The 57,317-nt window shown below is 69.0% G+C and carries 50 protein-coding genes and 1 tRNA gene (2 of these 51 cut by a window edge); 26 read left to right on the top strand and 25 right to left on the bottom strand.

What is annotated here, in order from left to right; all coding sequences use genetic code 11:
- Window positions 1–111: the 5' portion of a cold-shock protein gene (locus tag H507_RS0109265; RefSeq protein ID WP_022910439.1), read on the bottom strand. Its footprint begins 96 nt before the window's first position; 111 of the gene's 207 nt are visible here — the first part of the coding sequence; it begins with the start codon at window positions 109–111; its stop codon lies beyond the left edge, outside the window.
- A 270-nt stretch (window positions 112–381) separates the two neighbouring features.
- Between H507_RS0109265 and H507_RS15885 the strand changes: the two genes are divergently transcribed.
- The 3 genes from H507_RS15885 (at window position 382) to nudC (ending at window position 7,806) form a co-directional block, all read left to right on the top strand.
- Window positions 382–3,582 (top strand): ATP-dependent helicase, encoded by a 3,201-nt coding sequence (locus tag H507_RS15885; RefSeq protein ID WP_169512702.1) that lies wholly within the window; start codon window positions 382–384, stop codon window positions 3,580–3,582.
- Window positions 3,582–6,839 carry an ATP-dependent helicase gene (locus tag H507_RS15880; RefSeq protein ID WP_022910437.1) on the top strand — a complete coding sequence of 1,086 codons (3,258 nt, stop codon included), beginning with the start codon at window positions 3,582–3,584 and terminating at the stop codon, window positions 6,837–6,839. The genes H507_RS15885 and H507_RS15880 overlap by 1 nt, the downstream gene beginning before the upstream one ends.
- Before the next feature lie 70 nt (window positions 6,840–6,909).
- On the top strand, window positions 6,910–7,806 hold the full coding sequence (gene nudC / locus H507_RS15875; protein ID WP_051139735.1) for an NAD(+) diphosphatase: 897 nt from the start codon (window positions 6,910–6,912) through the stop codon (window positions 7,804–7,806).
- Here nudC and recD read toward each other — a convergent pair.
- The 3 genes from recD to H507_RS0109235 are packed head-to-tail and all read right to left on the bottom strand — an operon-like array spanning window position 7,757 to window position 16,337.
- Window positions 7,757–9,652, bottom strand: coding sequence for an exodeoxyribonuclease V subunit alpha (recD, locus tag H507_RS0109245; RefSeq protein WP_026378036.1), 1,896 nt, complete (start codon window positions 9,650–9,652; stop codon window positions 7,757–7,759). The genes nudC and recD overlap by 50 nt on opposite strands.
- Window positions 9,653–9,702: 50 nt before the next feature.
- Window positions 9,703–13,146: a UvrD-helicase domain-containing protein gene (locus H507_RS17340; RefSeq protein WP_022910434.1), complete on the bottom strand. Its 3,444-nt coding sequence runs from the start codon at window positions 13,144–13,146 to the stop codon at window positions 9,703–9,705.
- Window positions 13,143–16,337, bottom strand: coding sequence for an exodeoxyribonuclease V subunit gamma (locus H507_RS0109235; RefSeq protein WP_026378035.1), 3,195 nt, complete (start codon window positions 16,335–16,337; stop codon window positions 13,143–13,145). Before H507_RS0109235 ends, H507_RS17340 begins: the two co-directional genes overlap by 4 nt.
- Before the next feature lie 153 nt (window positions 16,338–16,490).
- On the opposite strand from H507_RS0109235, the gene H507_RS0109230 reads away from it, so the two are divergent.
- The 4 genes from H507_RS0109230 (at window position 16,491) to H507_RS0109215 (ending at window position 20,073) form a co-directional block, all read left to right on the top strand.
- The gene (locus H507_RS0109230) at window positions 16,491–18,641 is read left to right on the top strand and encodes an ATP-dependent DNA helicase UvrD2 (protein WP_040438055.1); all 2,151 of its coding nucleotides are present in this window, start codon (window positions 16,491–16,493) and stop codon (window positions 18,639–18,641) included.
- Between the two features lie 236 nt (window positions 18,642–18,877).
- Window positions 18,878–19,069, top strand: a complete 192-nt coding sequence (locus tag H507_RS0109225) for a hypothetical protein (RefSeq protein ID WP_022910431.1) — start codon at window positions 18,878–18,880, stop codon at window positions 19,067–19,069.
- Between the two features lie 102 nt (window positions 19,070–19,171).
- Window positions 19,172–19,462, top strand: coding sequence for a WhiB family transcriptional regulator (locus H507_RS0109220; protein WP_022910430.1), 291 nt, complete (start codon window positions 19,172–19,174; stop codon window positions 19,460–19,462).
- 119 nt (window positions 19,463–19,581) lie between these two features.
- Complete coding sequence (locus H507_RS0109215; protein ID WP_022910429.1) at window positions 19,582–20,073, top strand: arsenate reductase/protein-tyrosine-phosphatase family protein; 492 nt, start codon at window positions 19,582–19,584, stop codon at window positions 20,071–20,073.
- Here H507_RS0109215 and H507_RS0109210 read toward each other — a convergent pair.
- From H507_RS0109210 to H507_RS15860, 3 genes are all read right to left on the bottom strand, one after another.
- Window positions 20,060–21,028: a hypothetical protein gene (locus tag H507_RS0109210; RefSeq protein ID WP_022910428.1), complete on the bottom strand. Its 969-nt coding sequence runs from the start codon at window positions 21,026–21,028 to the stop codon at window positions 20,060–20,062. The two genes, H507_RS0109215 and H507_RS0109210, sit on opposite strands and share 14 nt — an antisense overlap.
- A gap of 167 nt (window positions 21,029–21,195) precedes the next feature.
- The gene (locus tag H507_RS17970; RefSeq protein ID WP_022910427.1) at window positions 21,196–21,357 is read right to left on the bottom strand and encodes a DUF5679 domain-containing protein; all 162 of its coding nucleotides are present in this window, start codon (window positions 21,355–21,357) and stop codon (window positions 21,196–21,198) included.
- A 299-nt stretch (window positions 21,358–21,656) separates the two neighbouring features.
- Window positions 21,657–23,123, bottom strand: a complete 1,467-nt coding sequence (locus H507_RS15860; protein WP_022910426.1) for a zinc-dependent metalloprotease — start codon at window positions 23,121–23,123, stop codon at window positions 21,657–21,659.
- A 125-nt stretch (window positions 23,124–23,248) separates the two neighbouring features.
- Between H507_RS15860 and H507_RS0109195 the strand changes: the two genes are divergently transcribed.
- The 3 genes from H507_RS0109195 to H507_RS0109185 are packed head-to-tail and all read left to right on the top strand — an operon-like array spanning window position 23,249 to window position 27,725.
- The gene (locus H507_RS0109195) at window positions 23,249–24,373 is read left to right on the top strand and encodes a YlbL family protein (RefSeq protein WP_084707730.1); all 1,125 of its coding nucleotides are present in this window, start codon (window positions 23,249–23,251) and stop codon (window positions 24,371–24,373) included.
- Entirely contained in the window at window positions 24,370–24,879 is a 510-nt protein-coding gene (locus H507_RS0109190; RefSeq protein WP_022910424.1) for a PPA1309 family protein, read from the top strand. Before H507_RS0109195 ends, H507_RS0109190 begins: the two co-directional genes overlap by 4 nt.
- Window positions 24,876–27,725: a UPF0182 family membrane protein gene (locus H507_RS0109185; protein ID WP_022910423.1), complete on the top strand. Its 2,850-nt coding sequence runs from the start codon at window positions 24,876–24,878 to the stop codon at window positions 27,723–27,725. The genes H507_RS0109190 and H507_RS0109185 overlap by 4 nt, the downstream gene beginning before the upstream one ends.
- A gap of 39 nt (window positions 27,726–27,764) precedes the next feature.
- Here H507_RS0109185 and H507_RS0109180 read toward each other — a convergent pair whose 3' ends face one another.
- From H507_RS0109180 to H507_RS0109170, 3 genes are all read right to left on the bottom strand, one after another.
- Window positions 27,765–29,144, bottom strand: coding sequence for a M16 family metallopeptidase (locus tag H507_RS0109180; RefSeq protein ID WP_022910422.1), 1,380 nt, complete (start codon window positions 29,142–29,144; stop codon window positions 27,765–27,767).
- Window positions 29,141–30,451, bottom strand: coding sequence for a M16 family metallopeptidase (locus H507_RS15855; protein ID WP_022910421.1), 1,311 nt, complete (start codon window positions 30,449–30,451; stop codon window positions 29,141–29,143). Before H507_RS15855 ends, H507_RS0109180 begins: the two co-directional genes overlap by 4 nt.
- A 62-nt stretch (window positions 30,452–30,513) precedes the next feature.
- On the bottom strand, window positions 30,514–31,434 hold the full coding sequence (locus tag H507_RS0109170; protein WP_026378032.1) for a TY-Chap domain-containing protein: 921 nt from the start codon (window positions 31,432–31,434) through the stop codon (window positions 30,514–30,516).
- A gap of 205 nt (window positions 31,435–31,639) precedes the next feature.
- Between H507_RS0109170 and H507_RS15850 the strand changes: the two genes are divergently transcribed.
- A complete protein-coding gene (locus H507_RS15850) occupies window positions 31,640–32,596 on the top strand; it encodes a cation diffusion facilitator family transporter (protein ID WP_245558885.1) in 957 nt (318 codons plus the stop codon).
- A gap of 30 nt (window positions 32,597–32,626) precedes the next feature.
- On the opposite strand, the gene H507_RS0109160 is transcribed toward H507_RS15850, so the two are convergent.
- From H507_RS0109160 to H507_RS15845, 3 genes are read right to left on the bottom strand one after another with little or no spacing between them, the layout of a single operon-like run.
- Window positions 32,627–33,172, bottom strand: a complete 546-nt coding sequence (locus H507_RS0109160) for an HPP family protein (protein ID WP_051139734.1) — start codon at window positions 33,170–33,172, stop codon at window positions 32,627–32,629.
- Between the two features lies 1 nt (window position 33,173).
- The gene (locus tag H507_RS0109155; protein ID WP_022910417.1) at window positions 33,174–33,632 is read right to left on the bottom strand and encodes a ferritin family protein; all 459 of its coding nucleotides are present in this window, start codon (window positions 33,630–33,632) and stop codon (window positions 33,174–33,176) included.
- Window positions 33,629–36,163, bottom strand: coding sequence for a molybdopterin oxidoreductase family protein (locus tag H507_RS15845; protein WP_084707761.1), 2,535 nt, complete (start codon window positions 36,161–36,163; stop codon window positions 33,629–33,631). The genes H507_RS0109155 and H507_RS15845 overlap by 4 nt, the downstream gene beginning before the upstream one ends.
- Before the next feature lie 247 nt (window positions 36,164–36,410).
- Here H507_RS15845 and H507_RS0109145 point away from each other — a divergent pair, with 247 nt between their 5' ends.
- Window positions 36,411–36,902 (top strand): MogA/MoaB family molybdenum cofactor biosynthesis protein, encoded by a 492-nt coding sequence (locus tag H507_RS0109145; RefSeq protein WP_051139733.1) that lies wholly within the window; start codon window positions 36,411–36,413, stop codon window positions 36,900–36,902.
- A gap of 262 nt (window positions 36,903–37,164) precedes the next feature.
- Here H507_RS0109145 and H507_RS0109140 read toward each other — a convergent pair.
- The 5 genes from H507_RS0109140 to H507_RS15835 all read right to left on the bottom strand — a co-directional run bounded on the left by H507_RS0109140 (window position 37,165) and on the right by H507_RS15835 (window position 40,680).
- Window positions 37,165–37,238: transfer RNA gene (locus tag H507_RS0109140), tRNA-Met, on the bottom strand.
- 75 nt (window positions 37,239–37,313) lie between these two features.
- Window positions 37,314–37,796 (bottom strand): SRPBCC family protein, encoded by a 483-nt coding sequence (locus tag H507_RS0109135; RefSeq protein WP_051139763.1) that lies wholly within the window; start codon window positions 37,794–37,796, stop codon window positions 37,314–37,316.
- Window positions 37,797–37,850: 54 nt separating this feature from the next.
- Complete coding sequence (locus H507_RS15840; protein ID WP_169512701.1) at window positions 37,851–38,744, bottom strand: hypothetical protein; 894 nt, start codon at window positions 38,742–38,744, stop codon at window positions 37,851–37,853.
- On the bottom strand, window positions 38,735–39,379 hold the full coding sequence (locus H507_RS0109125) for a hypothetical protein (RefSeq protein WP_022910412.1): 645 nt from the start codon (window positions 39,377–39,379) through the stop codon (window positions 38,735–38,737). The genes H507_RS15840 and H507_RS0109125 overlap by 10 nt, the downstream gene beginning before the upstream one ends.
- 140 nt (window positions 39,380–39,519) lie before the next feature.
- A complete protein-coding gene (locus H507_RS15835; RefSeq protein WP_022910411.1) occupies window positions 39,520–40,680 on the bottom strand; it encodes an FUSC family protein in 1,161 nt (386 codons plus the stop codon).
- Window positions 40,681–40,812: 132 nt separating this feature from the next.
- On the opposite strand from H507_RS15835, the gene H507_RS0109115 reads away from it, so the two are divergent.
- The 6 genes from H507_RS0109115 to serA are packed head-to-tail and all read left to right on the top strand — an operon-like array spanning window position 40,813 to window position 46,997.
- Entirely contained in the window at window positions 40,813–42,354 is a 1,542-nt protein-coding gene (locus tag H507_RS0109115; protein ID WP_022910410.1) for an ABC transporter substrate-binding protein, read from the top strand.
- A gap of 11 nt (window positions 42,355–42,365) precedes the next feature.
- Window positions 42,366–43,358 carry an ABC transporter permease gene (locus tag H507_RS0109110; protein WP_022910409.1) on the top strand — a complete coding sequence of 331 codons (993 nt, stop codon included), beginning with the start codon at window positions 42,366–42,368 and terminating at the stop codon, window positions 43,356–43,358.
- Window positions 43,358–44,170, top strand: a complete 813-nt coding sequence (locus H507_RS0109105; protein WP_026378027.1) for an ABC transporter permease — start codon at window positions 43,358–43,360, stop codon at window positions 44,168–44,170. The genes H507_RS0109110 and H507_RS0109105 overlap by 1 nt, the downstream gene beginning before the upstream one ends.
- Window positions 44,170–45,012 carry an ABC transporter ATP-binding protein gene (locus tag H507_RS0109100; RefSeq protein ID WP_026378026.1) on the top strand — a complete coding sequence of 281 codons (843 nt, stop codon included), beginning with the start codon at window positions 44,170–44,172 and terminating at the stop codon, window positions 45,010–45,012. Before H507_RS0109105 ends, H507_RS0109100 begins: the two co-directional genes overlap by 1 nt.
- Window positions 45,009–45,764, top strand: coding sequence for an ATP-binding cassette domain-containing protein (locus H507_RS15830; protein WP_040438053.1), 756 nt, complete (start codon window positions 45,009–45,011; stop codon window positions 45,762–45,764). Before H507_RS0109100 ends, H507_RS15830 begins: the two co-directional genes overlap by 4 nt.
- Before the next feature lie 42 nt (window positions 45,765–45,806).
- The gene (gene serA, locus H507_RS0109090; protein WP_022910406.1) at window positions 45,807–46,997 is read left to right on the top strand and encodes a phosphoglycerate dehydrogenase; all 1,191 of its coding nucleotides are present in this window, start codon (window positions 45,807–45,809) and stop codon (window positions 46,995–46,997) included.
- 12 nt (window positions 46,998–47,009) lie between these two features.
- Here serA and H507_RS0109085 read toward each other — a convergent pair whose 3' ends face one another.
- Genes H507_RS0109085 through H507_RS15825 form a run of 4 tightly spaced genes read right to left on the bottom strand, consistent with a single transcriptional unit; the run spans window position 47,010 to window position 50,692 of the window.
- Window positions 47,010–47,804 carry an inositol monophosphatase family protein gene (locus tag H507_RS0109085; protein ID WP_022910405.1) on the bottom strand — a complete coding sequence of 265 codons (795 nt, stop codon included), beginning with the start codon at window positions 47,802–47,804 and terminating at the stop codon, window positions 47,010–47,012.
- A 31-nt stretch (window positions 47,805–47,835) separates the two neighbouring features.
- On the bottom strand, window positions 47,836–48,834 hold the full coding sequence (rsgA, locus tag H507_RS0109080) for a ribosome small subunit-dependent GTPase A (protein ID WP_051139731.1): 999 nt from the start codon (window positions 48,832–48,834) through the stop codon (window positions 47,836–47,838).
- The gene (gene aroA / locus H507_RS0109075; protein ID WP_026378024.1) at window positions 48,831–50,147 is read right to left on the bottom strand and encodes a 3-phosphoshikimate 1-carboxyvinyltransferase; all 1,317 of its coding nucleotides are present in this window, start codon (window positions 50,145–50,147) and stop codon (window positions 48,831–48,833) included. The genes rsgA and aroA overlap by 4 nt, the downstream gene beginning before the upstream one ends.
- Window positions 50,144–50,692, bottom strand: a complete 549-nt coding sequence (locus tag H507_RS15825; protein WP_051139730.1) for a DoxX family membrane protein — start codon at window positions 50,690–50,692, stop codon at window positions 50,144–50,146. Before H507_RS15825 ends, aroA begins: the two co-directional genes overlap by 4 nt.
- Before the next feature lie 52 nt (window positions 50,693–50,744).
- Here H507_RS15825 and H507_RS0109065 point away from each other — a divergent pair, with 52 nt between their 5' ends.
- Genes H507_RS0109065 through H507_RS0109040 form a run of 6 tightly spaced genes read left to right on the top strand, consistent with a single transcriptional unit; the run spans window position 50,745 to window position 54,423 of the window.
- Window positions 50,745–51,536, top strand: coding sequence for an SOS response-associated peptidase (locus tag H507_RS0109065; protein ID WP_022910402.1), 792 nt, complete (start codon window positions 50,745–50,747; stop codon window positions 51,534–51,536).
- On the top strand, window positions 51,533–52,186 hold the full coding sequence (locus tag H507_RS0109060; protein ID WP_022910401.1) for an alpha/beta hydrolase family protein: 654 nt from the start codon (window positions 51,533–51,535) through the stop codon (window positions 52,184–52,186). The genes H507_RS0109065 and H507_RS0109060 overlap by 4 nt, the downstream gene beginning before the upstream one ends.
- Window positions 52,187–52,225: 39 nt before the next feature.
- Entirely contained in the window at window positions 52,226–52,726 is a 501-nt protein-coding gene (locus H507_RS15820) for a GNAT family N-acetyltransferase (protein ID WP_022910400.1), read from the top strand.
- Window positions 52,719–53,345, top strand: a complete 627-nt coding sequence (locus H507_RS0109050) for a class I SAM-dependent methyltransferase (RefSeq protein WP_026378023.1) — start codon at window positions 52,719–52,721, stop codon at window positions 53,343–53,345. The genes H507_RS15820 and H507_RS0109050 overlap by 8 nt, the downstream gene beginning before the upstream one ends.
- Window positions 53,346–53,374: 29 nt before the next feature.
- A complete protein-coding gene (locus H507_RS15815) occupies window positions 53,375–54,133 on the top strand; it encodes a sigma-70 family RNA polymerase sigma factor (protein WP_245558883.1) in 759 nt (252 codons plus the stop codon).
- Complete coding sequence (locus H507_RS0109040; RefSeq protein ID WP_022910397.1) at window positions 54,130–54,423, top strand: mycothiol system anti-sigma-R factor; 294 nt, start codon at window positions 54,130–54,132, stop codon at window positions 54,421–54,423. Before H507_RS15815 ends, H507_RS0109040 begins: the two co-directional genes overlap by 4 nt.
- 86 nt (window positions 54,424–54,509) lie before the next feature.
- Here the strand turns inward: H507_RS0109040 and H507_RS18465 are convergent, their stop codons facing one another.
- On the bottom strand, window positions 54,510–54,584 hold the full coding sequence (locus H507_RS18465; protein WP_425393311.1) for a 50S ribosomal protein bL37: 75 nt from the start codon (window positions 54,582–54,584) through the stop codon (window positions 54,510–54,512).
- Window positions 54,585–54,716: 132 nt separating this feature from the next.
- Between H507_RS18465 and H507_RS0109035 the strand changes: the two genes are divergently transcribed.
- Entirely contained in the window at window positions 54,717–56,186 is a 1,470-nt protein-coding gene (locus H507_RS0109035) for a sensor histidine kinase (protein ID WP_022910396.1), read from the top strand.
- 7 nt (window positions 56,187–56,193) lie between these two features.
- Here the strand turns inward: H507_RS0109035 and H507_RS0109030 are convergent, their stop codons facing one another.
- Window positions 56,194–56,445 (bottom strand): WhiB family transcriptional regulator, encoded by a 252-nt coding sequence (locus H507_RS0109030; protein WP_022910395.1) that lies wholly within the window; start codon window positions 56,443–56,445, stop codon window positions 56,194–56,196.
- 171 nt (window positions 56,446–56,616) lie between these two features.
- On the opposite strand from H507_RS0109030, the gene H507_RS0109025 reads away from it, so the two are divergent.
- A complete protein-coding gene (locus tag H507_RS0109025; protein ID WP_022910394.1) occupies window positions 56,617–56,997 on the top strand; it encodes a hypothetical protein in 381 nt (126 codons plus the stop codon).
- A gap of 10 nt (window positions 56,998–57,007) precedes the next feature.
- Here H507_RS0109025 and galK read toward each other — a convergent pair whose 3' ends face one another.
- A protein-coding gene (gene galK / locus H507_RS0109020) for a galactokinase (RefSeq protein ID WP_022910393.1) crosses the window boundary here: on the bottom strand, window positions 57,008–57,317 show its 3' portion. It continues 854 nt past the right edge of the window; 310 of the gene's 1,164 nt are visible here — the last part of the coding sequence; the start codon falls outside the window, past its right edge; its stop codon occupies window positions 57,008–57,010.

The following is a 57,317-nucleotide window of genomic DNA, read 5'->3' as shown; positions in this document are numbered from 1 at the left end:
CTTGGTCTCGATCGAAGAGTAGTGAACGAAAACGTCCTCGCCTCCGCCATCGATCGCAATGAAACCGTAGCCCTTGCCGGCATCGAACCACTTGACGGTTCCCTGTGCCATGTAAATCTCCTCGTGCACCGATCGGGGTGGATGCATTACCGCCCCCTGCTGCCATCGGTCTTTCCGTTGGCTGCAGTGTGACCACTCTTGCACAATCTGAGGCCAACCCCCACACCGGAGGGCCACGAATTTGTCAGATCGGGCTGATTGGATGTCCCTGTGACCCCAACGACGCCCCCCTCAGCCGTCCCAGTCGCCGGTGGCGACGGCACCAGGCAGGCGTCGACGAGGCCGCGAAGGGTGGTCCTGCCGCAGGCGCCGGCGCCCCTGGTGCCCGATCCCACCCAGGTCGCAGCCCTCTCGGCTGCCGCCACCACCGACTCGCTTCTGGTGCTCGGAGGCCCGGGCACCGGGAAGTCGAGCCTGGTCGTCGAGTCGGTGCGCCGCTCGGTCCTGTCGGGTGTGGCGTTGGAACAGTGTCTGGTGCTCGCCCCGACGCGCCCTGCGGCGCAGGCCCTGAGGGCCACCATCGCCCGAACCCTGGGGGGTTCGCACCTGCGCCCCCGGGTGATGACCGTCCACGCCCTGGCCCACTCGATCCGAGACCTGGCCGAGTCGCGTCACGACGACCCGTCCGGAGAGGGCGGGCGGGCACGTCTGTTGACGGCCCCCGAGGCCGAGTTCCGCATCCGGGAGCTGTTGCTCCGCCACGATGTCACCGGTTGGCCGTCCCACCTGCGCCACGCATCCAGGACCCTGGCCTTTGCCCGGGAGGTGAGGCAGGCGATCTCACGCGTCCGTCAACTCGGACTGGATCCCGAGCGGGTGGCAGCACTCGGTCGCGAGACCGATCGTCCCGAGTGGGTGGCACTGGCCGAGTTCTTCGAGGAGTACCTCGACGTGCTCGACTCCGAGCAGGTGCTCGACTACGCCGAGATCGTCCACCGGGCTCGCCTGGCCTTGCTCGACGACGACACGCTGGCGGCGGTCAGGCGCCCGATCTCCCGGGTCTGGGTCGACGACCTCGGCGAGCACGACCCAGCCCAAGTTGCCCTGCTGGTCGAGGTGGTCGGAGCCGCCATCCCGATCCTCGCCACAGGTGACCCCGGCACCAGCGTCTTCGGGTTCCGGGGTGCGGACGCCCGCGTTCTGGCCGACTTCGAGCAACTGTTCGGCGCAGCGGGCAGGCAGGTGGCGACCCTCATCCTTGAACACAACCACCGCAATGCGCCGGAGGTTGCCGCCGCGGTGACCCGGATCGAGGCCAGGCTGCCACGCCCGGTGGCGTTTCGTCCCGCATCCCGGGCCGCCGAACCACCCACTGCGGTCCGCCCCGGAACTGTCCGTGCCCGCGTCTTCGACTCCTTGGGCGCAGAGGCCGAGCACATCGCCCACACCCTGCGCCGGGCCCGACTCGAGGACGGCGTGCCGTGGGAGGGGATGGCAGTGATCACCCGCAGCGGGCGAGGCCTGCTGCCGCTGCTGGCGCGCACGTTGGCGGTGCAGGGGGTGCCGGTACGACTCGGCGCCGATGACATGCCGCTGCACGAGTCCGCCGCTGTGCGCGCCCTCCAGCACGGACTGGAGGCTGCCTTGGCGCTCTGCTCGGCCAGTGGCGGCGGCGCCGAGCAGGAGGCGGCTGCCGGCCCGGATCTGGCCCCCGATGTTGTCGACGCCCTGCTCAGGTCACCCCTGGGTGGGCTCGACGGACTCGCCCTGCGGCGACTGGGTCGTCAACTGCGCAGCCAGGCGGACGACATGCACGTGGACGTGTTGTCGTCGCAGGCCTGGCGCGCGGCTCTGGTCAGTCACCCGGACGAACTCCCGCACGTGGGTCCATCGCCGGAGGTCGACGCGGCGCGCAGGCTGGGTCGTCTGCTTCGGTCCGTGGCGGAGGTCGTGCGACGCGACGAGAGCTCCGCCGCGGCCCTGTGGGCGCTCTGGGAAGGAACTGGGTGGCCCACCGCACTGGAGCGTCAGGCCTTGGCCGAGGATGACGGGTCGGCCACCGCTCACCGCGACCTCGACGCCGTGATGGCCTTGTTCGATGTCGCGAACCGTGATTCCTCCCTCGTGGGTGCACGGGCGGTGCGTGCGTTGGTGGCCGAGATCGATGCCCACGACATCCCCGCAGACCATGCCCGCGAGACCGGGCCCCGAGCGCGGGGGGTTCTGCTCACCACGGCCCATCGCGTCAAGGGCGAGAGCTTCGACGTGGTCGTCGTCGCGGGCGTGCAGGAGGGCCAGTGGCCGACGACCAGGCGGGTGGGCACGATCCTCGACGCCAACCAGTTGACCGAACACGGCGTCACCGGGCTCGAGCCCTTCTCGGTGCGGGTCAACAACGAACGCCGACTGTTCCTGTTGGCGGTCAGCCGGGCGCGCACCCGCGTCGAGATCACCTGCAGCACCGGGGTCGAGGGTGAGGCGGACCAGCCGTCCCGGTTCCTGGCCGAACTGGTGGGTGCTGAGCCTCAGCGCGTGGTGGGCCGCCCTCGACGTCCCCTCACGATGACCGCCCTGGTGGCCGAGCTGCGGCGCACGGTGGAGGATCCCCATGCCTCCCCGGGGCTGCGCGAGCACGCCGCTGCCAAGCTCGCCTCACTCGGCCGCGCCCGCGGCGCCCACCCCGACCAGTGGTGGGGGATGCATGACTACACCCAGTCCGCCGCGCCGGCCAGCGACCGGACCCGCCCCGTTCGGCTCACCCCGTCCGAGGTCGAGAGCCTGCTCGGCTGCGCCCGGCGCTGGTTCCTCGACAGGCGCGCACGTGCCGAGTCCAGTCGGGGATCAGCGGCCAGCCTGGGCTCGGTGATCCATGTGCTGGCTGAACACGCCTCGGCCGCCCAGATCGGCGCCGGAGAGCTGATGGAGCGGCTCGACGAGGTGTGGAACCGCATCCCCTTCGACGCCGCGTGGCTCTCCCACTCGGAACGGGTGGTGGCGGAAGAAGCACTGGAGCGGTTCGCGCGTTGGGATGCGCGCTCGACCCGCACCGTGGTGGGAACCGAGGTGCCCTTCCGTGTCGTCGTTGACGTCCCCGACGGTGACAGCCTCGACCGGGTCGAACTGGTGGGCAAGGTCGACCGGCTCGAACTCGACGCCGAGGGACGACTGCACGTGGTCGACCTGAAGACGGGGCGGATGGTGCCCAACCAGAAGCAGGTGGACGAGCACGCCCAACTCGGGGTCTACCAACTGGCTGCCATGCAGGGGGGCTTTGCTGAGGTCGTCCCCGAGCACAGGGACGTGGGCGGGGCCGAACTGGTCTACCTGCGCAAGGCCGACTCGTCGGGCGGTCCGACCGTACTGCGCCAAGGATCACTGCAGAACCATCCCTGGACGGCCACCACCCCCGACGACGGATCGGCCGACAACTGGGTGCGGCACAAGCTGGCCCGGGCTGCGGCCACGGTCCGAGCCGAGCAGTACCCGGCCACGGCCAATGACATGTGCCGATTCTGTTCCCACGCGGGCTCGTGCCCGCTCTGGACGAACGAGCGCGGCACCATCCAGCCAGGGAGACGATGATGCGCACGTTCCATGACCCGGGCGAGCTCGTCGACGCCATGGGCATCCCCTTCTCGGCGCAGCAACTGCGTGCCATCACCGCCCCCCTGGAGCCGGCCGTGGTGATCGCCGGGGCAGGGTCGGGCAAGACAACGGTGATGGCCGCGCGGGTGGTGTGGCTCGTGGGAACGGGGCAGGTTCGTCCCGATCAGGTGCTCGGCCTCACGTTCACCCGCAAGGCCGCCGCCGAACTGGGGCATCGAGTGCGGGCCGCGCTGCTGAAGGCGGGGGTGATCACCGCCGGCGTCGACGAGCAGGGCGAGGAGGTGGTGATGACCTATGACTCGTTCGCGGGTCGACTCGTCACCGAGCACGGCTCCAGGATCGGTGTCGAGAATGCCTCGGCGCTGATCACCGGCGCCGCTCGGTACCGGTTGGCCTCGCGGGCCGTGAACCGGGCGCCGGGCCCCTTCCAGCACGCCTCCAGACTGCGCCCCGACTCGCTCACCGAGCGGGTACTCGGTCTCGAGGCGATGATGAGCTCCCATCTGGTCACCGCGGAACAGATCAGGGAGCACGCCCTCGTCCACGAACGCCGACTCGACGAGGCCCCCCGCTGGAGGGGAAACCCCTACAAGGCCATCGAGCAGGCAGCGGCCACGTCCGCGGAACGGGTCGAGCTGCTGGGTCTGGTCGACGACTACCGAAGCCTCAAGAACTCCCTGGGGGTCACCGAGTTCGCCGACCAGATGGCGGTTGCTGCCCGGTTGGCCGACCAGGTGCCCCACGTCGGACGAGTGCTGCGCGAACAGTTCCGGGTCGTGCTCCTGGACGAGTACCAGGACACCTCGTCGGCCCAGGCGCAGCTGCTGCGAGCGCTCTTCTCCGGCGACACCCCCGCCAACGGGCTGGGCCACCCCGTCACCGCGGTGGGAGACCCCTTCCAGGCCATCTACGGATGGCGCGGCGCCGCGGCCAGCAACATCCTCGCCTTCCATCGCGAGTTCCCCCGCGTGGCCGGCACGGGTTCGCAGCCCGCGGCTGCCTACCAGCTCACCGTCAACCGGCGCTCCGGGCCGCACATCCTCGAGGTCGCCAACGACATCGCCGGATCACTGCGGGGCGACCCGGTGCTGCTCAAGCACGACCCCAGCGGTGCGCAGACGCCGGGCGCGCTCGTCGCGCCCGATGATCGACCCGGCGGGGTGGTGCGGGTGGCAAGCTTCGACACCTGGCCGGAAGAGGTTGCCCACATCGCCGACGACATCGTCCGGCTGCATCGGGAACGGCCAGACCTGGACTGGAAGGACTTCGCGGTGTTGCTGCGGAGGAACGCCGACTCGGGTGATGTGCACCAGGCCCTGGTCGGGCGAGACGTGCCCGTCGAGATCGTGGGCCTCGGTGGTCTGCTGGGCCTGCCCGAGGTGGCCGAGGTCGTCGCGACGCTCAGGCTGGTCAACGACGTCACGGCGAACCCCGAACTCGTGCGCCTGCTGACGGGGCCACGGTGGCGGATCGGTGCGCGTGACCTGGCCCTGCTCGGAGCCCGGGCCCGTGAGTTGACCCACCGCGAGGGCGCGGGGCAGGAGGTGCCCGACCTGTTCGGCGAATTGGCCGAGGCCGTCTCCGACACCGACCCCACCGATGTGGTCAGCCTGCTCGATGCCACCGGCGACCTGGGGGAGGGACCCTACTCGCCCCAGGCCCGGGAACGGTTCTCTGCCTTCGCGGCAGAGATGGCACGACTCCGCCGACACTCCAGCGAGCCCGTGCTGGATCAGGTGCGCCGGGTGATCACGCTGCTCGGCCTGGACATCGAGCTCAACACCAGTGGACGCATCGGCGCCTCCGACCAGCTGGCTGCGTTCATCGACTGCATCGCCGACTACGTCGACGTCGACGGTGACTCGTCGCTCTCGGGCCTGCTGGCCTGGTTCCAGGCGGAACTCGACCACGGTGTGGGGCTGGAGCAGGCCACTCCCAGTGCCCGGGACTCGGTCAAGCTGCTCACGGTGCACCGGGCCAAGGGTCTGGAGTGGGAGGTCGTCTACCTGCCGGCGTTGGTCGACAAGACGTTCCCCTCCGACCGGCTCACGGACAACTGGGTGACCACGGCCAGCGCCCTCCCCGCCGTGCTGCGCGGTGACGCCGACTCGATCGACCAGTTGCCCGAGTCCCTCACCAAGCAGGCACTCGATGACTACGCGGGGGCGCAGCGGGCCTCCAACCGGTTGGCCGAGGATCGGCTCGCCTACGTGGGGGTCACCCGGGCCAGGGAGGAACTGGTGGCCACCTGCCATGTGTGGCGACCGGCCCAGGCCAAGCCCAAGGAGGCCAGCAGCTACTTCACTGCTGTCGCCGCGCAGGCGATCGAGCAGGATCGCGTCGACCATCTCGCGGGCCCCACGGCTGATGTCAACCCGATGCTGGGCGGGGCCGAGACGACCGCGTGGCCGGTTCCGGTCGACGACGCACAACGCGGCCGGCGCATCGACGCGGCCGAACGGGTGATGCGGAGGATCGCCGACCCCGACGCGCCGTTGCCCGATCTGTCCACCGAGGACGCGAACCTGCTGGCGTCGTGGGACGCGACCCTGGCCGCCCTGGAGGACGAGCGCGCGGCTGATCTCGCCGACCGTGACCAGGTGACGCTGCCGGGCTCCCTGTCTGTCACCCAGGCGATGCGGCTGGCAGCCGATCCGGCGGAGTACCTCAAGCGGATCCTTCGACCGATGCCAGCTGCGGCCTCACGCTCGGCGAGCCTCGGCACGCAGTTCCACGCCTGGGTGGAGTCGCGACTGGGCCAGCAGTCGCTGCTCGAACCTGAACCCGAGGACTCAACCGACGACGGCGACCCCGCCACCACCGCCAGGTTGGCGGCCCTGCAGCGGGCGTTCGAGGCATCATCGTGGGCGCAGCGCACGCCCGTGGCGCTCGAGGTTCCCTTCGTCCTCACCGTCGGTGACGGATCCGCAGAGGGCGGAGCAGTGCAGCTGCGGGGTCAGATCGACGCCGTCTACCCGGGCACCGATGAGCACACCGATGCGGTGCTCGTGGACTGGAAGACCGGGCGCGGCGCCGCGGACGAGAACCAACTCGCCATCTACCGGCTCGCTTGGGCTCGCGCCCAAGGGCTGCCCGTCGAGCGGGTTGCTGCGGGGTTCGTCTACGTGGGCAGTGGACGAGAGCACTGGTCGCAGCGTCACCTCGACGAAGCAGGCATCCTGTCGCTGATCACGGCTGCCCGACGTGATTCTCAGGACAGCACCACCTCGTGACGGGCACGAGGTGTCGGCCGCGGCGAGTGGACCCGCCGGGGGGTCCGGATCGGGCGGATAGGGTCGGGGCGTGGCCAGCATCCCTCGTAGCACCCGCGTCCTGCTCGACCGGCAAGCAGACTTGCGCTCCGACCATGGAGCCCTGGTGGGCCTGTGGCAGAGGGAGACCTCGCGACTGGTGGGGATCGACGCCTCGGGGGCCCTTCGCGGGGGCTTCGAGCGTCGACCCACGGGCGAGTTCGACCCCCAACGACACGTCTTCCTCGGGGTGGGTGGAGGTCGTGAGTGGTTCGCAGTCGAGGTCGGGGTGGACGCCGACACCTCCTCCATCCACACCCTGAGGGAGGGCACGCTCCACGACCTCGAAGAGGAGGTGGTTGCCACAGCCGCCGCCCTGCTGGGCTGGCACCGGCGCGAGCCTCGCTGCGAGAAGTGTTCGGGGACGACGTCGGTGGCCGAGGGCGGATTCGTCCGGTTGTGCAACGACTGTGGGGCGCAGGTCTTCCCCCGCACCGACCCAGCCATGATCGTGGTGCTGCTCGACCCCGCCGACCGACTCCTGCTCGCCCACGCGGTGGGGTGGCCCGAGCGTCGAATGTCGCTGTTGGCCGGCTTCGTCGAAGCGGGCGAGTCCCTGGAGGCGGCGGTGGTGCGTGAGGTCGATGAGGAGGCGAGGCTGCGGGTGACCCACGTCGGCTACCTGGCCAGTCAGCCCTGGCCGTTCCCGCGGTCATTGATGCTGGGCTGCGTCGCCCGGGTGGAGCCCGGGGAACCGCGCGTGGACGGGGTCGAGCTCGATCAGGCCACCTGGTTCAGCCGGGCCTCCATGGACGAAGCTGTCGCCTCCGGGGACCTGGTGTTGTCACCGATGGGATCCATCGCACGCAGGATGATCGAGGCGTGGCGCGCAGGGTCGGTCAGTGCTGCGGACGCGGCTGTTGCGGTGGTTCGAGACGCAGGCCGCTGACCCGTTCGGTGTTGCGCAGGACGGCCGCGCGGACGGCGTCGGCTGTCCCGACCAGACGCACCCGATGGATCGCCCTGGTGACTGCCGTGTAGAGCAGTTCCCGGGTCAGCAGGGGCGAGGTCTCCGGCGGCAGCACCATGGTCACGGAGCCGAACTGTGACCCCTGCGACTTGTGCACCGTCAGCGCGTGCATCGTCTCCAGTCCGTCGACGAGTGAGGGTGCGATCAGACGAGCGCCCTCGGGGGTGGGCAGCGCGAGCAGGGTGGCGGGATGCCGTGCGGTCGCGGACCCACCGGACGCCGACGGACCACGGATCGCCCCTGGGGTCGACTGGGGCGCGACGATCACTCCTGCGTCACCGTTGAACACCCCGATGTCGCGGGAGTTGGCGGTCACCAGGATCGGCCGGCCCGGATACCACTCCCCGGCCACGCCGTAGCCCTCGATGCGATGGCGCAGCAGGTGCTGCACCTGTCTGGACCACCCGCCCACGCCGTGTCGTCCCTCGCGGTGGGCGAGAAGGATGCGATGGGCGTCGAGGGCGGCGAGCGCGGACGTCGCGTCCCCCGCCAGGGCCGCGGCATGCATCGCCTCGCCCTGGCTCACGAGTTCGTCGACCAGCCCGGGCACATCGGTGAGGTCTGGTCCGTCGGCACCGACCCAGGTGATCGACTCGTCCGAGCACCGCAACAGCCTCACGACCTCGTCGGCATCGCCCGCTTTGATGGCTTGGGCCAGGGTGTGGATGTCTCCGGGGTTGCGCCAGTTGCGCTGGAGTTCCACCACCGCCGACTCCTTCGAGGTCGCGGCGGTCGTCAACCCGCTCACGGCGACGTCGGCGAGCACCCGTCCGGCGTCCACGCTGCTGAGCTGGTGGGGGTCACCCACGACCACCAGCCGCGCTGTCGGACGCAGGGCCGAGAGCAGGGCCGAGAACATGGCCGTGTCGACCATGCTGGCCTCGTCGAGCACCACGACGTCGTGCGGAAGGGGATTGCCCGGCCCTCGGGTGAAGCCATTGCCCAGCCCGCGTGCCCCCAGCAGGGAGTGCAGCGTCTGGCCGGACGGGATGTCGGGCAAGGGCAGGGCAATCCCGGCCGCTTCGGATCTGACTGACTGCTCGAGCCGGGCGGCGGCCTTGCCACTGGGGGCGGCCAGCGCCACGGTGAGGTGCCGCTCGGTCTGGCTGGTCAGGACCGCCAGCAGCCGGGCCACCGTCGTGGTCTTGCCCGTGCCGGGGCCGCCGGCGATCACCGAGGTCCATGACCTCGCCGCCACGCTGGCGGCGAGCCGCTGCAGGTCGACCTCGCCGGGCTGGAGACGGTCACGGGCGAAGAGCGCGTCGAGGGCCCTTTCGAGTTCTTCCTCGTCGATGCGAGGGGGTTCTGCCGACTGACGCATCGTCAGGGCATGGCCGATCTCGCGCTCGTGGGTCCACCACCGGTTCAGGTAGAACAGCGTGCCCGCCAGCCAGTACGGACGGCGGGGGTCGTCGTGCCCCGGCTCGGCGCGACCCACCGACTCCGATCCGGCGATGGAGACGGCCCATGAGGCTGGCTCGGGCCACGGCAGGGCCTGTACCGCGGCCAGTCGATCCGCCGACGTGGTGTCGTCGCTCTGCCCGTCGCCATCGGCCACCTCAGCCAGCACGCGGTCGCGGATGGTCGACAGGTCAACGCAGACCGAGCCCTGGCGCAGTTGGCGGACAGCCAGCGCTGCGGCCAGTTGCACCTCCGGTTCGTTGATGGCGCACAGGCGGCAGATCACCTGAGCGAGTTGCACGTCGGGAACCTGCAGCACTCCGGCCTGGTTGAACAGTGCCAGGACACCGGTGGCGCTGATCACGGTCCGAGGGTCGTGGGGGACCTCAGCGGAACTGAGCCTGGCTGCCGTGTTCACATCGACTCCTCGGAGCGTGCAGTGAGGAGTGCGTCAGCGGCCAGGACGAGAGCCGCCGAGGGCCGCCACGCGAACACCCCGTACGGGGACGATGGTGTGCTGGCGGCGTCGGGACCGGCCATACCGCGGACGAAGAGGTAGCCCACGCCCCCCAGATGGATGGTGGGGTCGTAGCCGGGTTGCCGCCATCTCAGGAACCGGTGCAGGGCCACGCAGTAGAGCAGCGCCTGCAGCGGGTAGTGGGCCGCCACCATGGCGTCGGTCATGGCCTCGGTCGTGTAGTCCTCCACGCGCAGGTCGCGGCCCGCAGGCAACCAGATGCGGTTGGTCTTGTAGTCGACGACGAGGTGGCGTGATTGGCCACCCTCGCCCGGGATCCGTAGCACCGCGTCGATGGAGCCGGTCAACCAACCGCTGAGTCGTTCCTCGGCGGCCGGACTCTCGGCCAGCGCCCGACCGTATTCGGCCAGCGGGTCGTCGGCCGGAACCAACGCACGGTCGTCGAACAGCCCCGCCAGGTCGGCGAGGGTGGCAGCACGTTCGGAGTGGGCGGCCATCGGCAACTCGAAGTCGAGTTCGGTGAGTCGGTCACGCAGGGGGATGTCGACGAGGGCTCGCCCGGCGGCCAACTGCCCCAGAGGAGTCCGCACGACGAGCCCGAGGCCGGCCGACAGCTCCGCCAGCCCCACGTCGGGGACCGGGTGCTGGGCATGGGTCTGCGCCACCACCCGCGCCAGCTCGGACGGCAGGTCGTCGCTCGTCCAGTCCAGTTGCTCGAGGGCGAGGTGCACCAAGCCTCCGAACTCGGTTCCGCCGGGCAATCCGGTCAGGGGCTGCGGGAACCGGGTGGCGGGGACTTCCGAGGGCGGCTCGGCGTCCGGCCGGGCTGACGGTTCGGGGTCGGACAGGTCGGACACGGCCGGGTCGAGCAGTTCGTCGCTGCCGGCGCCCTCGTCGGTGGCCGGTTCGTCCTCGGTGGGGAGATCGCCGACCGGAATGCCGTGCGCGTGACGGGTGAGCCCGGTGTAGGAGGTGCGTCGCCACTCCTGGTCGAGTTGGCGCGTCCATGAGCGGGCCCGCTCGGGCAACACCGACAATGCCGTGCCCACGGGTGGCAACGGGGGCGGGGCCGACTCGCCCACCAGTTGCACGTCGATCAGGGGGGACCACAGCTCGTGGATCTGCTCGGCACGCTGCCGATCGGCGGTCACGTAGGGGGCAGGGACGCCGGGGGCGTCCGGCTGGTGCAGCAGCCGGTTGATCGCCGATTCACCGGTGCTCGGGTCGGCGCTCCACCAGATGCGCAACAGGTACTGGGGCCGGGTGGCGGCGACGTAGGCCAACCGCAGGAGTTCGTCGCGGTCATCGGCATCGATGCGCTCACGCTGCGCGGGCGTGGGCGCGGCCGCGATCACGGGTTCTCCCGTCTCGTGCAGCACCTGGGGGTGGCTGCGCTCCGGCTTGCGGCGAGCGGCTGTGGTCAGGTCGGGCAGGAACACCACCGGCAGGCTCAGACCCTTGGCCCGGTGAATGGTCATGATCTGCACCGCACCGCCATCTGCCTCGAGTCGCCGCGTCTGCTCGTCGGCCACCGCACGGTCATGCATCCGCTCGTCGAGCCACCGGGCGAGGTGAACCGCCAGGTTGGCCCGCGGCTGCGATGCCCCGATCACCGACGCCTGGGCGTGCAGGAGTTCGGCCAGGTGGCGCAGGTCTGTGAGCCGCCGTTCGCCACCGCGCCTGGACAGGAGGCGAGCCGGGACACCACGTCGGGTCGACAGTTCCTCGAACATCGCTGCGACCGAACCGTGCTCGAGACTTCGTGCGGCGCGACGCAGGTCGAGGCCGATGTCGGCCAGCTCGGCGTCGCTGACGCGGGCCAGGTCGGGGGCCTCCAGTCCGAAGAAGTCCGTCAGCGCCGCCCTGCGCAGAGTGGCCGAACCCGGTCGGACGAGAGCCTGCAGCAGCGCGGCCCAGTCCGTCGCAGCAGGCGAGGTGAACACGGAGTCGGCACCTGCGAAGACCACGGGAACACCGGCCGAGGCGAGGTGTTCCCTCACCTGCTCGGCCCGCCGGTTGGCGCGCACGACGATGGCGACGTCCTGGGGACGGATGCGTCGTCCGGGCTGGTCGGCGGGCAGGTCGGGTTCCCGGACTTCTGCATTCGCCAACACCGACTTCACCTGCTCGGTGAGATCACGCAGCACGATGGGCCAGTGCTGACCGTCCCGATCGAACTCGGTGCCCTGGTCGGGCACCACCAGCCGCAGTTGCAGTGCCGGGACCGGCCCACCGTCGATGCCCCGCACGACCGACGAACTGCCGCCCGTGGCAGGGGGGCAGGTGATCTCGCGACCCAGGTCTCGTCCGCGGAACAACCGGTCGACCTGTGACACGAGCTCACTGGTGCTGCGCCGATTGGTGCGCAGGGTGAACTGCTGGTCGGACGCGGCGCGGGCCGTCAGGTAGGCGTAGACGTCAGCCTGTCGGAAGGCGTAGATCGCCTGTTTGGGGTCGCCGATCAGGAACACCTGGCTGTGGTGGTGGAAGGCTGCCCGCACGATCTGCCACTGCAGGGAGTCGGTGTCCTGGTACTCGTCGATCATCACCAGCCGGAATCGACGGCTCAGCGCGTTGCGGGCAGCGGCCGCCGTCGGTGGTAGCTGGTCACGATCGGCGGCATCCACCTCAGCCTGCAGGGCGCGATGGAGCCTGACCACCATGTCGTCGAAGTCATAGCTGCGCGACTGCCACTTGCGTTGCTCGATGCCTTCCCGAAGATCGGTGCCGAGGGCGACCTTCTCCAGGGTCGACGCTCCCGAGGGGGTGTCGAACCTGGCCTCACCCGACCGGACGAGGTCCACGAGTCGCCTGGCGTAGCTGAACCACGGCACGTTGGTGGTCTCGGCGGCGTGGTAGCGACGGGTGTAGGTCTCGTGCAGCACGTCCTCGAGCAGGTCGGCCGGATTCTCGACGAACTGGGCCGTGGCATCGAAGTCGGCGAGCACCCCCAGTTCGGCCAGCATGGCGTGGCAGAACTGGTGAGTGGTCGCGATCGTCGCCTGGTCGAAATCCTGTCGTGCCCGCTGGAGTCGTTCGAGGCGCAGACGGAGCACCTCCGGTGGGCCGGCGAGCAACAGGTCACGCACACCATCGTGGAGCACTCCCGCCGTGGCGGGCCGCCTGCCGTCCAGTCTGGCCTCGAGCCCGTCAACCGTCTGCACCAGCCGGTCATGCAGCCCGGTGCGCAGTTCGCTCGCAGCCCTCCTGCCGAAGGTGACGAGCATCACCTGCGGCATCTCGTACCAGCCCTCAGCCAGGGCGCGGGTGGTCAGTGCGGCGATGGTGGTCGTCTTTCCCGTGCCCGCGCTTGCCTCGATGAGGGTGGTGGACATCATCGGCGCCATGGACAGGGGGTCGAAGTCTCTGACCTCGCTCATGGCAGCACCATGGCCTTCCGGATCGGTGCGAAGAGGTGATCGCCGAACTCGGCCACGGTGAACTCCAGGTCGGCGTGCACGGGGGCCTGCAACAGCGACGTCTGTGTCGGGGGCAGGAATCCGCTCCAGTCGTCGTCGCGTTGCAGAGTCCGGAACTCGCGAGCGATCTGCTTGTCGAGCTGGGCGCGTTCCTCCGATGGCATGGCCGCCGACCGCTGGCCGACCAGGTGGAGCAGCCTGACCGGTGACACCAGGATCGAACCCAGCCCGAGCGACCGCCACTCGAGGAGGTCGACCAGCAGGTCGCGACAACGTGCTGGACTCGGGGCCTGCAACACCATGGTGCGACTGTCGAGGTGCAGGCTGCGGGCGCGAAGGGGGGAGTCGAGTGCGACCGAGACGGCCAACAGCGTCAGCCATGACTCGAGCAGGGCGGCGCCGTTGAGTCGGGCGTACGAGACGGAGAACACCGTGTCGTGCCGCATCCTTGCCACTCCGCTGAGTTGCCAGCGCCCCAGGCTCAATGACAGTGGTTGGTCGAGCGGCTCGCCGGGCACCTCTGAGGCTGCCGCGGCGAGGTCTGCCGCCGTCTTCATCACCTGCTGCAGGGAGGCTCGTCCCAGCTGCCCCGGCGGTACGTCGCCACCCAGGGCGGCCGCCGTGCGCACCTGCTCGGGGGTCGCCCCCGCCAGCAATTGCTCCAAGGCCTGCTGTCCCACGCCGAACTCCGACAGTCCCCACAACTCAAGGGGCACCTGCCGGCTGGACTGCCGCCCGTCGCGGTTGAGGCTGGTACCGATGGCGTGCCGGAGCATCGCCCGGGCGGGGTTGCGCCAGAAGCCGGTCAGATCGGCCAGGGCCACCGCCCCGGGTGCCACGTCGGGGAAGCGCCACTGCAGGGGTGTGGGCTCCGCGGGTGCGGGTAGTTGCTGGGCTTGCGCCAAGGCCTGCGCGGCGGCGAGGGCCTCACCATCGAAGCTGAACGGATGCTCGTCGGTCCGCGGGTCGGAGACGAAGTTGACCGGGCTGTGGGGTTGCAGCGACATCGAGCGGGCCTTGAAGCCGGGGCAGACACGTTGCAGGGCCGCCGTCAGCTGGGCCACCGCCACGGGCGGTTCGACAGGTGCCCCGGTGCGCGGGTCGGATCCTTGGTGCACGACCAGGAAGCGCTGCCTGGCTGCGAGCAACGTCGTCAGCAGCGCTCCCTGCGACTGCACCCGGGGGTCGTGCTCGGCATCGAGCTGGCTGGCCAGCAGGTCGTCCCCCCAGCGCCTGGCGTGTTGCGGGAAGACCCGCTCGTCAAGTCCCAGCACGGCAACCACCCGATGCGGGATCCCGCGCAGTTCGTCCCACCCGACCGCGTGCACCGCACCATTGCCGAACGCCGGCCTGGAGGGCCAGTCGGCGGCGAGGGTGCGCATCACCTGATGGACGTCATGCTGGTCGAGCGGGGCGGAAGAGGCAGCGGCGGAGGCCCAACGGCGAACGGCAGCGACGGTCGCGGTGATCGCTCCCTGCTGGTCCCACGGGAGGTCGACGAACAGTTCGACAGCCCGCTGGATCCGCTCGGCCCACACTGGTGCGGTGGCAGCCTGCCGGAACTCCTGGTCGAGCCAACGCACGCGCGAGACCAGTTCGGCCAGCTGACCCACCAGCCGCAGGTCACCCGCCTCGACGTGGGAGATCGGCAGCGCGGTGCCGACCCAGGTGAGGGGCCTCTCCGCGAAGGTCGCACCCGCAACCATGCGCTCGATGGCATTCACCCACGTCCCCTGGGGAACCCCGGGCATCCCCAACTCCGCCCGCGTCCGGGAGTCGAGCCCCCACCGCAGTCGGGCACGTTCCACCAGCGCGCGAATGCGTTCGTGGTCGTCGTGGGAGAAGCCGAACCTGCGCGAGACGGGAGGAAGGGACACCAAGGTGTTCAGGTCTTCGGCGCCGGCCCGTCCGATCACCAACGAGAAGAGTTGGTCCACCACTTCGTGCACGGGGCCGCCCGTGCCGGAGCGCTGGGGCACCTGCACCCTCAGCTGGTGGCCGGGGTGCACGAAGCCGTCACTCTCCCTGGACCCGAAGGAGGCCTGCAGCAACGGTGCGTAGGTGGGCAGATCGGGGCAGACGATCACCACATCACGGGGCTCGAGGGTGGGGTCGTCCTCGAACAGTCCGCACAGGGCGTCCCGCAGCACCTCCACCTGCCGGTCGGGCCCGTGGCTGCGCAGCACCTGCACCGAGGTGTCGGGAGGACCCGTGCGGGAGTCCCCGGTGAGGATGGCCTCGCCCAGTCGCCCGAGCACGGTCGTCGGTGCCCGGTCGACATCGTGGGCGGGGACCACAGCGGCGCCCACCTCGACCCAGCCGGCGACGGCGACCTGCTGGGCCTGCTGCAGCGGGTCGAGAACGGGGTGCTGGCCCTCGGATCGGGTCACGAGCTGGAGGCAGCGCAGGGGAGTGGCCCTGGCCAGGGCCACGGTCACTTCTCGTTCGTCGTGCCGCAGGGGTGAGAGGGCCGCGACACAGATGCGTTCCCAGTCGAGAGTGACCCGGGTCAGCCCCTCCAGCAGGGACTGGTGCTGGGCGCGGGGATGGTGCTCGCCGATGCGCTGGGCGCAGCGTCGCATCAGTTCGAACTGCCAGCGTTCGTGGTCGGCCAGCGGCTCGCCCGTCACCGTGACCGGGTTCCCGACGCTCCATTCCTCGATCATCGCTGGTGCCAACCGGGAGTACCGGTGCACCAGACGCGCCCACCGATGGGCGGTCGCCCACAGGCGTCCGGGGCGCTGCTGCACTGGTGAGGGGCCGGGGCGCAGGTGTGCGCGCAGGGCGTCTGCCCAGCCGGGAGGGGTCGGGTCGTCGAGCACCTCGCACAGCACCTCACAGGCCGCCAGGGCCAGAGCGGGGACCGACCACGGGTCGCCGTCCTCGGTCAGGCCGAGCCGGTCGCGGAGATGGTGTCGGACCTGGTCCATCGACCAGAAGTCGACGCCCGCCGTGATGCCGAAGGTCAGTGCCACCTGCTGGGAGAGCCAGCGTGCCTGGCCCGGACTCGAGACGATGACGAGTTGACGTGCGAAGGGGTCCCGCAGGGGACCACCGACCCATGAGGCGACCTCGGACGCCACCGTCTCGCCCCGCGTGCACAACTGCACCTCGAATCCGGGGGACGGGTCTGTGGCGTGCGGCACTGTCATGATGCACCTGACCCTAGAGGCAGGCTGCGACATTTCCGTGGCCGGCCAGGTGACTGGGACGGGAGTGCGATCGAGGGCCCGATCGGGGGAGGACGACCAGGGGGTGATCCAACCGGGTCGAACTTGTCGTTGGCCGTGGCTACAGTCGCTCGGGTGAACCCGACCATCGCCACCGTGCTCGACGCACTCGATCCGGAGCAGCGACAGGTGGCTGAGGTGCTCGACCGCCCGATGGTGGTGATCGCTGGTGCCGGGACGGGCAAGACCAGGGCCATCACCCACCGCATCGCCCACGCCTCGCTCATCGGCGCCAAGGACCCTCGGCGCACCCTGGCGGTCACGTTCACCACGCGGGCCGCGGGCGAGATGCGCTCCCGGCTCGACCAGCTGGGTGTCAGCGGGGTGCAGGCCCGCACCTTCCACTCGGCTGCCCTGCGTCAACTGCAGCACTTCTGGCCACGTGCCCACCGGCGCGAGTTGCCACCTGTGACGGCCAACACGTTCTCGCTGGTGGCCGAGGCTGCGGGTCGCCACCGGCTGCGCACCGACACCGGCCTGCTGCGCGACCTGACCGGCGAGATCAGCTGGGCGAAGGTCACCAACGTCGCCCCGGGGGAGTATCCGCGGCTGGCCCGCGCAGCCCACCGATCCGTCTCCGGGCTCGACGAGACCACGGTGGCCCGAGTCCTGACCAGCTATGAGCAGGTGAAATCGGAGCGTGACCTGATCGACTTCGACGACATCCTGCTGCTGACCGTCGCACTGCTCGGCGAACACCCCGAGATCGCAGACGAGGTGAGGGGCCGTTACCGCCACGTGCTGGTCGACGAGTTCCAGGACGTCTCCCCGCTGCAGCGCAACGTGCTGGCCGCGTGGCTGGGCGATTCGGACGACCTGTGTGTGGTGGGCGACCCGCATCAATCCATCCACGCCTTCGCAGGGGCCCGGCCTGCCTATCTGACCGATTTCACGCGCACCCATCCCGATGCTGCCGTGGTCAGGCTGGTCCGTGACTACCGCTCGACACCGCAGGTGGTCGGGTTGGCCAACGCCGTGCTCCGCACGGGCTTGGACAAGGCCGTCCCCCGCACGGGGCTGGACGGTTCCGTGCTCCGCACGGGGCTGGATGGGGCCGTGCTCCGCACGGGCGACCCGCTGGTCAGCGGTGTCCCGACCCTGGTGGCCCAGCAACCCGACGGACCGCCACCCGAGGTGGTCGGTTCGGCGACGGAGGCCGACGAGGCCCACGACGTGGCTCGGTGGCTCCGCTCGCGCCACAGCGACGGAGTGCCGTGGGACGAGATGGCCGTCCTGTTCAGGATCCGCGCGCAGTCCCCGGCGATCGAGGCGGCGCTGGACGATGCCCGGATCCCCTACGTGGTGCGGGGGACTGAACGCTTCTACGAACGTGCCGAGATCCGTCAGGCGCTCGGTCAGGTGATGGCGCAGGCAGCACAGGGGCCTGACCAGCCCGGGCTGAGTGCCCTCAGTGGCATCCTGGCCGGCTTCGGTTGGCGCGAGACGGCACCGGAGGGTGCTGGCTCCGCACGCGAACGGTGGGAGTCGTTGACTGCGCTGCTCGACCTCGCCCGTGACTTCGACGACGAGTACGACGGCGTGACCTTGGGCGTGCTGGCCGAGGAACTCCAGAAGCGGGCCGACCTGCAGCATGCGCCCACCGCCAAGGGCGTCACCTTGGCCACCATCCACTCGGCCAAGGGTCTCGAGTGGGACGCCGTCGCGGTCACGGGCGTGCACGAGGGGAGCCTGCCTTTCGTCCTGGCGACGACGGACGAGCAGCTGGCCGAGGAGCAGCGCCTGCTCTACGTGGCCGTGACCCGGGCCCGCTTCCACCTGCGGGTCAGCTGGTCGCGCAGTTCGACGCAGGGACGCGGCAGCCGCAACCCGTCGAGGTTCCTCGGCTCGCTGGCGCCCCGGGTGAGTGCGCCCGAACGGGTGCGGGAAGCCGGACGCAAGCAGCGCGGGACGGCCCAGAGCGAGGTGTGCAGGGTCTGCGGCGAAGGGCTGCGGACGGGCTCGGACCGCAAACTGGGGCGTCACGTCGATTGCGCCAATGATGTCGACGAGATGTTGTTCGAGGCGCTGAGAACGTGGCGCAAGCAGGTGGCCGACGAAACCTCGATGCCGGCCTTCGTCATCTTCACCGATGCCACCCTGATCGCTCTGGCTGAGCGGCGCCCCACGGATGGGGACGACCTGCTGAAGGTGCCGGGAGTGGGTCGTGCCAAGGCCGACAAGTTCGGCGAGCAGGTGCTGTCGATCATCGCGGCTGCCACCAGCTGAGCCGGCTGCGTTCCTGGCGGAGCGGGACGTGGCAGATCCGGGGGCGCGCTGGCAGACGGAGGCGACGGCCCACCCTCCGGAACTTCTGCGGGAAATGTGTCACTGCTTGCCATAAATGGGTTGCCAGCCAGAGGACCGTGCAGGGTAGTCTTCTCGGCAGGTCATGGGGTCCCATGTCCGTACGGCAAACAAGCTGCACCGCACGGTGGAGCGAGCACTGAGAGGAGGGCAACAAGATGTCGAACATCACAGGCGAGTCGAACCAGACCGTGGTGACCCGGAACGTGGTCGTTCTGCGTCCCGCTGCGCGCGTTGCCCTCACCACCACTGCGTCTCGCTTCGGCAAGCCCTTCGGCGCCCTCTATGGCGCCTGGATCACTGCCAACCCCACCCCGGCGGATCGCCGCTTGAGCGGAGACACCTGCTGACAGGTCTCTCTCCAGTCAAGGCTCAGGCCGTGAACCCGCCCCGGGATTCACGGCCTTCGTGTTTTCCGGACTCCGCCACTCCATCCCGGAAGAAACCACCTCATGAGCCTCGACATCCTGCTACCCGACCTGGCAGCCGATGACTTCGACCTTCCCTGCCATCGTGTCGACCCCGAACTGTTCTTCTCCGACGTACCCACCACTGTCGAGGAGGCCAAGGCCATCTGTGGGCCCTGCCCGCTTCGGGCCGAATGCCTCACGGGCGCCATCGAACGGCGTGAACCGCACGGTGTCTGGGGTGGCGAACTGTTCGACAACGGGGTCGTCATACCCCGCAAGCGTCCCCGTGGACGTCCTCGCAAGCACCCCCTCCCCGGCGAGGTGGCTGCCTGATGGGCACTGATCCCGCGGGCATCGACCCGACCAGAGAACCTGGCCTTCCCATGGGAGGTCAGGTTCTTTGCTTGTGCGGGCGATCGGCGCGCCTGGTCCCATGGGGGAGAATCGTCGCCATGGCTGAACTCCTGTTCGTGTGTTGGGGCAACATCTGTCGCAGTCCCATGGGGGAGGTGATCGCGCGGAACTGGGCCCGGCAGCAGCGCATCGATGTCGACGTCGCCAGCGCCGGGGTCAGCCGCGAGGAGGAGGGTCGTCCCATGGATCGACGTGCCCGAGAGGCGTTGGTCGAGCACGGTTTCGACGTCGGGGGCACCCGTCCGGCCCGCCTCGTCAGCCAGGACATCTTCTCCGCGGCCCGACTGGTGGTTGCCGCCGAGGCCTCACACGCCAGGCGGCTGGAGCCGTTGTCGAAGGCTTCGCCTGACGTCTCGGTGAGATTGGTCAGCGATTTCATCCCCGGCGCGGTGCCCGGCTCAGCCCTGGACGACCCCTGGTACGGCGACCTGGACGACTTCCGGGACACCAGGGCCGCCCTGATCGACGCCATGCCAGGTGTCTTCGCCGAACTCGACGCCCTGAGGGCGGCAGGGATCAGTCGACGCTGACCGAGCCGGTCACCGGTAGGGCGGTCTGGCAGGGGCAGTCCGGATGGGCCAGCCATTGACGGCACCACGGGCCGGCGGTCGACGACGCAGACCACACCGTCGCGGTGTCGACCCCATCCCCGGGCGGTGGGAGAGCCTGTGGTGACCGAGGAGCGCCAGCCGAGGTGACAGAGCCGACCAGGAGGGATGCCTGCCGCGCGGCCCAGCCCACCATCGCCTCGTCAGTGGACGCTCGCGTACGGGAGAGGGTGGCCACCGTCGTCGGCCACCGTGGGTCCCCGGCGGCCTTCACGATGTCGTCGCAGCACAGGCAGGGGCCTCGTCCGGGAACGACCATCGGTCCCACGTGGGCGGCGGCTCGGTGCTGGGTGACGATCAGATGGGTGAGCCCGCTGCGCTGGAGGTGATCGGTCACGGCACGGTCGGGAAGCACGGTGGGGGTGACCACCACGGCCACGTCCACGCCCTCGGCGGTGAGGTCGGCCCAGTGGCCTCCCACCACGAGGGCGCGTGGGGAGTCGACCCGCGAACGCAGCCACTGGTGCAGGGCACCGGCGCCCGTGGAGTCCCGGCTCCTGGGGTAGAGCCCTCGGTCCGGCGCGGACACGTCCACCAACACCAGGGTCGTCCCTGCTTGACGGCACGTGGCCAGACAGAACTCCTGGGCGAGTCGACCCGAACCGATGACCGCGACCGTGCGCGGCCGGGGCTGGGTGTGGAGCGCGCCTGCGGACGCCAGTGCCCCGCACAGGTCCAGCCATTCGTCACGCCTGTGGGCTGGGAGGGTTGCTGCCAGTGCCACGGCACCATCGGTGCCCGTGCAGCGTCGCAAGGTGCTGACCAGGGTCGCATCAAGGTCCCCGAGGTGCCAGATGCGCCCGACGTCATCGATCAGCCTCCAGCCGCCGTCGTGGACGAGGTCGCCGGTCAGCAGGACTGGGGGGTCAGCGGTCATCCCCTCATCCCACCCGGCGATGAGTCGCCGGGGAGCCGGTGTGGGGTTCCGGACAACACCGGGACACCACCGGGACGACGCCGAAACATCGCGCCACCTGCGACCTGCCCCGGAAACCAGAACGGACGACCCCCACCGGGGGTCGTCCGTCGCGGTGAATGGAGTTCTCAGGCCTTGCCGAGGATGCGGTTCAGGTTGGTGCCGCACTCGGGGCACTTGGCCTTGGCCATGCGGGTGCCCTTGTCGTTGACGACGACATTGCCCTCGGCGGTGCGCTTGGCCTTGCACTTCACGCAGTAGAACTCGCCGTTGTAGGTCTCGTCTGCCACTTTTCCTCCTTGTGTATGGGTTGACCCACTCGTGCCTCTCACAGAGTCCCGAGCGGGCAGCTACCGGATCACTGTAGCCAAGCCGGTGGCACTTGCCGGCGAACACGCGCTCGACGTGGCCCGTTTCCGGGCGAAGAGAAACCCCCGGAACCGGCTCGCTTGCCTTCCCCTGCACGCGATCGGCCCTCCGGGGGCTTCACGAAAAAGGTAGTGGGCACGTGGATCAGGCGTCAAGCGCCGCATCCGTCGCGAGGCTGACCCGACCAGGGCCGTGACCCGCGGGTCAGCCTTCGGCGTGATCAGCCTTCGGGCTTGTCCGACTCCTCGGCGAGCAGCTGCGCCAAGGCGCGGTCCATCTCGTCGCCCTCCGCCGGGGTCTCCGCCTCGGGGGTGGCGAAGCCCATCGGGTCGTCAAGGGCTGCCGCTGTCGGCAGGAGGTCGGGATGGCTCCAGAGGCGATCCCGTTCGTGCTGCCCACGCAGTTCGGTGACGGCCGCCCACAGGTTCGCCGCGTCACGCATCCGACGCGGACGCAGCTCCAGTCCCACCAACGACGCGAAGACCTCCTCGGCCGGACCGCCCGCACCCCGCCGCCTGCGCCACGACTCGGCGAGCGCCGCATGGTTGGGCATGTAGCGACCGGCAGCCTTCGCGACCAGTTCGTCGACCCATCCCTCGGTCAGCGCCAGCAGGGTCTCCAGCCGACCGAGCACCTCGACCTGCTCGGGGGTCCGACTGGGTTCGAAAAGCTTGCCCTGCAGCTGCTGGGAGAGCTCCTGCATGCGTTGCGGGGTCATCTGCTCCATCTCGTCGAAGTCGAACACGCTCTCGACAGCGGCTTGGTCAATCCGCGTCTCACGGGCGTAGTGCTCCACATAGGCCAACAGCTGGGGGCCCAGCCAACCGACGTGGGCGAACAGTCGCTGGCGTGCCGACTCGCGCAGGGTCAGGTAGAGACGCACGTCGTCCAGGGGCAGTTCGAGTTCCCCGAACTGGTCCTGGACATTCTTCGGCAGGATGGTCACCCGCGGCTCAGCCAGCAGCTGGAAGCCGATCTCGGCGCCGGATACGACCTTTCCCGAAAGGCTGGCGAGAGCTTGGGCGAACTGCAGCTGGTACATGCCGGCCGCCATGTGCTTCATCATGGGCGCCAGCATCTGGGTGAGGCCGGCCATCGGGTCATCGGCGGGAAGTTCGGCCTGCTGCTGGGTGAGCAGACCCATCATCGCGTCGGCCAGCGAACCGATGATCGGGTCAACGATCGGTTTCCACGACGCGACAGTCGACTCGATCCACTCCGCCCGGCTCCACGCCTGAGGGGTGCTCGCCACCTGGGGGAACTCGCACACCTCGTCCAGCCACAGATCGGCGAGCCGGACCGCGGACTGGACGGCGGACTGGTCGTGCAGGGTCGGGGTGGGATCCGGACCCGCTTGGGCGGATAGTTGCCGGGTGAGCTGGCGCACCTGCGTCCAGTTCAGGGATCCACCCTCTGGCTGCTCACCCGCGCCGGTGGAACCGGGCATGCCGGCCAGTCCGGGAAAGCCCCCGAACCCGGGGAACGGCCCACCAGCCAGCAGGCCACCTGGGAACTCGCCCCCCTGGGCACCACCCAGCATCTGCTGCAGCCGGGCAGCCAACTCGTTGAAGTCGACCTGGCCACCGGCACCGGTCAGACCCAGTTGTTCGAACAGGGCCTCGAAGGGGTCCTTGGGCTGGTCGTCCCCGCCCGGGGTGGGCGAACCTGGGGTGGTCGGCGGTGTCAAGGGATCCTCCTGGCTGCTGCAGACCTTGCGGTCCGTGTCTGCTCCATTGAACCGCAGCGCGTCCCTCGACCCAAGGCCCCTGCGTCGCTGCTGGCCCGGTTCGGGGGCACGGTAGGGTTCAGGCCATGACGGTCGGGCGCGGGACACCTCATCGGGTGGTTCGTGCCCTGGGACGGCGCCGTCGTGCCGCGCACGATCCCTGGTCGTCGAACAGCATCACGGCACTGGTGGCGGCCGTCGCCTTCGTCGGGCTGGGGCTGGTCATCTTCCTCGCGCCGATCCCCTTCGTGGCGTGGGCCCCGGGCGGCACCCTCGACGTCGCCGGCAAGGACCAGTCGGGCAAACCGCTGATCCAGGTGGGGGGAGTACCCAGCCAACCCGAGAACGGTCGGCTCTTCATGACGACGGTATCGGTCACCACCGTCGACGGCCACCTCGGACTGGCAGAGGCCCTGGCCGACCACTGGCTGCCGCGCCATGACGTGCTTCCCCGTGAGGTCATCTACCCGCCCACCAAGTCCGACCAGCAGGTGAAGGCCGACGAGGTGGCCATGATGGACACCTCGCAGCGCGATGCCGTCGTCGCGGCTCTGAGGGCCGCGGGCCAACCGGTGCTGGAGTTGCCGCAGGTCCAGGGGGTGAGCGTGTCAGGGCCCTCCAACCAGAAGCTCCAACCGGGTGACCTGATCCTCAAGATCGACTCGGTGGCCGTCCAGACCAATGAGGACGTGCGCAGCCGCATCCGTCGCCACAAGGTGGGGGAGCAGGTGGTCTTCACCGTCGAACGCGCCGGCAAGCAGCTCACGGTCACCATCACCACTGCGGCCTCGGCGAAGGACGCCACCGTGCCGATCGTCGGGATCACCACGGCCACCGGCTACAAGTACGGCGCCACGGTGCAGTTCTCGCTCGATCCACGCATCGTGGGGCCCAGCGCCGGGCTGGTGTTCGCACTGGCCATCTACGACCGGATCGACCCCTCCGACATGCTCGCGGGTCGCAGTGTCGCCGGCACCGGCTCGATCGGACCGGACGGCAACGTCGGGGCGATCGGGGGCATCCAGGAGAAGATCGCCGGGGCCGAACGGGCCAAGGCGACGATCTTCCTGGTGCCGGCCGACAACTGCAAGGACCTCGCCGGTCTCGAGACCGATCTCCGACTGGTCAAGGTGGCCACCCTGCGCGACGCCATCTCGGCGCTGGCGCAGTTGCAGCAGGATCCATCCGGCAAGGAGGTGCCTCGCTGTTGAGCGAGCAGACCAACACCCTGATCGCGGCACTGGCCGAGATCGAACGACATGTCAGCCGCGCGGGTTGGGACCAGCCGGCACGGCTGTTCGCACTCGTGCGCACCGATGTGCTCATCCAGCAGGAACCCAGCCTCGCCGCACACCTGACGGCAGGATCACCCGACTCCCTGTCGAGCATCGAGCAGGAGGACTTCGTCCTGGGTGACAGCCTGTTCGCCACCCTGTCGCGCATCCAGTGGCCGGCGACCGTCGCCGGGTGTGCCCTGGCCCTCGAACGGTCGTTCCTCCCGCCGGCGCTCGACTCCCAGATCCCCAGCGATCCGGCGGCCGCCGAGGAGTTCGTCCACCACCATCCGCAGCGCCAGGACGCACGCGTCGTGGTCGGCGCCCTGCGTGACGGCACGCAGCACGGTCTGGGACGACTGCTGAGCCATCCCGACGAACTGCTGGGCGGGGATGACTTCGTGCCCGGTCTGGCCACGGCACTATTGGGGACACTGAGATGACGACCGCAAGCATCCGCCACCCGGCCAAGACGGAGCACCGCTCCCGGTTGGGGTGGGTGGTGCTGGCCGTGGGTGTGTTGGTGATCGGCTGGCTGGTCGCGAGCCGGATCACCACGTCGGCGATGTGGTACTCGTCGGTGGGGGTGAGGTCGGTCTACGTGACCCGGCTGGTGACCTCGCTGCTCCTCTTCCTGGTCTTTGCGCTGGTGATGGGGGTCTCGGTTGCCCTGACCGTCATGGTCGCCCACCGCATGCGTCCCAAGGTGCGCACCCCAGCCGCCTCGCCCGTGCTGGCCCGCTACCGCGAACTCATCGAACAGCGGTGGTGGACGACGAGTCTGCTGCCCGCGGGCGTGCTCGGACTGCTCGCCGGGCTCGCCGCCGCCGACCAGACCGACAGATACCTGGCGTGGCGCAACGCGACGGACTTCGGCACCCGCGATCCCTACTCGGGGCTGGATGCCTCCTTCTTCGTGTTCGCCCTGCCGTGGTGGATGTTCGTCGTCGGGTTCGTGATCGCGGTGCTGGTGGCCTGCCTGGTGGTGGCGGGCGTGACCCACCTCGCCAACGGGGCGCTGCGGGCGATGGCTCCCCGGCTCGGGGGCCGCCCGGGCACGCGCCAGGCCTCGTCGCCGTTCGACTCACCCGCCCAGGCGCACCTGTCACTGCTGATGGCTGCCCTGCTGGTCGCCTACGGGGGACTGCAGTTGCTCGAGCGATTCACCTACCAGGTGAGCCCCAACTACCTGTTCACCGGTGTCGGCTACGCCGACGCCCATGCCCGCATCACAGGCAAGCTGGTGATGGCGGTGGTGTCTTTCCTGTGCGCCGCCGGGCTCGTCGTCAATGCCAAGTTGCGGCGGTGGCCCCTGGTCGGCTCGACCCTGGTGGTGATGCTGGTCACCTCGATCGTGGTGCAGGGGATCTATCCAGCGGCCCTTCAGCGACTGAGTGTTCGTCCGAGCTACCAGTCCAAGGAGTACGACTACGTGGCGGCCAACATCAAGGCCACCCGTGACGCGTACGGCATCGCGGGCACCGAGATCACCGACTACCCCGCCGTCACCACGGCCACAGCCGGCCAACTGAGGCAGGACGCGGAGGCACTTCCGTCCATCCGACTGATGGATCCGGCCGTCATCTCGGCCGCGTTCGAGCAACAGCAGCAGGTGCGCGGCTACTACTCCTTCCCCTCCGAACTCGATGTCGACCGCTACACCCTCGACGGTCAGACCACCGACGCGGTGGTCGCCGCCCGTGAGGTCGACGTGGACAAGTTGGCCGACAAGTCGTGGAACAACCTGCACACCGTCTACACCCATGGCTACGGCCTGGTCGCCGCCTACGGCAACCAGCGGGAGTTGAACGGTGAGCCGGTCTGGCTCGAGGGTGACCTGCCCTCCCGCGGCAAGTTGGGGGTCGAGCAGCCGCGCATCTACTTCGGCGAGGAGTCCAGCCAGTACGTGGTGGTGGGCGCACCCTCGGGCACGGCTCCCGTGGAGCTCGACCTGCCCACCAGCGGTGACCTCGGCAAGGACCAGAAGGTGACCTACTCCGGCGCCGGAGGGGTGTCGCTGCGCAACTGGCTGGTGCGGCTGATGTTCGCCACGACGAACGTCGACGCCAACCTGCTGTTGTCGAACCAGGTCAACGCCGACTCGAAGATCCTCTTCGACCGCGAGCCACGGGTGCGCGTGCAGAAGGTGGCGCCGTGGTTGACCGTCGACCAGGACCCGTACCCCACCGTGGTCAACGGACGAGTCGTCTGGGTCGTCGACGGCTACACCACCAGTGACTCCTACCCGAACTCCCAGCGGGTCGACCTACGGGCGGCCACGACTGATTCCCAGTCGATCGGCGTCGCCCAGAAGAACGTCAACTACCTGCGCAACTCCGTGAAGGCTGTCGTCGACGCCTACGACGGCACGGTCACGCTGTACGCCTGGGACGAGACCGACCCGATCCTGCAGACCGAGATGAAGGTCTACCCGGGGGTGGTGAAGCCCAAGTCGTCCATCCCCAGCGCGCTGCTCAGCCACCTGCGCTACCCGCAGGACCTGTTCAAGGTGCAGCGCCAAGTGCTGGGCAAGTACCACACCACCAATCCGCTGACGCTGATGCAGAACTCCGACCTGTGGCGCGTGCCGGCCGACCCCACGCAGAGCGGAGGCAAGCTGGAGCCCCCGTACTACCTGACCATCAAGTGGCCGGGCGACTCCTCACCGGTGTTCAGCCAGACCTCGGTCTTCGTCCCCGACAAGCGCGAGAACCTGCGCTCGTACATGGCCGTCAACGCCGACGCGACCAGCGCCGACTACGGCAAGATCCGGATCCTGCGGATGGACGACTCGCAACAGATCCCCGGCCCCTCCCAGACGATGAACGCCATCACCACCAACACGGTCGTGGCCGAGAAGCTGCGTCCCTTCCTGAACCAGGGCAGCGCGCAGGCCATCTTCGGCAACCTGCTCACGCTCCCCTTGGGGGGTGGCCTGCTCTACGTGCAGCCGATCTACACCCAGCGCCAGTCGAGCGCCAACGGGGGATACCCCGCCCTGCAGTTCGTGGTGGTGCGGTTCGGTGAGCACGTGGGCATCGGTGACACCCTGCAGGAGGCGCTCGACGCGGTCTTCGGTGGTGACGCCGGTGGACAGACCGAGGAGAAACCGACCAGCCCGACCACCAATCCCACGACCAATCCCACCGCCGCGAAGCTGCTGGCCGAGGCCCAGGCAGCCTTCACCGCTGCCGACTCCGCCCTCAAGCAGGGCAACCTGGCCGAGTACCAGAAGCAGTTGGCCATAGCGCGCACCAAGGTCGAGGAGGCCCTCAAGGTCGTCAAGTAGCTCGCGGGATGGCGTGGGCCTCGGCCCGGCTGCTGACGATCAGTCGTCGGCCCGGTGGGGGAGCACGGTGAACCCGCGGGCCTCCAGGGCGGGTCGCAGGGCCTCAGCGGGGCCGACCATGACGGTCTGCTGGCTCTGCGGTGTGACCACCCGACTGAAGACCGCGGTGGCCTCGTCGGGGTCGGTGGCCGACATGCGCGCGAAGTAGCGGTTGATCCAGTCGACGTCGAGCCCGTCGGTGGCGATGGCCGCCGCCTGCCCGACGATCGCGGAGGCGGTCTCGTAACGCAGCGGTGCGATGGTGACGAGTTGGGCCCGGGCATCGTCCACCTCGCGATCGGTGAGCGGGCGGGACCCGAGGTCGAGCAGCGGGATGGTCTCGGCCAGGGCATCGGCGGCGACCTCGGTGCGCACACTGGTGCTGACCTGCCAGCGCGAACTGCTGGACGAGGGTCGGTGGCTGAAGCCGATGCCGTAGGTGTAGCCCAGGTCTTCCCGCAGCCGCTCGTTCAGTCGGCTGAGAAAGCTGCCACCCACGGCGACTCCGGCCAATTGCAGGGCGGGCAGGTCGCGGTCGCGCCGTGACAGCCCCACCCCACCGATGCGGAGGTCCACCTGCACGGCCTCGGGACGATCCACGAGGTGCACCACTCCCGCGCCCGCTGCGGGCAGGGCAGTGGGTACCTCGGCGGTGGTGACGGCCGGTGTGGTCGGGCGAACCCAGTCGCCGAGCGCCTCGGTGACCAGCCCGATCAGGTCGGGATGGTCGCCGGCGATCACGACCCGGGCGACGTCCGGACGCCAGGTGCTGGCGTGGAACGCGGCCAGGTCGTCGCGGGTGATGCGGTGCAGGGTCTCGGCGGTGCCCCCGCTCGGACGGCCCCGTCGCTGTTCGCGGCCCCACATCAGTTGGCGGGTCGACCGGTTCGCGGTGGCGGGCCCGGAGGCTCGCTCCTGCTCGATCTCGGCCAGGCGCAGGGAGACGTGACGGGAGAGGTCAGCCGGGTTGTGCTCCGGGGTGGTGAGGATCTCGCGGAAGAGGTCGAGGGCCGTCTGGATGCGGGTGGTCGGTGCGTCCAGGCTGCAGCCCGTGAAGTGGTGGTTGATGGCGCCGTCGTAGGCGGCGCCCGCCGACTCCAGGGCTTCGGCCAACCGGGGGCCGGGGTGGTCGTGGCTGCCCTCGTCCGAGGTGCGCAGGGCCATGGTGGCGATGCCCTCCAGCTGCCTGGGCTCGACCGAGAGGTCGATGTCGAGGGTGAGGTCGAGGGCGATGACGTGCTGGCCGGGCAGGTTGTAGGCCCAGATCTCGAGGCCGTTCGCCAACCGGGCGATCTCGGGAATGGGGAACAGCCAAGGGTTCGCCGCGATCACCGACGGCCGCAGGTGGCGGGGGGTGGTGGGCTCGGTGATCGGGGTCATCGACGGGCTTCCTTCTCCGAAGCGGGCAGGGGGTTCGACGCGGTCAGGTAGTCGAGGGTGAAGACGTCCTCGGGGGCGAGGTGCGTGCCCAGCGCGCGGCTGACGTCGTCGGCGGTGACCGCCGACAGGTCGGCCAGGTGGCGGTTGATGGCCGTCGGGTCACCCGTGGTGGACGTCCACTGGTTGATCTCGTCGGCGCGAGCCTCCACGGTCGCGAGTTCTTCGAGCCACTCGCGCTCGGTCTGGGCATCGGCCCGATCGAGTTCCTCGTCGGTGGGCCCTTCGGTGGCGAGTGCCACGATCTCGGCCAGGAGCAGGTCGCGCACCTGTGCTGGTGACGACTCGGGACGGACGCGGGCGCTGACCAGGGCAAGGTTGGTGCCCGCCACCAGTCCGAGGGTGGAGGCGCTCACCCCCTCGGCGACCTCGAGTTCACGGACGAGTCGCTGGTGCAGCCGGGCCGACTGCCCACCCGAGAGCAGGCCGAGTGCCACGTCGAGGGCGAGGTCGTCGCCGGAGTGCTGGGGCGGAACGGGCCAGACGAGGTGGACGGTGTCTCGGGGGACGTCACGGTGGACGACATGCCTGGCCCCCCGCAGGTCGACCTGGGGAAGGCCCATGGTGGCCCGGGTCGGGCGCTGTCGCGCGGGGATGGCACCGAAGTGGTGCTGGGCGCGGGTCAGGGCCTCGTCCGCGGTGATCTGGCCGGCCAGGACCAGCACCGCGTTCGACGGGCAGTACCAATGGTCGTAGAAAGCCTGCACGTCGGCCAGGTCGGCGGAGTCGAGGTCGGCCATCGAGCCGATCGGGGTGTGCCCGTAGGGATGGTCGGCGCCGAAGGCCAGGGAGGTCAGCAACTCGAACGTGTCCCCGTAGGGCTGGTTGTCGTAGCGCTGGCGCTTCTCCTCCTTGACGACCTCGCGCTGGGTGTCGAGGTTGGTCTGGTCGACCTTGAGGGCCTCCATCCGCTGCGCCTCCAGCCACAGGGCCAGGTCGAGGGCCCCCGGGGTGACGGTCTCGAAGTAGTTGGTGCGGTCGAAACTGGTGGTTGCGTTGGCGCCGCCACCCGTGGCCTGGATCGCAGCCAGGTGCTCGCCCACACCCACACCGGTCCAGGTGCCCTGGAACATCAGGTGTTCGAAGAGGTGGGCGAAGCCCGTCCTCTGCGCGACCTCATCGCGTGAACCCACCTGGTACCAGAGGTTGACCGCCACCCCCGGGCTGGAAGGGTCGGGGTTGACCACCACGCGCAGCCCGTTGTCGAGGGTGTGGTCGATCAGGTCGTAGTGCAGTCCGGACGAGGCCATGGGGTTCAGCTTGGCACAGGTGGGCCAAGGGTGCCCTCGGCCTTCAGCGGGCCGACCGGGGGTCAGCTGAAACGACCGGTGGTGAAGTCGTCGCCATCCGTGTGGCGGGGGAGCACGGGCGGCTCCTGGGCGAGGCAGCGCTTGGCCGTTGAACGGCTCGCCCTCGCTTCGGCCGCCAGGTCGTGCAGGGTCTCGACCAGCCGGCCGACGCTGAACGGCGTGGCCGCGATCACGGCCTGGAGGCAGATGCGGTCGTCGACCACGGAGTAGTCGAACGGCCATGCCGAAACGTTCAGCAGGTCCACCGCGATCGCTGCCCGGCCGGGATCGACCAGATGGGCGAGCACCGTGGAGCGCAGGACCACCCGTCCGAGATCGTCGCTCGGGCGAACCGAGACAGGCACCGACCCCCACATGCCCTGCACCCAGCCATCGGACGAACGGTGGAAGGCCTCACCCTTGAAGTCGAAGGCACACTCGATGAGCATGTCGAGGTGGTACCTGTCGACGATCTCGACCTCGTCGTCGGCCTCGCGGGGCAGGGCGGGCGCGTCGAACGGCTCGACCGCCCGGCTCTGGATCAGCGGCTGGGCGAGCAGGGCCGGGTGGAGCAGTCCGTACGACTCGCGCAGGGCCGAGCAGACGTGGTCGGCCGCGCGGGTGCCATTGGACAGCGCGAAGACGCGCACGTAGTAGCCCGGCAACTGCCGGAGGTGTTGGAAGCCGAGGGCCCGGAGGTGGGCCATGCCGGCTGGGGTCAACCGACGCGAGGCCGGCAACAGCTTGTTGTCGAGGGCCAACACCGTCAGACCGGTGGCCGTCTTCGTCACCTCCATCAGCTTCTGGCTGCGGTGCCCGGCCAGCTGACGGATCGTCACCTTGCTCTCGAGTTCGAGCGTCTCCAGGCTCACCTCGAGCAGTTCCGCGAACTCGTCGAACGCCTCGTCCGTCGCGGCATCGATGTCAAAGAAATCTGCGTTCATCGCCATCCCCCTTCGGTCATTCCCACGTTCATGACCATAGGAAGGGGCTCTGACAATTTCTGGGCAGAACGAAAGGCGGCCGTGGGAGAGAACCGACGGTATGTCAGCATCCTATTCCTGATTCGTACAGATGTCCAATACCAGGAGCTGTTCGAGCTTCTCCATCAGCCCTTTCGCGGGCGGGTCCGGCGTCTACACTCACGGCGTGAACACACCCGCGTCCAGCCAGAAGGACGACTCCCCGGGCACCGAGAGCATGGTCACCGTCGTGATCGCGCTGGTGGCCAACACCCTCATCGCGATCGCCAAGTCGGTGGTGGCCCTCCTGACGGGCTCCGCCTCGATGGTCGCGGAGGCGGCTCACTCCTGGGCCGACACCGGCAACGAGATCTTCCTGCTGGTGGCCGAACGCCGATCGGCCAAGGAGGCGGACGACTCCCACCCCTTGGGCTACGGTCGCGAGGCGTACGTGTGGTCGATGATCGCAGCGTTCGGATTGTTCGGGGCGGGGTCCATCGTCTCGGCCTGGCACGGCATCACCGCACTGAGCGCGCCGGAAGCAGAGGCGAACTACACGTGGGGGTATGTCGTCCTGGGCATCTCCTTCGTGCTGGAGGGCATCTCGTTCCTGCAGGCCCTGCGGTCGGTGCGAAGCCAGGCGCGCAGCCTCAGCCTTCATCCCTTGCACTTCGTCAGTTCCACCTCGAACCCCACGCTGCGGGCTGTGTTCGCCGAGGACGCCGCTGCCCTGGCCGGTCTGCTGATCGCGGCTCTGGGCATCGGCCTCCACCAGGCCACGGGCAATCCCGTGTACGACGCGGTTGGCTCGATCCTCGTCGGGGTACTGCTCGGGGTGGTCGCCATCTTCCTGATCGCGCGCAATCGTGACTTCCTCACCGGGCAGGCGGTCAACGAGAAGACCAGACAGGCCGCGATGAACATGCTGCTGGAGCAGACGCTGATCGAGCGCGTCAGCTTCCTCTACCTGGTCTACGTCGGTCCCGGCAAGGTGTTGCTGATCGCGGCGGTCGACCTGGCAGGGAACCTTGCCGAGTCCGACCTCGCCCACGAGTTGCAGGTGATCGAGGATCGTCTCAACAACCATGGCAACATCGAGCGCGCCATCCTGACGCTGAGCGCGCCCGAAAGGGCAGGGCTCTGAGTCGCCTGTTCTGACCCCTCTGGTCTGGGCTCAGGTCTTCTGTGTGGCCGATGCGGGCTTAGTTCCCAGGAGCAGGTTGAGTCCCCATCCTGCGGCCGTGATGAGCAGGATGGCCCCGACCATGGACAGCAGTTGGCGTGGGGTCGTCAGGATGCCGAGGCTCACGATCAGCGTCGTCGCTCCGGCTGGTGGGTGCGGGGTGCGGAGCCAGGTGAGCACCAGCGTGGTGAGCGCGACGGAAAGGGCGCCAGCGGCCACGTGGGAGGGCGTGAGCCCACCGACCGGCGCCGACGGTGTGTGCTGGACCCTGAGCGCATACAGGCAGACGACCCCCATGATGAGCCCGGTGCCGTGACCCACCACGGCGTTGACCGGACGAGAAGAGGGCTGCTCGGGTGATTCGAAGAACAGCATCACGGTGGGGCCGAGGCTCGGGAAGAGCCATGGCAGACGTAGCGCGATCCCGACGGCACCGGTGAGACCCAGGACGATCAGCGAGAGCGCGGCTGCGTACAGCGCGGGCCCCAGTGTGGTCCGTCGTGACGTGAGCCGTTCCAGCAGCGACGGGGTCATCATGTCAGCGCGCTGCGACAAGGGCCTGCGGTGCCGCCTGCTTCATGCGGGTCTGCAGCCAGCGGAGCTGGACCGAGGTCTCGTGGTCACAGTGGGCCACCACATCCAGGAGTTCCTCGTCGTGGAGCGCCGAACCGGCCTGCTTGAGCATGGTCCAGGTCACGTCGACGAAGCTGCCCAGCAGGTAGAGGTCCTGCAGGTCGCGAAGCAGTCCCAGTGGGCCTTGGCGCGTGGTGGACAGACCCTCGGCGTGGAGGCGTTCCGGTTCGCCGTCGGACGCTTCGCCGTAGCGCTCGACCACGGGCTGCAACCGATCGCTGTGTTCGTCACATTGTTTGGCCAGGGTGTGACACAGGGCGTACACATCCGGTTCGGAGGCGTGGCCGTCCGCAACCTGGCGGAACGACTCCGCCAAAGTCGTCTCGGCGCGGTGGAGCATTCCCAGGTAGATGTTGACGTTCATGGCCGGCCCACCTGCCCTTGACGTGCGCCCGAGAACACGGGGGCTGAGGCGCCCGGCTTGATTGCTTCGGGGAAATGTGGCGGCGGTACCGCATCCACCTGTTCCGTCGCGTGCGCGTCGCTGCCGCCCACGGTCGGCCTCATCCGGTTCCTGGCTGCCGCCACTGGGCGTGACGCGGTCGTGGTGGGTGCCGGCGCGGGTCCGTTGGCGTGACCGATCTTCTCCACCTTCACAGCCGCGTTCTTGAACACGGGCTGCTTCGAGACGGGGTCCCACTCGGTGAGCGTGAGCTCGTTCGCCGCCGTGGGGTGCGCGCCCGGGGAGCCACCGGCGTCCCAGTACCCGTAGTGGAACGGTGCGAAGACGGTGTTGTCACGAATGTCGCTGATGCGTACCGGCACCTCGATCTTGCCTCGCCGTGAGCTGACGCGCACCATGTCGCCCTCCTGGATGCCGAGCCGCTGGGCGTCGTTCGGCCCCAGCTCCACCCAGGCGCTCGGGGCGGCTTGCCGGAGAGGCCGCGACCGTCCCGTCTTCGTCCGGGTGTGGAAGTGATAGGCGGTCCTACCGGTCGTGTAGCGCATCGGGTAATCCGAGTCGGGCTCCTCGTGGGGCGGGGAGTAGTCAGCCGTCTTCAGGATGGCGCGTCCCGCCGGCACGGTGGCGCGGAACGCCTCGGAGCCGACGGTCGCGCCCGTGAGCAGATCGTGGCCGTAGCTTTCGCAGTAGTCGGGATCCGTGGCGAACACTCCGTCCTCATACAGCCGTTCGCGCCCGTCCGGGTTCTCCTCGTTGCAGGGCCACTGGATGCCGCTGCCGCCTCGGAGCCGGTCGTAGCTGATGCCGGTGTAGTCACACGGACGACCACGCGAACACTCCTGCCAGGCACGGAAGCCGTCCTCGGGACCTGACCAACTCAGCAGGGGAGCACCGCTCAGGGTGGTGAACCCCATTCGCTTGGAGTAGTCGAGGAAGATGTCGAGGTCGGTGTGCGCCTCCCCGGGAGGGTCCACCGCCTTGTCGGAGAGGTGGACGGTCCGGTTGACGTTGGTGAAGGTCCCTGTCTTCTCGCCCCAGCCCGCGGCCGGCAGCACGACGTCGGCGGCCTGTGCGGTTTCGGTGAGGTAGAGGTCCTGCACCACGACGAAGAGCTCGGGCTTCTCCAGGATCCTGCGGATCCGGGAGAGGTCAGGCATTGAGACCGCAGGGTTGGTCGCGGAGATCCAGAGGAACTCGATGGAGCCCTGTTCCGCGTAGCGGAAGATCTGCATCGCATGCGTCGGCGGTGCCCAGTGGGGGATGGTCAGGGGATCGACGTCCCAGAGGTCGGCGAGTTCCTGCACGTGGTTCGGGTTCTCCCAATTCCGGAACCCCGGCAGGTCGCCGTCCGCCCCGCACTCGCGATTGTTCTGCGCTGTGGGCTGGCCGTTCATCTGCAGGATGCCGCAACCCGGACGCCCCAGCAGCCCCCGGAGCAGGTGCAGATTGTTGACCTGGCAGGACGACGCGGTGGCCTGCGCTGACTGGTAGAACCCCTGCAGCACGGTGGACAGGACCCGGGCCGAGGTGCCGAAGATCCGCGCGGCTTCGCGGATGTCGTCGGCGCTCACGTCGCAGATCCCCGCCGCCTTCTCGGGGGTCCAGTCCGCCACGGTCGCCTTCAGCTGCTCGAGGCCCGTCGTGTGCGCCTGCACGTACTCCTCGTCCCACCAACCGTTCGCCAGGACCTCGTGGATCAGCGCATTCATCAGCGCCATGTTCGTGCCGGGTCGCACGGCAAGGTGAACGTCGGCGTGGCGGGCCACCTCAGTGTCACGCGGATCGACGCACACGACCTTCGGTCGGTCGGGTCCCTCGATGCGGTCGAGCACTCGCGACCACAGCACCGTCTGCGTCTCGGCCATGTTGTGCCCGTACAGGAAGATCGCGTCACAGCTGTCGATGTCGGTGTAGGACCCCGGCTGTCCGTCGGCGCCGAAGCTCTCCTTCATGGCCGCTGCAGCTGTGGCCGTGCAGAGGCGGGTGTTGCCGTCCATGTGGGGGGTCCCGATGCCCGCCTTCCCGATGATGGCGAGGGCGTAGTACTCCTCGATGAACAGCTGGCCGCTGGTGTAGAAGCCGTGGCTCAGCGGGCCACGGGTCCGCAACAGCTCCCGGCTGCGTTCGGTGATGCGGTTCATGGCGGTGTCCCAGTCGCATTCGACCAGTTCGCCGTTCTCGCGGATCAGGGGGCGCGTCAGACGGTCCGGATGCGACATGCCCTGCCAACTGGCGAACAGGCCCTTGGGTCCCAGGCGGCCATGGTTGACCAGGTCCCCCGCGCGCCCCCGGATACCCACCATCGCTCCGTCCTTGACGGCGATGTCGCAGGCGCAGCCGTTGCTGCACAGCACGCACGCGGACTGCACCCACCGGTCGATGTCGGCCTCCGTGACGCCCTCGGCCAGGGCTTGGTCGACGCGTACCGGCCACAGTCCGTCTCGTGGGTAGGGAGTCCTGGTTCCCCAGATCTCGGCAATCCGATCAACCACGATCGTCTCCTCCTCCATGCGAGGCCCAGAGGTCCCCGGCCGGCACCGTTGCCGGGACCAGACTTACCACCGGGCCCCGGTGGAGTAAAGCGATTCGGCCACGGTGGTCGCGCGAGCAGTCACGCTGGTTGTGGAGGGCCTCGCACGAGGGCTCCCGTCCTGCGCCCGGACTTCTGCGCGCTCCCGAGGCGAGCGATTCCGTCCACACGGCCCTCGTCCCACATCCCTGGTCTGGTTAGCATGGCGCATGACCAGACCGGTGATCCGAGCGACCGTCATCACGGTGTCGGACGAGGTGGTGAACCACACCGACGACGACCGGGCGGGGGCACTCGCCGAACGTCTGCTGGCGGCCTTGGCTGTCGACGTGGCGCGAATGGTGGTCCCCGACGATCCGACACAGCTGCTCGCTGCGGTGAGCTCGGCGATCGCCGACGGATCTCGGCTCGTCATGACCTGCGGAGGGACGGGAATCGGACCCGCCGACCGGACGAGCGATGCGGTGGCCGAACTCCTCACCTTCCAGATCCCGGGCATCGCCGAGGAGATCAGACGCCGCGGCATCGCCCACGCCGCCCCGGCGGTGGTGTCACGCGAGATCGCGGGAGTCATCGTCCGGGCAGGTGAACCCTCGGTCTTCGTCCTGTGCGCTCCCGGCTCGCGGGGCGGGGTGCAGGACGCGGTCGACGTGATCGGTCCGGTGTTGCCCTACATCTTCGCGGAACTGGACGGGCGCTAGGTGGCTCGTCGCGAGCGCGGTTCTTGGCGGAGTCGCCCTCGTCCCTCACCCGGTCTGCCGCCCGGAGGCACGTGGGACCGGCGCTACTGCGGTAGGTAGAGGTCGAGATTGCGCCTCATTGTCCTCAGGAGTTCGCGCTCGTGAACCTGTTCACCCCGGTCACTCCCGAGGCCAAGGCCAAGTTCGGGGTGTAGCTGTAGCCGGGGGAACCAAGAAGGCCTTGCGAAACCGGACATGAATCCAGTTTCACAAGGCCTTTTCGTAGCGGGGACAGGATTTGAACCTGTGACCTCCGGGTTATGAGCCCGGCGAGCTACCGAGCTGCTCCACCCCGCGTCGGTACTTGTAGAAGCTTACACAGACTCCGGCGAGAGCTCAAATCGCGGCGGGCTCCTCCCCGAACGGGTCCCCTCAGGACTTCTCGGCGAGGGCCTTGAGGCGCTCGATCGATGCCAGCAGGGCCTCGGGCTGCAACCTCTTGCCGTAGTCCACACGTCCGGGGTGGCTCTGCTGGGAGTAGTCGTAGCTGTGCGTCACGCGGGTGCCGTCCTGGACGCGCTCGAAGTCCCAGCGCCAGACATGCCCGGTGGGCTCCTCCCCGGCGTCAGCGGGGGCCCAAGCGATCGTCCGGCCCTCCTCGAACGCGACGACTCGGTTGTGCTTGATCTTGCCCGAGGTGTTGTTCATGACGAACACGTCGCCCACGGCGTGTACTCGCTGGCCCTGGTCGGCGTTCGAAAGGTTGTCGTTTCCGTCCCACGAGGGCTGCTTGGCGGGATCGGCGACAAGCTCGAAGATGACCTCAGCGGGTGCCTGGACGACGGCCGAGGCACTCACGGTGCTGTCTTCGAGGCTCTTGCTCAGATGCTTCTCGTTCTGGGTGTTCTCGCTCATGGGCACCATGGAACCATCTGCGGCCTCATCCCGACAGGGTGGAGGACGAAGCCGTCAGGTACCGGGGATCTTGACCAGGACCGCACTCAGTTGGCCGATCGGTAAGGAAGCGGTTGAGTCCGTGGTCACGCTCTCCACGCCCGACTGGCCCAGCGCGGTCCACGTGACCCGCCAGGTGGCGCGGGTGGTCACGGTGTAGTTGCCCTCCGGCAAGGAGGCCTTCGTGTACGCGTGACCGCAGGTGGGGGAAGCCTCCCCATGCGGAGCGCGAGCGGGGGAGTAGGGAGTCGTGGCGGTGCAGTGGACGACGGTGCCGTCGCCCATGTCGACGTCGAGGGATGTTCGGCGGGCCTGCAGGGTCACTGTGTAGCCGCGGACGGTGGTCGAGCTCGACAGTGTGCCTGACGTGTCGGTCCACAACCAGACGTTGTAGTGCACCGGGATCATGCCCCACTCGTTGCCCTCGGGGTTGGGTCCGAAGGAGGTGGTGGGCGCGGGCAGATGAAGGTTCGTGACGGCCTCGAGCCCCAGCAGTGCCGGGTTGGGAGGCGGCGCCTTCTGCTTCGGAGGAGCGAGGGGCAGTCCCGGGGCACACACCTGCCGATAGGTGTTGTTGAGAGCGATGCTGCCCTCGGCGCTGAGCAGGCCTTTGGTGCGCAGGTCGGTGAACATCACGTCACAGCCGGCAGCCATGTTGTTCCAAGTGTTGGTGATGGACGACTTGGTGTGCGTGCGTGTTTGACCGTTGATGAGCGGCCCAGCAATCCCACCTGCGTCGCTGCTCTTCGTCTTGATTGCCACAGTCACATCAGCCCCGGAGGGGGACCTGTGGTCGTCATACCTGATAGCGGTCTCACGCTTCTTCTCCTTCGCCTCCGCGTGCGAAGCCACGCTGATGGTCAGCGCTCCGCACAGGGCTGCCGCGAGCAGCGGACGAACTAGACGCATGACTTGACTCGCTCGCTGGACCAGTCGGAAACCTTCAGCGATCCTGCTGAGTCCCTCTTCACGTAGACGACGTACCTAGCAAAAGTGCCTGTCTTCTTCGCGCCATCTGGGTACTCGAAGGTCCAGTGGGATGCGTCACGGCAAGATGAGACAGCTACGAGAGCGCCGTCCGGGTCGTCGGCCAGCTTCGTCCCAGACATTCTTTGGCGACTCTCCGAGGTGGCATGAGCGCCGTCCTCCCAGATCTTCCAGAGTATGTTCAGTCTGGCCTCTAGGCCGTCGCCAGGCAGCATGATGTCCGTGATGGCGGTCGGGCGGGTGCCACGAGGGACCCCGCTCCTTTCCAGAGCCGAGACCACTTCGAACTCCTTCTGGTTCAGGGCCAAGGCCTCCTTCACCAGCGCCGCATCCGGACTCCCCGACACCATCGTTGGCGTACCTGACACCGAACTCGCAGCCGAGGATGCGCTCGTCGAGGGGGTCGCGCTCGTCCGCTTCGCCGTGGGAGCCGAGCCACTCGTCGCCGAGACCCTGGGCGTCACCGTGGGGTTGCCTCCACCACCCGTGCACCCGGTCACCAGAACTCCGAGCGCCAGCATGGGCGCCATCACCCGCGGGGGGAACGTCGGCGTCATCGGACCTCCTTGCGCGGGGCGCGTCCTCCGCACCCTCTCTCACGCCGTCGACACTCTCACGCAGAGGGGTCGGACCTCGAGGGCCTTCGAAGATCTGTGGACAACCCCGGCAACCGACTGCGACCTGTGGACAAGACCTCTCAGTCCATCTCGGGAACCAGTTCACGGGCATCGGGATAGTCCAGCCCCGTCAACTCCAACAGGTCGACACAGATCGATCGCAACTGGGCCACCACCACCGATGACGACAGCGAGCCCAACTCGAGGTGGCTGGTCTCGCGCGCCACGGCCACGATCCGCTCCCGGGCCCTTTCCGGCAGCCTTCGTGCCCGCAGTTCGGCCGCGCAGAAGTCCGTCACCAGTGCCACCTCGCCCATCAGCCTGAGGTGCTCGTCCGAGATCTGCTCCTCGCGCCACACCAACACCACAGCGCGGCGAGCCAGCACTCGGAGGTTGCGGGTCAGCCGGTCTAGTGGCGCGACGAGGTCGGCCACCTGCTGAACGTGGTCGCGCTCCCCGCGCTGGAAGGGCGAGTAGCGCACCACCGCAACGCCCTCAGCCGCCGCAGCCGACAGTGCCGACAGCGCGCGCTCCGAACCTCGCGCCTGGATCAGGGTGCGCTCGGCCGCCTCCTGGTCGCCGGCGGCCAGCGCATCCCGGGCCGCATGCAAGGTCTGGGCCACCTCGGTGAGCACCTGCGCCGCCCTGATCCGGGGCCTCTGCACCGGCGAGGTGGGTGCGACCATCGCGAACGCCAGGGCGATGGCACAACCGAGCAGCGCGTCCACGAACCTGCTGCCCGCTCGGGTGGGGTCGGGCAACAAGGTCATCACCGTCGCCGCCTGGATGCCCGCCTGGTTGATCATCAGCGGACGAGCCCCCACCCAGGTGGCCACGCTCATGGCCGCGAAGATCACCAGCGCCACCTGCCACCAGCCGGTGCCGAAGACCACGATGAACGCATCGCCCATGAGCACCCCGATGGCCACCCCCAGGCACACCTCCAGCACCCGACTGGTCCGCTGCCCGAACGACATGCCGAGCGCGAGCATGGCCGAGACCGGGGCGAAGACCGGTAGGTAGCGGTGCATCACGTCGTTGGCGATGAACCAGGCCAGCGCCGCCGCGAGGGCGGACTGCGCGATCATGAAGGCCCGCCCCCGCCACCGTGAGACGCGCGTGCGCTGCTCGGCCAATGACCAGCGGGCCGTCCGCTCGCTGACGTCGAAGGCTCGCAGGGTGATGCGTCTGGCGGCCACCGCCGCCCGGTTCGGCCGCGGGTCGGGGTCGGGCGTGCTCATGGGCCCCAGTGTCCCAGCCCTGCCGTCCTGACCGCCCGTCGGGTGGGGACGCCGTCGCAGCGGTTCGGCTTGTAGACTCTTGCCCGTCTCTGGGCCGACCGGGTCAAGGGCAGAGGGAAGGAACCCCACCGGATGGGTCAGAATTCTTGGGGACGGACCCAGTTGGGGCGCCGCAGCCTGATCGCGGGAGTGGCGGCGGCCGCCGTCGTCGCGGCAGCCGGGTGCAGCACGTCGAAGACCGGCGAACAGCCCTCCTCGTCCAATCCCGGCCGGAGCCTGTTCATCGGGGCCGTGACGATGCCCGAGACCTTCGACCTGGTCACCAACAACGACGCGGCCATTCCCCAGGTGCTGCTCTACAACGTCTACGAGACGCTGGTGAAGATCGACGGTGACGGCCAACTGCGTCCCCTGCTGGCGACCGCCTGGACCGTCTCGGATGACCGGCTCACCTACACCTTCACCCTGCAGAGCGGAGCGAAGTTCGCCTCTGGCACGCCCGTCAACGCCGAGGCCGTGATGAAGTCTCTGAATTTGCTGCGCCAGACCGGCAACGCCGTGATCAAGGCTCGCCACCAGATGGTCGAGACGATCGGGGCGACCGATGACAAGACCCTGACGGTGACGCTGTCGAAGCCCAGCCAGGAATGGTTGTACTCGTTGACCTCGAGTTCCGGCGTGGTCATCGACCCCGAAGGGTTCACCACCCTGGCGACCAAGCCGATGGGTTCGGGGCCGTTCGCGTTCGACTCCTGGAACAAGGGCTCCGACATCACCCTGGTCAGGAACGGCAGTTACTGGGGTACGGGCACCCGCTTCGACAAGGTGACCTGGCGCTACTTCAAGGACGCCAACGCCATGAACGCCGCCATGCTGTCGGGTGATCTCGACATCATCTCCAACGTGGCGGCTCCTCAGACACTTCCGCAGTTCTCCGACCCGGCCAAGTTCACGGTGCTCGAGGGAACCACCAATGGTGAGGTGGTGCTCGGTTTCAACCACGACACCCCGGCGCTGAAGAACCTCAAGCTGCGGCAGGCGATCTGCCACGCCATCGACCGTCAGGCCGTCATCGACACGGTGTGGGGCGGCAAGGGAACCCTGATCGGCTCGATGGTGCCTCCCACCGACCCGTGGTACGAGGACCTGTCGAACACCTACCCCTACGACGTCGAGAAGGCCAAGCAGTTGGTCGCCGAGTCGGGCATCAAGAACCCGACCCTGCGCCTGCGGGTGCCGAGCCTGCCCTATGCGACGGGTGCGGTGCAGTTGCTGACCTCACAACTGAAGGCCGCCGGCATCACGTTGAAGTCCGACGTGCTGGAGTTCCCCGGACGCTGGCTCGACGTCGTCTACACCAAGGGTGACTACGACCTCACCATCGTCGCGCACGTCGAGTCACACGACCTGGGCAACTGGGCCAACCCCAAGTACTACTGGCACTACGACAATCCGACCTTCCAGGCGTTGATGGCCGAGGCCGATGCTTCCGACGAGCAGACCGCCATCGAGAAGTACAAGCAGGCTGCCAAGATCCTCGCGGACGATGCGGCCGCGGACTTCTTGTTCCTGTTGCCGAACCTGATCGTCACCAAGCCCGACATCCACGGCGTCTCACCCAACGCCACGTCGTTGAGCTTCGACCTGACGACGGTCACGTCCAAGCTGACCTGAGCAGTCGGCCCATGTTGCCACTTCTCGGGGAGACCGGGCGTCTTCGACTCGTGCTCGGTCGAGTGGCTGTGCTGGTGGCAAGTCTGCTGGCAGCGTCCGCGATCGTGTTCTGGCTCGTCAACGCGCTGCCGGGCGACGTGGCGCAGGTGATGCTCGGCAACTCCTCCGATCCGGCGTCGGTGGCGGAGTTGCGGGCCCGACTGGGCCTCGATCGTCCCCTCCTGGTGCGCTACGGCGACTGGCTCGCAGGGCTGGCCACCGGTGACCTGGGCCACTCGGCCTTCACGGGGGAGGCCGTCGGTGGGCTGGTGGCTCGTCCGTTGACGGTCACCTTCTGGCTGGTGGCACTGGGCACGCTCGGTTCGCTGGTGGTCGCCGTCCCGGCAGGTCTGTGGGCGGCGCACCGGCGCCGTCACTGGGACGGCTTTGCCGTCAACGCCCTCAGTCAGGTCGGTATGGCGGTGCCGGCGTTCCTGGCCGGCATCGCCCTGGTGCTGCTGTTCGCGGTCAACCTGCGCTGGCTTCCCGCCAACGGGTACGTGTCGTTCGGGTCAGACCCGGCGGGCTGGTTCCGGACGATGCTGCTGCCGGTTGTATCGATCTCGGTCATCCAGGGCGCTGCCCTCACCCGCTACGTGCGCTCGGCCTTCGTCGAGGTCGGCACCTCCGACCACATCCGGACGGCCCGCTCGATCGGCTGGGGTCGGTTGTCGGCCCTGTGGCGCCACGGTCGCAGGGAGGCCTCATTGCAGGTGGTCACCGTGCTCGGGCTGCAGGTGGCGGCTGGTTTCGCGGGTGCCATCGTCGTCGAGCAGGTCTTCGTGCTGCCCGGCCTGGGCTCGATGCTGATGAACGCCGTTGCCAGCCGCGACCTGATGGTGGTGCAGTCGGTGGTGATGGTGCTGGTCGCGATCGTGTTGGTGGTGATGGCGCTGCTCGACCTCAGCTACGTGGCCCTTGACCCCCGCTTGCGCACGCGTCGCGATGGACGAGGAGGCCAGTGATGCGCCGCGCCTCGTTGGTGATCGGCACCACCCTGGTCGCCCTGACCGTGCTGTCGGGGCTGCTGTCACTGGTCTGGACCCCCTTCGACCCGGTCGGCGTCGACCCGCGCTCCGCCCTGCAGGCGCCCAGCGGTGCCCATTGGCTGGGCACCGACCAACTGGGCAGTGACGTCTTCTCCCGGCTGATCAGCGGCGCGCAGATCTGTCTGGTGGTCGGGCTGGTCTCGGTCGGGATCGCGGCCGTGGTCGGTATCCCGCTGGGAGTGCTGTCAGGCATGGGCCCGGACTGGTTGTCACGACTGGTCGTCCGCGTGACCGACGTGCTGTACGCCTTCCCGGCGGTGCTGCTCGCCATCTTGTTGGCGGCTGTGCTGGGCGGGTCGACCGTCACCGGCCTGGTCGCCATCGGCGTGGCCACCATCCCGGTGTTCACCCGGGTCACCAGGGCGGGTGCCCTGCAGGTGATGAGCCAGGACCACATCACGGCGGCCAGGGTCGCCGGGATCGGCTGGTTCACCATCGCGCGCCGGCACGTCCTGCCCAACATCGCGCCGCTGCTGGGGGTGCAGGCGTCGGTGAGCTTCGCGATGGCTGTGCTCGCCGAGGCCGCGCTGAGTTACCTGGGCCTCGGTACCCAACCGCCGACTCCGACCTGGGGGCGGATGCTCTACGACGCCCGCGTGCTGCTGTTCTCCCACCCGGGCCTCGCGCTGTGGCCCGCCGCCGCGATCGCTGCGGCGGTGCTGGGGTTCAACCTGCTCGGTGACGGGCTGCGCGACCTGCTCGACCCCCGCCTGCGGGAGGTGCGCTGATGGCCCCGATGCTGCAGGTGCGAGACCTGACCGTGCGGTTCGGACGTCGCCAACAGTTGGCCGTCGAGGGTCTCGACCTCGACCTCGACAGGGGAGCACGGGTCGGTCTGATCGGCGAGTCCGGCTCTGGGAAGTCGGTGACGGCTCTCGCCATCATGGGGCTGCTGCCCGAGAACGCCCACGTGACCGGATCGATCCGCCTCGAGGGCACCGAACTGGTCGGCAGATCCGACCGCCACCTCACCCGGCTCCGCGGTGACGCACTCGGCATGGTCTTCCAGGAGCCGATGACCGCTCTCGACCCCACCATGAAGGCCGGTCGGCAGGTGGCCGAGGTCTATCGCCTGCACGGCCGTGGGGGTGCCAAGGGTCACGCCCGGGAGGCCGTCATCGGTGAACTGGCAGCCATGGGGCTGGGCGAGCCCGAACGGGTGGCCGACTCCTACCCGCACCAGCTCTCCGGTGGCCAGCGGCAGCGGGTGCTGATGGCCATGGCCCTGGCCAATCGCCCGAACCTGGTGATCTGCGACGAGCCCACCACCGCCCTCGACGTGACGGTGCAGGCACGGGTGCTGCAGACCCTGCGACGGCGGCTCGACGTGGTCGACGACGCCCAGCAGACCGGTGCGGCGTGCCTGTTCATCAGCCACGACCTCGCCGTCGTCGCCAGCATGTGTGACCACCTGCTCGTCATGCGGAACGGACGGGTCGTCGAACGGGGATCCCTGCACCAGGTCATCTCCGGCCCGCGCCACCCCTACACCCGCGGGCTGATGGCCACCAGCCGCCTCGACCTGGCCAGCCCCGGCTCACGGCTGCCCACCATCGAGGAGGGGGCATGACGGCTCTGTTCACGGCCAGCGACCTGGTCGTCCGCTTCGGACGCACCACCGCCCTCGACGGGGTCACCCTCGCCATCTCCGCGGGTGACCGTCTCGGCATCGTGGGGGAGTCCGGATCGGGCAAGACGACCCTGGTCCGGTGCCTGCTGGGCCTGCAGACGCCCACCGCTGGCGCCCTCACCCGAACCCCCGACGCCCAGCTCGTCTTCCAGGACCCCCGTAGTTCGCTCGACCCGCGCATGCGGGTGCGCGACATCGTCGCCGAACCGCTCACGTCGCGCCGGTTGCGGTCGCAGTACCCCCGGGCGGTGCGCCGGGCGCGAGCCGCCGAGGTGCTCACCCAGGTCGGACTGCGACCTGACGAGGGGGACCGCTACCCGCACGAGTTCTCGGGAGGCCAGCGCCAACGGATCGCCATCGCGAGGGCGCTGGCGCCTCGTCCGACCGTGCTGTTCGCCGACGAGCCCGTGTCGGCCCTGGACGTGTCCGTGCGGGCGCAGGTGCTGAACCTGCTCACCGACCTCGTCGACACCGAGCAGCTCACCCTCGTACTGGTGAGCCACGACCTGGCGGTGGTGCGCCACCTGTGCGAGCGGGTCGTGGTGATGAGAACGGGCAGGATCGTCGAGCAGGGACCCACCGAGCAGGTCTACGGCCATCCGAGGGAGGACTACACCCGCGAGCTGCTGGCGGCCGTCCCCACCCTGGGATCGCTGGATGGGCGTGGACCAGCCGATGGGCTGCGGCGCTGAGACTCCCGCCCGTGCCTTCCCCAGCGCTCCTAGGATGGCCCCGTGAAAGCGCTGCTCCTCGAGAACATCCATCCTGAAGCCACCCGCATCCTCACCGAAGCGGGATTCGAGGTCGAGAACCGGTCGGGCGCACTGGCCGAGCAGGAGTTGATCGACGCCCTCGACGGGGTCGATTTCGTCGGCATCCGTTCGCGCACCTACGTCACCGAGAAGGTGCTCGCCGCCCGCGGCAGCACCCTGCAGGCGATCGGGGCGTTCTGCATCGGCACCAACCAGATCGACCTGGCCGAGGCGGCCCGTCACGGTGTCACCGTGTTCAACGCCCCCTACTCGAACACCAGGTCGGTGGTGGAGCTCGCGATCGGCGAGATCATCATGATGGCCCGCCACCTCGGCGACAAGTCCTCGATGATGCACGCAGGTGTCTGGGACAAGTCGGCCAAGGGTGCCCACGAGGTCCGCGGACGCACCCTCGGGATCGTCGGGTACGGCAACATCGGCTCCCAGCTCTCGGTGGTCGCTGAGGCCTTGGGCATGCGGGTCATGTTCTACGACGTCGCCGACAAGCTCGCGCTGGGCAACGCGCGCAAGGCCGAGAGCCTCGACGAACTGCTGGGGGAGTGCGAGACCATCACCCTGCACGTGGACGGGCGTCCCTCGAACGCCAACTTCTTCGGGGCGGCTGAGTTCGCCAAGATGCGTCCGCGTTCGCTGTTCCTCAACCTGTGCCGTGGCATCGTCGTCGATCACCACGCCCTGGTGGAGAACCTGCGATCCGGCCACATCGCCGGTGCCGCGATCGACGTCTTCCCCTCCGAGCCCAAGGCACCCGGGGAGCCGTTCGTCTCCGAGCTGCAGGGACTGCCCAATGTCGTGCTCACCCCCCACATCGGTGGGTCGACCCAGGAGGCGCAGACCGACATCGGACGATTCGTGGCCGGCAAGCTGGTCGACTTCCACCGCTACGGTGCGACGGGCATGAACGTCAACCTGCCGCAGATCGTCGCGCCCGCCCAGGACGGCAGCCGCGTGTTGCACCTGCACCGCAACGTGCCCGGCGTGATGGCCCGGCTCAACCAGTTGTTCGCGGAGCACGGTGCCAACATCGGCAGCCAGCAGTTGTCGACCAAGGGCGACTACGGCTACTCCGTCACCGACATCTCGGACGTCGACACCGATCTCGTGCAGAAGCTCGAGCAGATGCCCGAGACCATTCGGGCCCGCATCCTCTGAGCCCGTCGGGCGTCAGTCGGCGTCCTCGGCCAGCCTGGCCAGCACCTCGTCGTGCAGCAGCCCGTTGGTGGCCAGCGCCCCGGGCCCGCCGACCCCGTCGGCTCCGTCCACGTTGGTGAACCGGCCACCGGCCTCACGCACGATCACGTCGAGGGCGGCCATGTCGTAGAGCTCCAACTCGGGCTCGGTGGCGATGTCGACGGCTCCCTCGGCCACCAGCATGTAGCTCCAGAAGTCGCCGAAGGCGCGGGTGCGCCAGCACTCGCGCATCAGGTCGACGAACTGCTGCCCACGGCCGGTGCGCACCCAACCGTCGATGCTGGCGTAGCTGAGCGAGGAGTCCTCGACCCGCGAGACCTTCGAGACATGGATGGGGGCACCGCGCAACAGGGTGGTTCCCGAGAACGCGCCGCCACCCTTCGAAGCCCACCAGCGTCGCGCCAGGGCGGGAGCCGACACCACCGAGGCAACGATCTCACCGTCCACCGACAGCGCGATCAGGGTGGCCCAGACGGGCACCCCACGGACGAAGTTGGCGGTGCCGTCGATCGGGTCGATGATCCAGCGACGAGGCCCCCACCCGGTGTCGTCCCCCTCCTCGCCGTGCACGGCGTCGCGGGGCCGAGCCTTCTTCAGCGTCGCCCTGATTCCCTGCTCCACGGCGGTGTCCGCATCGGTGACGTGGGTCATGTTCGGCTTCATGGACACCTCCAGGTCACGGGCCTTGAAACGGCTCATCGTGATCGAGTCGGCGTTGTCGGCCAGCAAATGGGCGAGTCTGAGGTCGTCGGTGAAGTCTCCAGCCATGCGGGTCAGCCTAGACCGTGGCGGGGTGGGGTCAGTGACCGGCCAGTTCCATGCGTCGGTACGACTCCACCCTCGCTGCGGGCAGTCGCCCCTCGGCAACTGCCTCGTCGAGGGCGCAGTCGGGTGCATCGGCGCGGTGGGTGCAGCCGCGCGGGCAGTCCTCGGCCACCTCGGAGAGGTCGCCGAACGAACCCAGCACCGACTCCCGGTTGACGTGGCTCAGCCCGAAGGACCGGACCCCGGGCGTGTCGATCACCCACGACTCGTCCCCGTTCAGCGTGGGCAGCACCAGAGCGATGGCCGAGGTGGACGTGTGCTTGCCACGACCCGTCACCTCGTTGACCTCACCGATGGAGCGGTGTGCATCAGGGATCAGCGCGTTCACCAGCGTCGACTTGCCCACCCCCGAGTGGCCCACGAAGACGGTCACGTGACCGGCGAGCAGAGCGCGGATCGTGTCGAGGTCGGCGCCCGGTTCGGTGACCACCACGCGCACGTCGAGCGGCTCGTAGGCGGCGATCAGGTCGGCGGGGCTCGCCAGGTCGGCCTTGGTCAGGCACAGGATGGGGTCGATGCCGGCATCGAATGCAGCCACCAGGATGCGGTCGATCATGCCCACCCTCGGTGGCGGGTCCGCCAGGGCGGTCACGATCATCAGCTGGTCGGCGTTGGCGACGATGGGCCGCTCCCACGGGTCGTTGTCGTCGGCCGTGCGGCGCAGCACCGTGGTGCGCTCCTCGACCTCGACGATCCTGGCCAAGCTGCCCTGGTCGCCGGAGACATTGCCGTCGAGGCGCACCTGGTCACCGACGATGGCTGCCTTGCGTCCCAGCTGGCGCGCCTTGGTGGCCGAGACCATCACCTCGCCGACCAGGCACCGGAACCGGCCCCGGTCCACGGTGATGACCCGACCGATGGGCAGAGCGGAGTAGTTCGGACGATCCTTGGTCCGTGGTCGGGTGCCCTTGCCCGGTCGTCCGAACGAGGCATCGTCCTCGTCGCGGATCGAGCCACGCACTGCCCGGCTCAAGCGTCGGCTCCGACGTGGTCAAGCATGCCGTCCCACAGGCCGGGGAAGTCACGAATCGTCTTGTTGGTGCAGGTGACGTCGCTCAGTACCAGCCCGTCGACGACCAGGCCGGCGAGCGCCCCGGCGTGGGCCATGCGATGGTCGGCGTAGGTCTCGAACCTGTCCGGAGCCCTGAGCCCCGCACCGTGTCGTCCTGTGCCACGGATCACGAGGCCGTCCTCGGTCTCGCGCACCTGGGCGCCCAGTTTGGTGAACTCCGTGCGCAGGGCCGCGAGCCGGTCGGTCTCGTGGCCACGGATGTTGGCGACCCCCCGAATCGTGGTCTGGCCGGTGGCGAACAGGGCGACCGCGGCGGCACAGGGGGTGAGGTCTGCCCCGTCGCGGAGGTCGAGGTCTGCGCCCTGCAGGTCCCCGGACGAACGAACCGTCAACCCCACCGGGGTCAGGTCGGTGGTGCACCCGAACGCCTCCAGCACCGTGCGGAACAGGTCCCCCGACTGGGTGGTGTGGCGGGGCCACCCCTCGATGGTGAGTTCTCCCCCCACGATCGCGGCGGCCGCCAGGAAGACGGACGCGCCCGTCAGGTCGGGTTCGATCTGCGTGTCGAGGGCCGCGACGGGGCCAGGCAGCACTCGCCAGGTGCGGTCGTCGATGCGTTGGGCGTCGACGCCCCGGTCGCGCAACATGGCGACGCTCATCTGGATCGGCGGGATCGAGGGGAACTGTGCCCCCGTGTGGTGCACCTCGACCCCGTGCGGGAATCGGGCGGCGCACAACAGCAGCGCCGAGATGAACTGGCTGGAGCCCGTCGAGTCGATCTCGACCCGCGGGCCCGCCAGTCCTCCAGCGGGCGCGGTGACGGTCAGCGGCAGGTGGTCGGAGTCGATGCTGCAGCCCAGTTGGCGCAGGCCGTCGAGCATTGGCTTCATGGGTCGCGCGAAGGACTCTTCGTCGCCGGTGAAGGAGGTGGAGCCCCCCGCGGCGGCGGCCAGTGGCGGCACGAACCGCATCACCGTGCCGGCGAGACCGCAGTCAATGGCGTGCTCGGGCTGGAGGAACTCGGCCGGTGGGGTGACCACCCACGGCTCGCGGGGGTCTGGCGACACCTGGATGTCAACCCCGAAAGCTTCGAGGGCGCCCCGCATGAGGTCGGAGTCGCGGCTGTCGAGCGCTCCGCGAAGTCGGGAGGGTCCATGGGCCAGAGCGGCCAGGAGCAACGCCCGGTTGGTCTCGGACTTCGAGCCGGGCACAGAAACGTGCGCACGGATTTCTCCGTGCGCACGCGGTGCAGACCAGGGGAGGACGTGGCTCACGAAACCGCCTTCGCGATCTGCTTCTTGGCTGCCTTGGCCTCCTTGGCGATCTGCTTCTTCCGCGAGGAAGTCTCCTTGGACAGCTTGCGCTGTGCCTGCTCGGCGCGCCACCCCAGGCCGGGGCGGCCCTGGGTGTCGCCAGCGGCGATCATGGCCGCGCCGAGCAGGGCGACGTTGCGCAGCAGCAGACTGCGGGCGTGCGCCCGCTCCTCGGCGTTGGCCCCCTTGGGTGCGCGGGAGGCGATCACGTGGGGGACCATCGACAGGGCCAGCACTCCCGCACCCAGCTGCCGTCCGATGCCCGTGGCCAGCATCAGACCACCGGCCACCTGGGCGCCACCGGAGATGCGCACGAGGGTCTCGGTGTCGTCGGGGATGTGGTTCGCGACGCTCGGGGGCGCCAGCCGCTGGGCGAGGGGCACCACTTTGGTGGCAATCGGCTCGGCGCTCTCGACGAGCTCCTGTGGCTTGGTGAACGACTTGATGCCGTTGGCCACGAAGAAGCTGGCGAGCATGGTTCGACCTGCGAAGCGGAGAAGACTCATGGGCCCATTCTGCCCTGTTGGGGGCAGGGGTGCGAGGAACTAGGGTCTTCACATGTGCGGACGATATGCGGCGTCGGCCAGCGCCGACCGGCTGGTCGAGACCTTCGAGGTGGACGAGGTCGTCGCCCCGGGACCCGATCCAGCGCCCTGGCTGCTGCCCCGGTGGAACATCGCGCCCACCGATCCGGTGGCGGTGGTGATGGAGCGCGCGGGCAAGCAGAACGGTGAGGTGACCCGAAGGCTCGCCGGACTGCGCTGGGGGCTGGTACCGAGTTGGTCGAAGGGGCCCAAGTCCCAGGCCCCCCTGATCAACGCTCGCCTCGAGACCGTCACCGAGAAGCCCAGCTTCCGCAAACCGATGGCCTCCCGCCGCTGCATCCTGCCCGCCGATGGCTACTACGAGTGGTACGCCCTGACCGAGCCTGATGGCAGCCCGGTGCTGACCCCACGCGGCAAGCCGAGCAAGCAACCGTTCTACATCCACCCGGTCTCGGGGCCGATGGTGATGGCGGGGCTGTACGAGTACTGGCGCGACCCCTCCAAACCACCGGAGGACGAGGATGCGTGGGTGGTCAGCACCTGCATCATCACCACCCGCGCCATCGACGAGTTGGGCCACATCCACGACCGCATGCCGGTGCAACTCGAACCCGGACGGATCGACGCATGGCTCGACCCAACCCTCACCGATGCGGCGGCGGCGGTCCAGTTGCTGCACCTGCCCGAGCCCGGGGAGATGACGGCGCACGCCGTGTCGACGGCGGTCAACACGGTCAAGAACGACGGCCCCGAACTGGTGCAACCGCTGCCGGACGAGGACTTCGTCCAGGAGGGTCTGCTGTGACCGAGGAGTTCGTGGTCGACACCCCCGAGGGACCCGGCCTGTGGACGATCAGCCCGGCCGCTTCACGCGGTGGCACCGTGGTCGCGCTGGGCCATGGTGCCGGGGGACAGATCACCGCCAAGGATCTCGTCGTCCTCTCCCGACTGCTCCCGGCGCACGGCCTGCACGTCGCCCGGTTCACCCAGCCGTGGAAGGTAGCCGGACGCAGGATCACCGCGGGCGCGCCAGCACTCGATCGGGCCTGGCTCGCCGCCGTGGAGCAGGTGGTGGCGCGTCAGGGTGCCGACAGGTTGGTCAGTGGCGGCCGCTCGAACGGTGCCCGGGTGGCCTGCCGCACCCAGGTGGAGTCGGGTGCCGTCGCCGTGGTCTGTCTGGCCTTCCCCCTGCATCCGCCGGGCAAACCGGCCCAGTCACGGGCCCAGGAACTCCTGGCCTCCCGCTCCCCGACACTCGTGCTCCAGGGCTCGACGGATCCGTTCGGCTCCGCCGAGGAGGTGCGCGCCGTGCTGCCCGAGGGCTCGCCCGTGCGCGTGGTCGAGGTCGGCGGAGCACCCCACAGTCTGCAACCGCCTGCTCGGGTGCGCTCCGCGGACGAGCACTGGCGCTGGCTGGGGGACGAGGTGCTCGCCTTCCTGGGGTCGCTGGCCTGATCGGGCGCGCCGACTGGACCCGCGCGGGACAATGGCGCCATGTTCACGTGGACGATCGTGCCGCTGGGCCCCGAGACGCGCCCGCTGCACGACGAGTTGGTCGCAGCTAACGGTGGCCACGTCGGACAGTGCTGTCCGGACGCCCGGGCAGCGCTGGTGCTGGATGCGGACGGGAGCTGTCTGGGGTGGGCCAAGTACGGCACGCCCGAGGAGGTGCCCACCCTCAGGCACGGCCGTGGCTACCCGGAGGGTGCCCTGCCCACACCCGACTGGAGGATCAGCTGCGTCTTCGTGGGTCGCGGTTTCCGCAAGCTGGGGGTCGCCCGCGCTGCCGTCGAGGGTGCACTCGATCTGATCGCGGCCGAGGGTGGCGGTGTCGTCGAGGCGATCAGCGATCCCACCGACGACCACGAGGTGCAGCCACGATCCTTGCCGTGCGCCACCGTGGAACTCTTCGAGCGGCACGGTTTCAGCCGTGTGCTGCGGGTGGGCGCCCACAGTTGGGTGGTGGTGCGAACCGTGGAGCCGCGTGATGACTGAAGCTGTGCCGGGCCAACTGTGGGACCGGGTGGCGCCGCACTACGACCGCACCTCGGCATGGCTGGAGCGTCGGTTCATGGCGGGTGCCCGCCAGTGGGTGTGCGAGCGAGCCAGCGGACGAGTGCTCGATGTCGGCGTCGGGACGGGCGCCAACCTGGGACTGCTGGGCCACGCCGACGGGGTGGTCGGCATCGACCCTTCCGAGGGCATGCTCGAGGTCGCACGGGGCAAGCCCGCATCGGCAGGGGTGACCCTGCTGCGTGGGGTCGCCGACGACCTACCGTTCGCGGACTCCAGTTTCGACACCGTCGTGATCACCTTCGTGCTCTGCGGCGTGCCCGACGTCGGCGGGGCCCTCAGGGAGGCGGCCCGGGTGCTCCGTCCTGGAGGGAGCCTGTTGTTGGCCGACCACGTGGCGTCGACCACCGCTCCACTGCGCTGGGGGCAGCGCCTGCTGGAGTCGATCACCGGACCGCGCCAGGGGGAGTGGTGGACGAGGCGTCCCCTGCCCCTGTTGCCCGAGCGGGGCTGGGCGGTGAGGGAGTCTCGCCGCCGTCATTTCGGCATCATCGAGAGCGTCTGGGCCTCCCGGGAGGACGCCAACTCGTCCGGGGAATAGCACGGGGAGTCGTCGGTGTTGTGTCAGGCATGAGCGCACCCGCAGTGATGGATCGTCCGGTCGTCCCGGCGACCGCCGTCCTGCCCGGCAGCACGCGTGAGTGGGTAGGATCGTCCCTTGTGACCCTGAATCACGCAGAAGCCATCCCCGATGTCTCGAACGAGACGCCCGAAGAACGGGCCGCACGCTTCGAGGCCGACGCGATGCAGTACCTCGACCAGTTGTACGGCGCGGCGCTGCGGATGACCCGCAACCCGGCCGACGCCGAGGATGTCGTGCAGGACACCTACGCCAAGGCCTTCCAGTCGTTCGGCCAGTTCACTCCCGGCACCAACCTCAAGGCGTGGCTCTACCGGATCCTGACGAACACCTACATCAACACCTACCGCAAGGCGCAGCGCCAGCCCAAGACCAGCGGCGCCGGTGAGGACGTGGAGGACTGGCAGCTCGCCAAGGCCTCCCAGCACGACTCCACCGGTCTGCGCTCGGCCGAGGTGGAGGCGCTGGAGTCGCTGCCCGACCAGGACATCGTGGCGGCGCTGAACGAACTCTCCCCGGACTTCCGGCAGGCCGTCATGCTGGCCGACGTCGAGGGGTTCGCCTACAAGGAGATCGCCGAGATCATGGGCACGCCCATCGGCACGGTGATGTCGCGGCTCAACCGTGGACGGTCCCAGCTGCGGGCACTGCTCGCCGGGGTTGCGCACGAGCGGGGGATCGGGCTCGACCACGATTCCCAGGGGAGAAAGATCCAGACCACTCAGCGGGGCAAGGAAGAGCAGTCATGACCGCCGAACGCCACACCGACGCTGGTCACCCACACGAGTCGGCCGAGCACAATGCCTGCCTGAGTGCCCTCTCGCAGCTGCAGGAATTCCTGCACCACGAACTCGCGACCTGCGATGAGGACGCCATCCGGGCCCACCTCGCAGCCTGCGACAAGTGTCTGGAGACCTTCGACATCGAGCAGACCATCACCATGCTCGTGAAGCGCTGTCATCCCGAACAGCAGGCCTCCGCCGACCTGCGCATGCGCGTCATGAAGCTCTCGGTCACCATGCACGACCCCCAGACCTGACCCGCTCGGCGCACCTGCCCTGACATGCACACACCCCCGACCTCGGACGAGGTTCGGGGGTGTTGGTGTCTGGGGCGAACGACGGCTCAGGCGTTGGGACGCTTGCCGTGGTTCGCTGCGTTCTTGCGACGAGCGCGACGCTTGCGTCCACCCTTGCCCATGGCAGCCTCCTGAGTTGTTCGATGTCAGTGCAGGGACTGCACCGAGGGGTCATTCTGCCAGATGCGAGCACCCATCCCCAACCCGCACCGCCCGGGGCCGAGGGCCGGAGGGCTGCCCCTAGAATCCTGCGCATGGCATCCCTCGGGCAGATCCTCGCCGACCACACCACCTTGGCGCCGGCCGACGCGGACTGGCTGAAGGCGTTCGTCAACGAGTGGCACCTGCTGGCCGACACGTCCTTCTCCGACCTGATCCTGTGGGTCCCGGACGTGGACGACAACATCTTCTGGGCGGCGGCCCAGATCCGTCCCAACACCGGGCCCACCGCGCTCGAGGACGACGTGGTGGGCGAGAGCATCAGCTACGAGCCGGAGCACCTGGTGCTCGAGGCCTACCTGTCCGAGGAGATCTGCGAGACCTCCGACAACCAACTGCGCGCCGGGATCCCGGTGGACGTCTGGGCGATCCCGATCATCCGCAACGACCGGGTGATCGGCGTGGTGGAGCGCCACACCAACCGGATGGGCGTGCGTGCACCCGGTGCCCTCGAGGACGCCTACCTCGAGACCGCCGACATCCTGTCGGGGATGGTGTGGCAGGGCACCTTCCCGGTGTACCCGCCCTCCGACCCCTCACTGAGCCCCAAGGTCGGGGACGGCATGGTGCTGACCAGCGTCGCGGGGATCATCAGCTATGCCACGCCCAATGCGGTCTCTGCCTTCCGTCGGATGGGCTACGTCGGTGACCTCGAGGGCGACGACATCCGCCAGATCATCCAGGACGTACTGGCCCGCTATCCCCAACTGGGTCAGACCATCACCGCCGACCTCACCGGCACGGTGGTGCGCGAACTCGACCTCGAGTCGAACCAGGCCACCATCCGGATGCGGGTCGTCCCCCTCTCGGACGTGGATGGCGGCCTGGGCACCATGCTGTTGGTGCGAGACACCACCGAACTGCGCCACCGGGAACGGGCGTTGGTCACCAAGGACGCCACCATCCGCGAGATCCACCACCGGGTGAAGAACAACCTGCAGACGGTTGCTGCCCTGCTGAGGTTGCAGTCACGGCGCATGCAGTCATCGGAGGCCCAAGGTGCCCTGAAGGACGCCATGAGCCGGGTGCAGGCCATCGCAGTGGTGCACGAGATCCTCAGCCAGGCCTTCGACGAGACGGTGGTCTTCGACGACGTCGCCGATCGCATCCTGCGGATGGTCGGAGACGTCGCGGCCGCGCAGGGGAGCGTGGACGCCCGACGCGAGGGCAGCTTCGGCATGGTGCCCGCAGCGTTGGCCACCAACCTGGCCCTGGTCATCACCGAGCTGTGCCAGAACGCCGTCGAGCACGGCCTGAACCAACGATCGGGCCAGGTCCGCGTGCTGCCGACCCGGGTCGGTCAGCAGCTCACGGTCGAGGTGCGTGACGACGGTGAGGGCGTGCCCGAGGACTTCTCGATCGAGACCTCGCCCAGCCTGGGGCTGAACATCGTCAACACCCTCGTCCGTGACATGGGCGGCACGTTCAGCCTCGCCAATGCCAGCGACCGTCCCGGCAATGGGAGGGGAGCGGTCGCCACCCTGCAGTTGCAGATCAGGGAATGACTGTCGTTCAGGAGTTGCGCAGGCGGGAGCGGGCCTGACGCCGCTTCATGGCGCGACGTTCGTCCTCGCTGAGGCCGCCCCAGACTCCGTGGTCCTGACCGGCCTCGAGGGCCCAGGCCAGGCACTGCTCACGCACCTCGCAGCGACGGCAGACGAGCTTGGCCTGCTCGATCTGCAGAATGGCCGGGCCGGTGTTCCCGATGGGGAAGAACAGCTCCGGGTCTTCGGTGAGGCATGCCGCGCGGTGGCGCCAGTCCATGACAGTGTGACTCCTTCTCGATGCTGGGGCACCGTGACGTGCAAGTCCCAAGAGTGGGCTCGCCGGACATCCCATGTGACGGGCTCGGGCTCACGCCACCCTACCGCCGACTCCTGGTCGGCGAGCGGAAACGGTACCGAGCGCATGGGAACAACGCTCTAGAGTATCCCGGTGACCCCCGTGCAGACCACCCCTGAGCATGTCCGCCGTCCGCTGATTGTCGCCGGGGGGCTGACGGGAGCGGCCGCTGCCGCGCTGGTGGTGCTCGGCGTGGTGGTCGCGGCCCAGCGCCACGGCATCTTCTCCGTCGGGGTCGGCGTCATGCTGCTGCTCTACGGGCTGCTGGTGGGCGCGGTGGCGTGGTGGGCACGACGCGGACGACTCTGGACCACCGGTCCGATGGTCGCCGCCGCTCTGCTGCACCTGTTGGTCGTCGTCGCCATCGCCCCCGACGCCAATGCCTGGTGGTGGGCTCTGGTACTGCCCCTGGCCATGACCGCGGCGCTGGCCCTGGTCGCGCGCGTGCGCGCCCAACGGGTCGAGGTCCACTGACCTCGACCCGCTAGAGGATTCTGCGTGCGCCGGCTGCGGGGGTGGCCGTGAACCAGGCAGGCGCGCCGTAGCCGGCGTCGGCGAACGCCCCAGCGATCGTCTGCCCGATGGTGTCGCCCTCCCCGGCGCGGCACAGGGCGATGATGCAGCCGCCGAACCCACCACCGGTCATGCGGGCACCGAGTGCCCCGGCCGCCCGGGCCGTCTCGACGGCCAGGTCGACCGTGGGAACGGTGATCTCGAAGTCGTCGCGCATCGAGGCGTGGGAGGCGTCGAGCAGGGGGGCCAGGGACTCGAACTCTCCGGCCTGGGCCAACTCG

Source organism: Aestuariimicrobium kwangyangense DSM 21549 (genome assembly GCF_000421525.1).
Classification (GTDB): Bacteria; Actinomycetota; Actinomycetes; order Propionibacteriales; family Propionibacteriaceae; genus Aestuariimicrobium; species Aestuariimicrobium kwangyangense.
Note: the sequence above shows the minus strand (reverse complement) of the source record. Positions and strands in the feature narration are given on the sequence as shown.

Excerpts from the sequence above, each read along its gene's own strand:
- H507_RS0109235 (WP_026378035.1), bottom strand. The coding sequence starts at position 16,337 with ATGACAGTGCCGCACGCCACAGACCCGTCCCCCGGATTCGAGGTGCAG.
- H507_RS0109115 (WP_022910410.1), top strand. The coding sequence starts at position 40,813 with ATGGGTCAGAATTCTTGGGGACGGACCCAGTTGGGGCGCCGCAGCCTG.
- H507_RS0109135 (WP_051139763.1), bottom strand. The coding sequence starts at position 37,796 with ATGAGCGAGAACACCCAGAACGAGAAGCATCTGAGCAAGAGCCTCGAA.
- H507_RS0109065 (WP_022910402.1), top strand. The coding sequence starts at position 50,745 with ATGTGCGGACGATATGCGGCGTCGGCCAGCGCCGACCGGCTGGTCGAG.
- H507_RS0109085 (WP_022910405.1), bottom strand. The coding sequence starts at position 47,804 with ATGGCTGGAGACTTCACCGACGACCTCAGACTCGCCCATTTGCTGGCC.
- H507_RS17340 (WP_022910434.1), bottom strand. The coding sequence starts at position 13,146 with ATGAGCGAGGTCAGAGACTTCGACCCCCTGTCCATGGCGCCGATGATG.
- H507_RS15835 (WP_022910411.1), bottom strand. The coding sequence starts at position 40,680 with ATGAGCACGCCCGACCCCGACCCGCGGCCGAACCGGGCGGCGGTGGCC.
- H507_RS0109180 (WP_022910422.1), bottom strand. The coding sequence starts at position 29,144 with ATGACCCCGATCACCGAGCCCACCACCCCCCGCCACCTGCGGCCGTCG.
- H507_RS0109040 (WP_022910397.1), top strand. The coding sequence starts at position 54,130 with ATGACCGCCGAACGCCACACCGACGCTGGTCACCCACACGAGTCGGCC.
- H507_RS15855 (WP_022910421.1), bottom strand. The coding sequence starts at position 30,451 with ATGGCCTCGTCCGGACTGCACTACGACCTGATCGACCACACCCTCGAC.
- H507_RS0109210 (WP_022910428.1), bottom strand. The coding sequence starts at position 21,028 with ATGACCGCTGACCCCCCAGTCCTGCTGACCGGCGACCTCGTCCACGAC.
- H507_RS15880 (WP_022910437.1), top strand. The coding sequence starts at position 3,582 with ATGCGCACGTTCCATGACCCGGGCGAGCTCGTCGACGCCATGGGCATC.
- H507_RS0109035 (WP_022910396.1), top strand. The coding sequence starts at position 54,717 with ATGGCATCCCTCGGGCAGATCCTCGCCGACCACACCACCTTGGCGCCG.
- H507_RS0109225 (WP_022910431.1), top strand. The coding sequence starts at position 18,878 with ATGTCGAACATCACAGGCGAGTCGAACCAGACCGTGGTGACCCGGAAC.
- H507_RS15840 (WP_169512701.1), bottom strand. The coding sequence starts at position 38,744 with ATGCGTCTAGTTCGTCCGCTGCTCGCGGCAGCCCTGTGCGGAGCGCTG.
- H507_RS15820 (WP_022910400.1), top strand. The coding sequence starts at position 52,226 with ATGTTCACGTGGACGATCGTGCCGCTGGGCCCCGAGACGCGCCCGCTG.
- H507_RS0109030 (WP_022910395.1), bottom strand. The coding sequence starts at position 56,445 with ATGGACTGGCGCCACCGCGCGGCATGCCTCACCGAAGACCCGGAGCTG.
- H507_RS0109100 (WP_026378026.1), top strand. The coding sequence starts at position 44,170 with ATGGCCCCGATGCTGCAGGTGCGAGACCTGACCGTGCGGTTCGGACGT.
- H507_RS0109160 (WP_051139734.1), bottom strand. The coding sequence starts at position 33,172 with ATGATGACCCCGTCGCTGCTGGAACGGCTCACGTCACGACGGACCACA.
- H507_RS0109050 (WP_026378023.1), top strand. The coding sequence starts at position 52,719 with ATGACTGAAGCTGTGCCGGGCCAACTGTGGGACCGGGTGGCGCCGCAC.
- H507_RS0109155 (WP_022910417.1), bottom strand. The coding sequence starts at position 33,632 with ATGAACGTCAACATCTACCTGGGAATGCTCCACCGCGCCGAGACGACT.
- H507_RS0109125 (WP_022910412.1), bottom strand. The coding sequence starts at position 39,379 with ATGACGCCGACGTTCCCCCCGCGGGTGATGGCGCCCATGCTGGCGCTC.
- H507_RS0109170 (WP_026378032.1), bottom strand. The coding sequence starts at position 31,434 with ATGAACGCAGATTTCTTTGACATCGATGCCGCGACGGACGAGGCGTTC.
- H507_RS0109105 (WP_026378027.1), top strand. The coding sequence starts at position 43,358 with ATGCGCCGCGCCTCGTTGGTGATCGGCACCACCCTGGTCGCCCTGACC.
- H507_RS0109185 (WP_022910423.1), top strand. The coding sequence starts at position 24,876 with ATGACGACCGCAAGCATCCGCCACCCGGCCAAGACGGAGCACCGCTCC.
- H507_RS15815 (WP_245558883.1), top strand. The coding sequence starts at position 53,375 with ATGAGCGCACCCGCAGTGATGGATCGTCCGGTCGTCCCGGCGACCGCC.
- H507_RS0109215 (WP_022910429.1), top strand. The coding sequence starts at position 19,582 with ATGGCTGAACTCCTGTTCGTGTGTTGGGGCAACATCTGTCGCAGTCCC.
- H507_RS0109195 (WP_084707730.1), top strand. The coding sequence starts at position 23,249 with ATGACGGTCGGGCGCGGGACACCTCATCGGGTGGTTCGTGCCCTGGGA.
- H507_RS0109220 (WP_022910430.1), top strand. The coding sequence starts at position 19,172 with ATGAGCCTCGACATCCTGCTACCCGACCTGGCAGCCGATGACTTCGAC.
- H507_RS0109145 (WP_051139733.1), top strand. The coding sequence starts at position 36,411 with ATGACCAGACCGGTGATCCGAGCGACCGTCATCACGGTGTCGGACGAG.
- H507_RS0109110 (WP_022910409.1), top strand. The coding sequence starts at position 42,366 with ATGTTGCCACTTCTCGGGGAGACCGGGCGTCTTCGACTCGTGCTCGGT.
- H507_RS15830 (WP_040438053.1), top strand. The coding sequence starts at position 45,009 with ATGACGGCTCTGTTCACGGCCAGCGACCTGGTCGTCCGCTTCGGACGC.
- H507_RS15825 (WP_051139730.1), bottom strand. The coding sequence starts at position 50,692 with ATGAGTCTTCTCCGCTTCGCAGGTCGAACCATGCTCGCCAGCTTCTTC.